The organism is Tepidimonas charontis (assembly GCF_007556685.1).
GTDB classification, from domain to species: Bacteria; Pseudomonadota; Gammaproteobacteria; order Burkholderiales; family Burkholderiaceae_C; genus Tepidimonas; species Tepidimonas charontis.
The window spans coordinates 1-55,276 of record NZ_VJON01000005.1; the positions used below are offsets into that span (position 1 = coordinate 1).

Below are 55,276 nucleotides of genomic sequence, written 5' to 3' on the forward strand. Positions count from 1 at the left end.
CGGCCTGCGGCCATGTGTCGGCGGACAACCGCCAGACGCAGGCCCGGTTTCTGTGCGTCGAATGCGGTTTCGAGGAAAACGCCGATCTGGTCGGCGCGATCAACATACTCAGGGCGGGACACGCCCGGTGCGCCTGTGAAGTGAGCGGTGCAGTAATGCCGCCAGCAGCAGGAACCCACCGAAGCGACTCATTCCGGCTCGATGCCGGGGTAAGCGCCGTAGGAATCCCCCGACTTTAGGCGGGGGAGGATGTCAAACACACCGGGCTGCGCTGGCTCCCGATACCGATCAACCGCCGCACGCGGCCAGCGCCGCCGGTGCAGCGCGCGCGCGGCGGCTCAGTAGCCCATCGTCAGCGCCGGCACATCGACCCGAATGACCGGCTTGGCCAACAGACTGGCGGCGGCGCGCGCATACACCATGGCCCAGGGCCGATGCGCCGGTTCGGCGAAGCGCTCCTCACCGACGGCCTGCGCGATGGCGAGCAGCTTGTCGGCCGTGAGCACCTTGCCCGACAGGCGCAGCGGCTCGCAACCCAGTTCGGTAAACTGCTGGTCCAGCCACTGGCGCGCCAGGTCGTGCGGCATCGGCTGCACCTCGTCGAGGTCGAAAGCGTACTCACGGTCGGGGCCGAAATGGACGATGACGTGACTGCGCATGGGGGCCTTTCGTGACGGTCCTCGGATCCGGGGCAAACGCGCCCCGTTGCAGCTGTGATGCTACACCGACGCCGGCATGTTGGCATCACCGGGCAAGCGGCGGCGCTGCGCTGTCGTGGCAGCGGCGGCGCAGCGTTGACCGACCTCGCCGCGCCCGCGTGCGATCGACAAGCCGCGCGGCCGCGCCTCGTCAGCCGCGCGCGCGCCGACGCGCCGCCACCGCGTCGCTGAGCATCTCCAGCACCTGCACCGACGTGTCCCAGTCGATACAGGCGTCGGTGATGCTGCGGCCGTACTCCAGCTTGGCCGGGTCGTCTTTGCCCGGCGTGAATTTCTGCGCCCCGCCCTGCAGGTGGCTCTCCACCATCACGCCAAAAATATGGGTCGAGCCGCCCGCGATCTGGCCGGCGATGTCGCGCGCCACCTCGACCTGGCGCTCGTGCTGCTTTTGGCTGTTGCCGTGGCTGCAATCGACCATCAGGCGCGGCGGCAGCTTGGCCTCGGCGAGCTGGCGGCAGGCAATCGCCACGCTGTCGGCGTCGTAGTTGGGCAGCTTGCCGCCGCGCAGAATCACGTGGCAGTCCGGGTTGCCCTTGGTGCGCACAATGGCCACCTGCCCGTTTTTGTGCACCGACAGGAAGTGGTGCGGTCGGCTGGCGGCCAAGATGGCATCGGTGGCGATGCGGATGTTGCCGTCGGTGCCGTTTTTGAAGCCGATCGGCGCGCTCAGGCCCGAGGCCAGCTCGCGATGCACCTGGCTTTCGGTGGTGCGCGCGCCGATCGCCCCCCACGAGATCAGGTCGGCGATGTACTGCGGGCTGATGACGTCGAGAAATTCGCTGGCGGCGGGCAGCCCCAGTCGGTTGATTTCGATGAGGAGCTGACGCGCGATGCGCAGCCCTTCGTCGATGCGAAAACTCTCGTCCAGATACGGGTCGTTGATGAGGCCCTTCCAACCCACGGTGGTGCGCGGCTTCTCGAAGTACACGCGCATGACCACTTCCAGGGTGTCGTGGAAGCGCTCGCGTTGGGCTTTGAGGCGGCGCGCGTACTCCATCGCCGCCGCCGGGTCGTGGATCGAACACGGGCCGATGATGACCAGCAGCCGATCGTCCTTGCCGTGCAGGATCTGGTGGATGGCGCGGCGCGTGTGGGTGATGAGCCTCTCGATCGCGGTGCCGCGGATCGGGAAGAAGCGAATCAGGTGCTCGGGCGGCGGCAGCACGGTGATGTCCTCGATGCGTTGATCGTCGGTCTGGCTGGTGCGGTCGGCGGGGTGCGGATACCAGACGTCGGTGCTGCTGGCCTTGGCGGGACTAGGGCTCATGAAACGCTCCTTGGGTGGAAATGGGGCAACCGATTCGGGCGAAAAAAAACCGCCGGTGGGACTCACCGACGGTTTCGAGTTCAGGGGGCTTTTGCTTGGGGCGCTTTCAGACCTCTCTGCCGTCGGTGACGCGTGAGAACCAAAAGTAGCCAAAGTAAAAGCCATGCTGCTTGCGCATGGCTTCTACTGTAGCACAGCCCGTATGACGCTAGGGAAGTTCTGCATAACTACCTGTTTGGGCCGAGCGCCTCCAATCGCATCAATGGGTTAGCAGCTTCGAGTGGAGGTTTTGCAGACCTTCCCTAGGCTGACGCCGCCACCGGCCGTGTTGCGGTGCCGCAACAGCGCAGGCCGTCGTCTGGCACACTCACGCGGTGCCGCCGACGGTCAGACCGTCCAGGCGCAGCGTGGGCTGCCCGACGCCCACCGGCACGCTCTGGCCTTCCTTGCCGCAGGTACCCACGCCGCTGTCCAGCGCCAGATCGTTGCCAATCATCACCACCCGTTTGAGGGCATCCGGGCCGTTGCCGATGATCGTTGCACCCTTGACCGGGTAGACCGGGCGGCCGTTTTCCACCCACCAGGCGCTGCTGGCGGAAAAGACGAATTTGCCGCTGGTGATATCCACCTGCCCACCGCCGAACTGGGTCGCGTACAGGCCCCGGCGCACGCTGGCGATGATCTCCTGCGGGTCATGCTCGCCCGCGAGCATGTAGGTGTTGGTCATGCGCGGCAGCGGCAAGTGGGCGTAGCTCTCACGCCGGCCGTTGCCGGTGGGGCGCACGCCCATCAGCCGGGCATTGAGCCGGTCTTGCAGATAGCCACGCAAAACACCGTCTTCGATCAGCACGTTGCGCTGCGTGGCGCAGCCCTCGTCGTCCACGTTGAGCGAGCCGCGCCGGCCCTCCAGGGTGCCGTCGTCCAGTACCGTCACACCTTTGGCAGCCACGCGCTGGCCGATGCGGCCAGCAAAGGCGCTCGACCCCTTGCGGTTGAAGTCGCCCTCCAGACCGTGGCCGACGGCTTCGTGCAGCAACACGCCGGGCCAGCCGGGGCCCAGCACCACCGTCATCTCGCCGGCCGGCGCCGGGCGCGACTCCAGATTGGTCAGCGCCGCCTGCACGGCCTCGTCCACGTAGCGCGTCAGCACGCCGTCGTCGAAGTGGTCGAGTCCAAACCGCCCGCCCCCGCCGGAGGAGCCGACCTCGCGCCGGTCGCCCTGCTGAGCAATCACCGTCAGCGACAGCCGCACCAGCGGCCGCACATCGGCGGCCAGCACCCCGTCGGCCCGCGCAATCAGGACCACATCGTACTCGGCGGCCAGAGCCGCCATCACCTGCACGATGCGCGGATCGCGCGCCCGCGCCATGCGCTCCACGCGCTCCAGCAGCGCCACTTTGGCCGCGCTGTCGAGCGTGCCGATGGGGTCGTGGGCACCGTAGAGCGCGCGCGCTGGCGCCACCGTAGTGCGGGCCCGGCGGCGTCCGATGGCAGCCCGCTGGCTGGTCCCCTGGCGGCCGATCGCGCGTACGCTCTCGGCGGCTTCGCGCAGCACCGCCCACGACAGGTCATCGGCATAGGCAAACGCGGTTTTGTCGCCGCTGACCGCGCGCACGCCCACCCCCTGGTCGATGCTGAAGCTGCCGGTCTTGACGATGCCCTCCTCCAGACTCCAGCCTTCGCTGCGGGTGTACTGAAAATACAGGTCGGCGTCATCGACGCCGGGGACCATGATGAGACCCAGCGCACGGCGCAAATGGCTCTCATCCAGCCCGTAGGGTTCCAGCAGCAAGGCGCGCGCCGTGGCCAGGCGCTCCAGGGTGGGTTCGACTGCGATCATGCCCGCATTGTAGGGAGGAAGGCGTCCGCAGTCCCAACACCGCGTCTGCCACCGCGCACCAGGGCCCCCAGGCTCAGCTAGGCACCAGGCGCTTGTGCCGCCCCACCGACAGCATCATGCCCAGACTCGCGCCCAGCGTCACCATGGCGGTGCCGCCGTAGCTCAAAAAGGGCAGTGGCACACCCACCACCGGCAACAGACCACTGACCATGCCCATGTTGACGAAGGCATAGACGAACTGCACCAGAATGAGGGCACCGGCCAGCAGCCGACCGAATAGGGTGGAGGCGGCTGCCGCCAGCATCAGGCCGCGCGCCACAAAATAGGTGTAGGCCGCCAGCAAACCCAGCACGCCCAGAAAGCCGAACTCTTCGGCAAAGGCGGCGAAGATGAAGTCGGTGCTGCGCTCGGGCACGAAGTCCAGGTGCGTCTGGGTGCCCTCCATGAAGCCCTTGCCCCACAGCCCCCCCGAGCCGATGGCGATCATGCCCTGCAGGATGTGAAAGCCCTTGCCCAGCGGATCCTTGGCCGGGTCGAGCAAAGTGCACACGCGCTGGCGCTGGTACTCGTGCAGCACCACCCAGTCCACGCCCGGCGCGCACCACTGCGGCTCCATCACGATCAAGGTCACCACGCCGGCAGCCCCCAGGACCAGCGGCGGCACGATCAGCTTCCAGCTCAAGCCGGCAAAGTAGATGACGAACAGCCCCGAGGCCAACACCAACAAGGCGGTGCCCAAGTCGGGCTGCTTCAAGATCAGCGCCACCGGCAGCGCCAGCAGTGCGGCGGCGACGAGGAAGTCGATCTGCGCCAGCCGCCCTTCGCGGCGCTGAAACCACCACGCCAGCATCAGCGGCATGGCGATTTTCATGAGCTCGCTGGGTTGGATGGTGAGCAGCCCCAGGTCCAGCCAGCGCTGTGCCCCCTTGCGGGTGACGCCAAACAACTCCACCGCCACCAGCAGCAAGACGACCACCGTATAGGCGGGCAGTGCCAGGGCTTGCAGGCGCTGCGGCGGCACCTGCGACACCACCACCATGACGCCGGCCGCAATCAAAAGGTTGCGCGCATGATCGGCCACCCGCCCTGGAATGTCGTAGGCCACCGAATACATGACCACTTGCCCGATCAGGGCCAGCAGCGCCACGGAAAGCAAAAACGGCACGTCGTAGCCGCGCATCAAAGGCGCCAAGCGGACATGCAGCGGGGGTTTTTGCAGGACGACGGCCATCGGGTCTGGATTATGCTGCGGACCATGGTCAACCCACCACACACCGATCGGTCGCCCGGCTGCGCTGCGGATACGCTGCGTCCCTGCCCGCCCCACGGCCACGCCGATGGCGTGCCGCCCATGCCGCCTGCCGACCGCACCACCGACGGCGTCACACACCTGTTGTATCTGCACGGTTTTCGCTCCTCGCCGCGCTCGGCCAAGGCGCAATACCTGGCCGCCCGTGTGGCGCGCGATCACCCGCGCGTCGTCTGGCACTGCCCCCAGCTGCCGCCGTCGCCTGCTGCCGCCTGGGCCCTGATCGAGCGCTGCGTGGCTGACTGGCCGCGCGCCACGATGGCGGTGGTGGGTTCCTCGCTGGGTGGCTTCTACGCCACCCGGCTGGCGGCGCTGACCGGCTGCCGCGCCGTGCTGCTCAACCCGGCGGTGGATCCGGCGCGCGATCTGGCACGCTACATCGGTGAGCACACCATGTGGCACGCTCCGAACGAGCGCCTGTTTTTTCGCCCGGAATATGTGGATGAACTGCGTGCGTTGGCGGTCGGGCCACTGCCGCAGCCGCAGCGCATACTGCTGGTGGCCGCCACCGGTGACGAGGTGTTGGACTGGCGCGAAATGGTCGCGCGCTACCCCGGCAGCACCCACTACATCGTACCGGGCAGCGACCACGCGCTGTCGGACTTCGCCGCGCACTTGGACACCGTGTTGGCCCACCTGCAGCTGATCTAGCGATGGCCAAGGACAAGACGCTCTACACCTGCAGCGACTGCGGTGGCAGCACACCGCGCTGGCTGGGCCGCTGCCCGCACTGCGGCGCGTGGAATACCCTGCTCGAAACCACGGCCGCCCCCGCCGCCGCCAAACACCGCATGAGTGCGCTGCGCCAAGGACTGGCCAGCGACGGCGCACTGATGCGGCTGGGCGACATCAAGGCCGCCGATGTGCAGCGCACCCCCACCGGTCTGCCGGAACTGGACCGGGTGCTCGGCGGCGGCATCGTCGCCGGCGCGGTGGTGCTGATCGGCGGCGACCCGGGCATCGGTAAGTCCACGCTGTTGTTGCAGGCGCTCGATGCCCTGCAGCGCGCCGGCTTGCCCACGCTGTACGTCAGCGGCGAAGAAAGCGGCGCCCAAGTGGCGCTGCGTGCGCGCCGCCTGGGTCTGGCCGACAGCCAAGTGCCGGTGCTGGCGGAAATCCAGCTCGAACGGATCGTGGCCACGCTGGAGCGCGAGCGCCCCGCGGTGGCGGTGATCGACTCCATCCAGACCGTCTACACCGAGCAGCTCAGCTCCGCCCCGGGCTCGGTGGCCCAGGTGCGCGAATGCGCCGCGCATCTGACCCGACTGGCCAAAGCGGGCGGCGCCGACGGACACGCGGGCACCACCCTGGTGCTGGTGGGACACGTGACCAAGGAGGGGGCGCTGGCCGGCCCGCGCGTGCTCGAGCACATGGTCGACACCGTGCTGTATTTCGAGGGCGACACGCACAGCAGCTTCCGGTTGGTGCGGGCGATCAAAAACCGCTTCGGCGCCGTCAACGAGATGGGCGTTTTCGCGATGACCGAGCGCGGCTTGAAAGGTGTGAACAACCCCAGCGCCTTGTTTTTGAGTCAGCATCCGCAGCCGGTGCCGGGCAGCTGCGTGCTGGTGACGCTGGAGGGCACGCGCCCGTTGCTGGTGGAAATCCAGGCGTTGGTGGACGGCGGCGGTGTGGCGCCACGGCGGCTGACGGTGGGGCTGGAGCGGGACCGGCTGGCCATGCTGCTGGCGGTGCTGCACCGCCACGCCGGCGTGGCGTGCGCCGACCAGGACGTCTTCGTCAACGCCGTTGGTGGCGTGCGCATTGCCGAGCCGGCGGCGGACCTGGCGGTGCTGCTGGCCATCCAGTCCTCGCTGCGCGCACGCCCCCTGCCGCCGCGCTTCGTGGCTTTCGGCGAAGTGGGACTGGCCGGCGAGGTGCGCCCGGCGCCGCGCGGACTGGAGCGCCTGCGTGAAGCCGCCAAGCTGGGCTTTCGCGTCGCCCTGGTACCAGCGGCCAATCTGCCGCGCAAGCCTGACGCGCCCACGCGCGAGCTGCTCGACGCACTGGAGGTGCACCCCGTGGGCCGTATCGAAGAAGCGCTGCACATCGTGCGGGCGTGGTAGGCCAGAGAGCGCCCACGCCCGCCGCCGCGCTCCCGGCCGCTGCGGCCTGCCAGCCGAGGTAGCGATGCATGGCTGCCGTTTCGCTACGCCAGCTGGAAACGCCCCACCGACTGCTCCAGCACGCGCGCCTGCGCCGACAAATGCGTGGCGGCTGCGGCGGTTTGTTCCACCAGGGCAGCGTTTTGCTGGGTGCTCTGGTCGATATCGCGCCAAGCGGTTTGCAGCTCGCCCACGGCAACCGCCTGGCGTTCGCTGCGCTGTGCCAGGGCCACGATCGTGTCGCGCAGACGCATCACCTCCGCGATCAGTTCGCCGATGGTCTGCCCGGCCCGATCCACCCGCTGGGTGCCATCGGCCACGGCCGCGACGCTGCCGTCGATGAGCTGCCGAATCTCGCCGGCGGCGTGCGCGCTGCGCTGCGCCAGCGCGCGCACCTCACCGGCGACGACGGCAAAACCACGCCCGGCTTCACCGGCGCGTGCCGCCTCCACCGCCGCATTCAAGGCCAGGATATTGGTTTGGAACGCCAGGTTGTCGATGACGCCGACGATATCGGCGATGCGCTCGCTGCTGGCGCGGATGCCGCGCATGGTCTCGACCACCTGATGCACCACCTCCTCACTGCTGCGGGCGTGCGTGGCGGCCTGCTCGGCGATGCCATTGGCCGCACGCGCGGCCTGCACGAAGGCGCCCAAGTCGGACGACAACTCGTGCAGACGCGCCACCGCTTCTTGCAGGTGCGCCGCACTGCGCTCGGTGCGTTGGGACAGATCCTGGTTGCCGGCGGCGATTTGCGCCGCCGCGGCGCTGATGTGCTGCGCGCTGTCGCGCACGCCTGCCACCACCGAGGCGAGCTGGGCCCGCATGACTTCGAGCTCGCGGATCATGACACCGAACTCGTCGCCGCGCGTGGAATCCAGCGGCTGCGACAGCGTCCCTTGCGCGATGCGCTGTGCACAGGCCACCACCCGCTGCAGCGGCTGACGGATGTGACGAATGAGCCCCCACGCCCCCAGCACGATCGCACCCATCAGGAGCGCCATCAGCGACGCCCCCAACACCAAGCTGGTACGGCGCTCGACCGCAATGTCGGCCTGAATCGCGTCCAGCGCCTCCCGCTGCTGCGCGGCGTACTGGCGCGCCGACTGCAGAAACGCCTGCGCTTGCGCCACGTACTGCGCCTGCGCATCATCGGCCATGGCGTCGGCGGCGCCCGGCGGCAACGCCGCCAAGCGTTGCGCGCCGTGCTGCACGGCCTGCCAGCGCTGCTGCAGCGCACGCCAGGCCGACTGTTCGGATGCCACCAACAAGGACTGCACCTGCTGCGCCGCCCGCTCGACGCGCTGCGCTCCCATCGGACCCAAGACCTGACGCAGGACAGCCCCGCCCGGGCACGCGCCGCCAGCGTCCACCGCGCTCGTCGCCAACGCCAGCTCGGCCTCGGCCACCCAGTGGGCCACCGCCATCATCTTGTCGAATTGCCGCCCCACTGCCTGCTCGGCATGGCGCGTCGACTGCACCGACCGAATGCTGACGGTGACAACGACGGCTGTCAACGCCACCAACAGCAATCCCACACCCAGCCAAAGCTTGCTGGCCAATTTGAGGTCGCGCATCGATCGTGCTTTCCTGGTCGCCTGCCACACTCCACCAACGCACGTCCACGGTGTGCCATGGCGCGCGCCGGCATGCAGTATAAAAAGAAACGAACGTTCGTTCTATAAAGGGTTTACCCGGGGTGTCGAAGCGCTTACGCAGACATATGCGCTGCCGCCCACGGTCCGCCTGCCCGATCCGGCACAGCCCGCTGGCCCGGCTCACGCGCTGCGTCTGCGCCGAACGCCAGCGCACACGCTATACTTGGAAGTATGGCGGCGGCGAATCGCGCCGGTCGGCGTCATGGATGCGCGCGGTGGCCACGCAATGCTGCGTGGGGTTTGACGCCACCATGGGTTCCCTCACCCCATCGATCAAAAAGGATTCACATGCGCATCACTGATTCCCGCGCCACGCCGGCGGCGTGGTTGGGGCTGCCGACCCTGGTGGCTCTGCATATCCTCATCATCATTGCCAGCAACTACCTGGTGCAATTGCCGTTTCAACTGTTCGGCGTGCACACCACCTGGGGCGCCTTCACCTTTCCGCTGGTGTTCGTCGTCACCGATCTGACCGTGCGGCTGATCGGCCCGCAGGCGGCGCGGCGCGTGGTGGCGCGCGTGATGCTGCCGGCGCTGCTGGCGTCCTACGTCGTGTCGGTGCTGTTCTATGAAGGCCGCTTCAACGGCTGGGCGGCGCTGGCCGACTTCAACACCTTCGTCTTTCGCATCGCGCTGGCGAGCTTCATCGCCTACGTGGTCGGCCAGCTGACCGACATCGCCGTCTTCGCGCGCCTGCGCCGCCTGCCAGCGTGGTGGGTGGCGCCGGCCGCCTCCACCATCGTCGGCAGCCTGATCGACACCTTCGTCTTCTTCTCGGCGGCCTTCTGGCGCAGCAGCGACGCCTTCATGGCCGAGCACTGGGTGGAAATCGCCTGGGTGGACTACGCCACCAAACTGGCGTTCAGCTTGCTGGCGTTGCTGCCCTTGTACGGCGCCGCGCTGAAAGCCCTGCTGCGCTGGCTGCCGGCGCCTGCGCCGGTGCGCATGGCCTGACGCGGCGCCGCTGCGACTGGGTACACTTGGGCTCCTGATTGCTGGCCGACGGCCATGGCCCCGTCGGCCATTGGCATTGGCCTGGCACAAGGTACGAAAGCACCGACGTTGTTTGCCCTGTTTGAAGAAGCCGGCAAATTGCTGACCGGCCGCATCCTCTCCAGCACCGAAGCCTCAGCGCACATCGAGCTCGACAGCGGCCGGCGTGCCAAGGTCAAACTCGCCCACGTGCTGTTGACCTTCACCCAGCCCGCGCCGACCGAACTGATGGCGCAGGCCCAGGCTTTGGCCGGTGACATCGATCTCGACCTGGCGTGGGCGTGTGCGCCGGATGCCGATTTCGCCTTCGACGAACTGGCGCGTGACTATTTCGGCAGCGACGCCTCCCTGGCGCAGCAGGCCGCTGCGCTGCTGCGCCTGCACGATGCACCCCACTATTTCCGCCGCGTTGGCAAGGGGCGCTTTCGCAAAGCGCCTGCCGAGGTGCTGCGTCAAGCGCTGGCCGCCATCGAGCGGCGCCGAGCCATCGAGGCCCAAATCGCCGCCTGGGCCGACCAGCTCGCGCAGGGACAGTGCCCGGCGCCGGTGCGCGAGCAGCTCTATCGCATCCTGTTCAAGCCCGACAAAAACGCGCCCGAGTACAAGGCGGTGGTACACGCGGCCCGTGCCACCCATCTGGCGCCGCTGGCGCTGCTGCAGCGCGCCGGCGCCATCAGCAGCGCCTACCAGTTTCACTGGCAGCGCTTTTTGTTCGAGTACTTTCCCCGCGGCACCGGTTTTCCGGCCGTCACCGCCCCGCCGGTGCCTGCGGATCTGCCGCTGGCCGCCGACGTGGCGGCGTTCTCCATCGACGACTCCAGCACCACCGAAATCGACGATGCGCTCAGTGTCCAGGGGCTGGGCAGCGGTATCGTGACCGTGGGTATCCACATCGCGGCGCCAGGCCTGGCCATCGCGCCCGACAGCGCGCTCGACCGCATTGCGCGCGAGCGCTTGTCCACCGTCTATGTGCCCGGCCACAAGATCACGATGCTGCCGGACGCGGTGGTGCAGAGCTATACCTTGCTGGCCGGCGCGCCGCGCCCGGCACTGTCGCTGTACGTGCGCATCGACGAGGCCTCGTTGCAGGTGCTCGACAGCCAGACCCGGCTGGAGCAGGTGCCCATCGCGCACAACCTGCGCCACGATCAGATCGACCACGTGGTGACGGCGGCGTGGCTGGACGCGCCCGATGCGCCGACACCCGAGGCCGCACCGCCCGAGCTGCGCGCGCTGCACCCGCAATTGGCCTTTCTGTGGCGGCTGGCGCAGGCCTGCAAGGCCCAGCGCGAGGCGGTGCGCGGCCGCCCGGAAACCTTCACGCGCCCCGACTTCACCTTCAAACTGGAAGGGATGAACGGCGATGCCCCCACCGGCGAGGAAACGGTGGTGATTGGCACCCGCACGCGCGGCGCGCCGCTGGATCTGATCGTGGCCGAAGCCATGATCCTGGCCAACCACACCTGGGGCCGATGGTTGGCCGAGCTGGGCGTGCCCGCCATTTATCGCAGCCAAGCCAGCCTGGCCCCCGGTGTGAAGGTGCGTATGGGCACCAAGGCGCTGCCGCACGCCGGCATCGGCGTATCGTGCTACGCCTGGAGCACGTCGCCGCTGCGCCGCTACACCGACTTGGTCAACCAGTGGCAAATCATCGCCTGTGCCCGCCACGGTGCCGCCGCCGCGCTGGCGGCCCCGTTCAAGCCGCGCGACGCCGCCTTGCTGGCCATCATCAGCGCCTTCGACGCCGCCTACAGTGCCTACAATCAGTTCCAGGGCACGATGGAGCGCTACTGGACGCTGCGCTATCTGCGCCAGCAGGACATCACCGAGCTCGAAGCGGCCTATCTGAAGGACAACCTGGTACGTGCCGAGACGTTGCCGCTGGTGTTTTCGGTACTGGGCACCGAGGGCTTGCGACGGGGCGAGCGCGTGCGCGTGCGGCTGGGCGCGATCGACGAAGTGTCACTGGAAGTCACCGGCACCGTCGTCGAACGCCTGGGCGCCACCGAGCCGGTGGCCGAGACCGACGAAACGCTGGAGGGCGAGAGCGAGGCGCCGCTGGCCGCACCCCTGACCGTTGCCGTGGCGCTGGACGACGGCGACGAAGGTGCGTCCGACGATGCCGGGGCGCCCTCTGCCGCCGCGACGTGAGGCTGCCCCCATGGCACTGCCGCGTGTGCTCGCCACCCTCAGTGACCGCCTGCGGGCTGACCCGCTGCCGTGGACGCTGGCGCTGTCGGTGGTGGCGCACGCCGTGGTACTGACGGTGCAGTTCGTACCTCCGCTGCGCCCCCAGCGGCTGCTGCAGGATGCCCCCTTGGAGGTGATTCTGGTCAACGCCCGCAGCGAGCAAGCGCCACAGCGCGCCCAGGCGATCGCGCAGGCGAATCTGGCCGGCGGTGGACAGCTCGACCAGGGCCGCGCCACCTCACCGCTACCACCCGCCCCGGTGGTGCGCGTCGGCGATGCGCTGGAGGACGAGGAGCAGCGCATCGAAGCGATGAAGGCGCAGCAAACCCGGCTGCTGGCCCAGTTGCGTGAGGAAATCGCGCGCTTAAGCGCCGCTCCGCTGCCGGCCAACGCCGATGCCGACGGCCGCGAGCAGCGTCGGCGCGCGTTGATTCGCACCCTGGCCGAAATCGAGCGCCGCATCAACGAGGAAAACGCGCGCCCGCGACGCCGCTACATCAGCCCGGCCACCCAAGAAGCGGTGTACGCGCTGTACTACGACGAGCTGCGCCGCCGTATCGAGGACCGCGGCACCGCGCAGTTTCCCGAACAGGGGGGGCGCAAACTCTACGGCGAGCTGACCATGACCATCACTGTCAATCACGACGGGCGGGTGCTGGCCACGGAAGTGGTGCAGGGCTCGGGCAACCCCGTGCTCGATCGGCGCGCCGAGGCCATCGTGCACAGCCTGCGCTTTGCGCACTTCAACCCCGCCATGCGCGCGCGCGCCGATCAGATCGTGGTCGTCTCGCGCTTTCGCTTCACGCGCGAGGCGGGCCTGCAGACCCAGATGACGGCCCCGGCCGCCACGCCATGAGTCGCGGACGCAACGCTGCCCGCGCCGCCGGCGCACCCCCACGGCGCGGCCGCGTGGCGCACGCGCTGGGGTCGATGCTGCTGGGGGTGCTGCTGGCCGCGCTGGCCCTGCAAGGATGGTGGGTGGCGCGCATCGCCGCGCTGCGCTTCATCGACCCCAGCAGCACCACCTTTCAGCGCTCGGAGCTGTGGCGACTGCTGCAAACCGGCGACGCCCACCGCTGGCGCCAGCAGTGGGTGCCGTACGAGCGTATCTCACCGCATCTGAAGCGCGCCGTGGTGGCCGCCGAAGATGCCGGCTTCGTCGATCACTTCGGCGTCGACTGGGACGCGGTGACCGCCGCCTGGCAACGCAACCAGCGACTGCGCGACCGCGCCCGAGGCCACGGCGACGGACCGGTGCGCCCGGCGCGCGTGGTGGGGGGGTCGACCATCACGCAGCAGCTGGCCAAAAACCTGTTTTTGTCCGGCGAGCGCACTTTGTGGCGCAAGGGGCAGGAGCTGTGGTTGACGTGGATGCTGGAGGCCCTGCTGAACAAGCGGCGCATCCTCGAAATCTATCTCAACAGCGTGGAGTGGGGCGACGGCGTCTTCGGCGCCGAAGCGGCGGCGCAGCACTACTTTCGCAAGTCCGCGGCACAACTCAGCGCCACCGAGGCAGCGCGTCTGGCGGCGCTGCTGCCTGCCCCCAAACGCTATGGAAGGCGGCTGGCTGCTGGGGCGGCACCCTCGCATGCCCATGCCATATGGGCGCGCATGGAGTCGGTACGCATCCCGTAGCCCCGGTGCGCCAACGACCAGCCGCCCACGCTACGATTGCATCCATGCGCATCCTTGGTATCGACCCGGGCCTGACGGCCACCGGCTTTGGCGTGGTGGACGTGGACGGCGCCTGCCTGCGTTACGTGGCCAGCGGCACCATTCGCACCAGCCCGGACGAAGGCGCCCTGCTGCCGCAGCGCCTGCGCACCCTGTTCGATGGCATCGGCGAGGTGGTGCGGCGCTACCAGCCGACCGTGGCGGCGCTGGAGATCGTGTTCGTCAACGTCAACCCGCAAGCCACCCTGATTCTGGGACAGGCGCGCGGCTGCTGCCTGACTGCCCTGGTGGCCAACGACCTGCCGGTGGCCGAATACACCGCGCTGCAATTAAAAAAGGCGGTGGTGGGCTACGGCAAAGCGCAAAAAAGCCAAGTGCAGGAAATGGTGCGGCGCCTGCTCAATCTGCCGGGGTTGCCCGGGAAAGACGCCGCCGACGCGCTGGGCCTGTGCATCACCCACGCCCAGGTGGCACGCACCACACAGGCCATCGCGCGCGTGGCCCCACTGCGCGCGCGCACCCATGCAGCCTACCGGGACGGGCGCAGTTATTGAGCCGCAACCCCATCAAATACGGCTGAGCACGAGCACGGCAAAGAAGCCCAGCGCCGCCATCACCGTCCACTTCAGCACCACCAACCCCCAGCGCAGGTAGTGCTTGCGCCCCGTGCCCAGATAAAAGGCAAAGCACAGAGCCGAGGCGCCCAGTAGCGCGAACATCAGAAATCGAAAGAAAAACATCGCAGCGCGACCTGCTCAGGCGGCCAGGGCGAGCTGTGCGAACCCGCGCGGCGCGGCGCGCTCGTCCTCGAAGGTGACGATCTCGTACGCATCTGGCTGGGCCAGCAGCGCGCGCAGCAGCTGGTTGTTGAGCGCGTGCCCCGAACGGTAGGCGCTGTAGGCGGCCAGCAACGGATGACCAAGCAGGTACAAGTCGCCCATCGCGTCCAGGATCTTGTGCTTGGCGAATTCGTCGTCGTAGCGCAGCCCGTCGGCATTGAGCACCTTGACGTCGTCGAGCACGATGGCGTTGTCCAGCCCGCCGCCCAGGGCCAGCCCCTGAGCGCGCATGTGCTCGACGTCGCGCGTAAAACCAAAGGTGCGTGCCCGGGCGATTTCGCGCGCATACTGGCCGCTGCCCAGGTCGAACTCCACACATTGGCCGGTGGCGCTGACGGCGGGGTGGTCGAATTCGATTTCGAAGCGCAGTTTGAAGCCGTGATAGGGCTGCAGACGCGCCCATTTGCCCAGCCGGCCCTGTCCTTCGCTGACTTCGACCGGGCGCTTGACGCGCACGAAGCGGCGCGGTGCGGGCTGGGTTTGGATGCCAGCGCTACGCAGCAGATACACGAAGGAGGCCGCCGAGCCGTCGAGAATGGGTACCTCTTCGGCGGTGAGGTCGATGTAGAGGTTGTCGATGCCCAAGCCGGCACACGCGCTCATCAGGTGCTCGACGGTGTGCACGCGCACGCCCCGGCGCGCCAGCGTCGAGGCCAGTCGCGTGTCGGCCACTGCGGTGGCGCTCGCGGGGATTTCGACCGGTTCGGCCAGATCGATGCGGCGAAAGACGATGCCGGTATCGGGCGCCGCCGGGCGCAGCGTCAGCTCGACCCGTTCGCCGCTGTGCAGGCCCACGCCCACGGCGCGCGTGAGGGTCTTGAGGGTGCGTTGCGCAATCATGTCGAGATTGTAGGCGCGGGGTCGGATCCGCGCACGCGGCCGCGCGCAAAACCGCACGGCTGGCAGCGGGCGCCGGCGGGCCGCGTCGGCAAGACGGCCCGCCAGCCACAAGCGTTCCAGGCAAAAACGGGGCGGCTGGGACCCCCTTTGGCGTTCTCAGTCGGCTTGACGGCGCAAGAATGCCGGGATTTCGATGTCTTCCATGCCACTGGAGGCCAGGGCTTCGACCCGAGAGGAGGCGCTGCGTCCGCTCAACCACACGCGCGGCACGTTCGGATGCACGCCGCCGGCGGCCCCAGCAGCGCTGCCCGCCGCGCCGGTGCCCACCGGCTGGTTCAGGGTCGGGATGGACGGCATGTTGTCGGTGCCGGTGCGCAGGCCCGCTTGCGACTGCACCACCGTCAGCGGCTGACGCTGGCCTTGGCGGTTCAGACCGGTGGCCACCACCGTCACGCGCAGCGCGTCACCCAACGATTCGTCGTAGGCGGTGCCGTAGATGACGTGCGCATCGGGGGCGGCGAAGGCACGAATGGTATTCATGGCCAGCTTGGACTCGGACAGCTTCAGCGACCCCTTGGCGGCGCTGATGAGCACCAGCACGCCCTTGGCGCCGCGCATGTCCACGCCCTCCAGCAGCGGGCAGGCGATGGCTTGCTCGGCGGCGATGCGCGCGCGGTCGGGGCCGCTGGCCACCGCCGTGCCCATCATCGCCTTGCCCGGCTCGCCCATGACCGTGCGGACGTCTTCGAAGTCCACGTTGACCAGCGCCTCGACGTTGATGATCTCGGCGATGCCACCGACCGCGTTCTTGAGGACGTCGTTGGCAGCGGCAAACGCCTCATCCTGGGTAACGTCTTCGCCCAGCTCTTCGTGCAGCTTGTCGTTGAGCACCACGATCAGCGAATCGACGCTTTGCTCGAGTTCGGCCAGACCCTCTTCGGCATTGGCCATGCGGCGCCCGCCCTCCCAGTCGAACGGTTTGGTCACCACGCCCACCGTGAGGATGCCCATCTCCTTGGCCATCTTGGCAATCACCGGGGCGGCGCCGGTGCCGGTGCCGCCGCCCATGCCGGCGGTGATGAACAGCATGTGCGCGCCTTCGATGGCGGCGCGGATGTCAGCCTCGGCCATCAGCGCCGCTTCGCGCCCCTTGTCGGGCTTGCTGCCCGCCCCCAGGCCGGTGCGGCCGAGCTGGATGAGGCGGTGCGCCGACGAGCGCGCCAGCGCCTGCGCGTCGGTGTTGGCGCAAATGAACTCCACGCCTTGCACGCGGCTTTGGATCATGTGCTCGACGGCGTTGCTGCCGCCGCCGCCCACACCGATCACCTTGATCCGCGTGCCGCGGTTGAATTCTTCGACTTCGATCAGTTCGATGCCCATGGAACGCTCCTCGTGTGTGCTTAGAAATTGCCGACGAACCACTCTTTGACGCGCGCAAGCAGCCCCCCGAACGAGCCCGCTTTTTGCGCCACCTTCTGCCCGCGCAGGCGCGCCAGCCGCGCCTCGTCGAGCAAACCCATCACAGTGGCCGCGCGCGGATGCGCGACCATGTCCCCGAGCGCGCCGACGTACTGGGGCACGCCGCGCCGCACGGGCTTCAGAAAAATGTCCTCGCCCAACTCGACCATGCCGGGCATGACCGCGCTGCCGCCGGTGAGCACGACGCCACTGGACAGCAGCTCCTCGTGGCCGGATTCGCGAATCACGTGCTGCACGAGCGAAAAAATCTCCTCCACGCGCGGCTCGATGACCCCGGCCAGCGCCTGGCGGCTAAGCAGCCGCGGGCCGCGGTCGCCCAGGCCCGGCACCTCCACCTGCTGATCTGGGTCGGCCAACAGTTGCTTGGCGCAGCCGCTTTCGATCTTGATGTCCTCGGCGTCCTTGGTGGGCGTGCGCAGCGCCATGGCGATGTCGTTGGTGATCAGGTCGCCGGCGATGGGAATGACGGCGGTGTGGCGGATCGCCCCCCCGGCGAAGATCGCCACATCCGTGGTGCCGGCGCCGATGTCCACCAACGCCACGCCGAGCTCTTTTTCGTCGTTGGTGAGCACGGCCTGGGCCGCGGCCAGTGGGTTGAGCATCAGCTGCTCCACTTCCAGGCCGCAGCGGCGCACGCATTTGAGGATGTTTTCGGCCGCGCTCTGCGCGCCGGTGACGATGTGCACCTTGGCCTCCAGGCGCACGCCGCTCATGCCGATCGGCTCCTTGACCTCCTGGCCGTCGATGATGAATTCCTGCGGCTCGACCAACAGCAGGCGCTGATCGGTGGAGATGTTGATGGCCTTGGCGGTCTCGATGACGCGCGCCACGTCGGCGGGGCTGACCTCGCGGTCTTTGATGGCCACCATCCCCTGCGAGTTGATGCCGCGCACGTGGCTGCCGGTGATGCCGGTGGTCACGCGCGTGATGCGGCAGTCGGCCATCAATTCGGCTTCCTTGAGCGCTTGCTGGATGCTGGCCACGGTGGCGTCGATGTTGACGACCACCCCGCGTTTGAGGCCGTTGCCGGGTGCCACGCCCAGTCCGGCGAGTTTGAGTTCACCGCCCGGCAGCACCTCGGCCACCACCACCATGATCTTGGCGGTGCCGATATCCAGGGCGACCACGATGTCCTTGTATTCCTTGGCCATGATGAGGGTTTCAGCGAGAAGAGGGGCGAGGGGCGGCAGTGGTGGTCGAGGCGGCGGCCGGACGCGCTGCCGCACGCCCCGACGGCGCCAGGGGATCGACGTTCGTGGTGACGCCGCGCAGCTGCACGGCATAACCATTGGGGTAGCGCAGATCGGCACTGACGATGTCGCGTGGGCCGTAGCGGGCACGCAGCGCCGGCTGGGTGGCAACGAAGCGCTGCAACCGCTCGACCGCGAGGATGTCGCCGCGCCCGAGTTCGATCGGCGCGCCGTTGTCCAGCGTCACGCGCCAGGCGCCGCGCTCGCTGAGCTCCAGGCGCGCGACGTCGCGCCCGAGTCGCTCGATGAGCGGCAGCACGCGGCGGTACATGGCCACCACGGTCTCGGCGTCGGCCGCCGGGCCGTGCAGAACGGCCCACTGCTCGGCGCGCGCGTCGTCGGGTTCGGCCTCGAAAACTTCACCGCGCACGCTCACCAGGCGGCCATGGGTCGGATCGCCCCACCAGGCCAGCGCCTCGTGCTCGGTGAGCGTGACGCGCAAGCGGTTCGGGAATTGGCGCTGCACCACCGCCTCGCGGACCCAAGGCAGAAGGAGGAAACGCTCGCGCGCGCTAGCCAGATCGAGAGTGAGAAAGGTGCCTTGTAGGTGCGGCAGCACCAGCGTGCGCACCAGTGCCGGGGTTTGGTGCGTCACGTCTCCCTCCAGGGTGATGACGCGCACCGTCCACATGGGATGACGCGCCACCCACCAGGCCACCACCACCAGGGCCGCCGCGGCCGCCAGCACGGCCAGTCCCGCCGCGACGGCGTTCATCAGACGCACGTCGAACGGAACGGCTGGCAGGGCGGCGGCGCGGTGGTTGCGCATATCAACGGCTCCCCTTACGGCCGGCAGGCGCCGGCGCGGGTTGATCCAACGCTGCATCTGCCAGCAGGCGCAGGCACAGCGCCTCGTAGTCGAGCCCGGCGGCGCGCGCGGCCATCGGCACCAGGGAGTGGCTGGTCATGCCCGGGGCGGTGTTGATCTCCAGCAGATACGGCCGGCGCGTGGCCGCGTCGATCATCACGTCAGCGCGCGCCCAGCCACGACAGCCCAGCGTGCGGTAGGCGGCCAGGACCAGGGACTGGATGGCGGCCTCCTCGCCCGCAGGCAGATCGCAGGGCACGATGTAGCGCGTCTCGTCGCTGAAATATTTGTTTTGGTAGTCGTAGTTGCCATCGGGCGCGACGATGCGGATGACCGGCAGCGCCCGCGCCTGCGCGCCGCGGCCCAGGACGGCACACGTGACCTCATCGCCAGCGATGAACTGTTCGCACAAGACCTCCGGGTCGTGCTGGGCTGCCAAGCGGTAGGCCGCAGCGCACTGCGCGCGTGCCGTCACTTTGGTCAGGCCGATGGTGGAGCCCTCGCGCGCGGGCTTGACGATCATCGGCGCGCCCAGTGCGTCGAAGGCCGCCTCGGCTTCGTCGGCACTGCTGACCTCGCGCCAATCGGGCGTGGGCAGCCCCGCGGCGCGCCACAGGCGCTTGGTCATCACCTTGTCCATGGCCACGCTGGAGGCCAACACGCCCGAGCCGGTGTAGGGAATGCCCATCAGCTCCAGCGCCCCCTGCACCGTGCCATCCTCGCCAAAGCGCCCGTGCAGCGCGATGAAGACCCGCTCGAAGCGCTCGTGCGCCAGCTCCCACAGCGGGCGCTCGGCTGGATCGAAGGCATGCGCATCGACACCGGCGCGGCGCAAGGCCGCCAGCACGCCCGCGCCCGACATCAGCGAGACCTCACGCTCGGCCGAGTGCCCGCCCATCAGCACCGCGACCTTGCCCAGCGCACGCGGGTCCACGGCGGCCGCTCCCAGGGTCGTCAGCGCGCTCATGCCGCGCCCTCCTGCGCCGGCTGCGCAGTGCCGGCGTGCGCCAGCGCCACCACCTGGGCCGGCACCGTGCCGATCGAGCCCGCCCCCATGCACAGCAGGACGTCGCCGTCGCGCGCACTGGCTAGCAGCGCAGCCGGCAGCTCGGCCACGTCGTCCACGAACAGCGGCTCCACGCGCCCGGCCACGCGCAGCGCGCGCGCCAGGCTGCGGCCGTCGGCGGCCACGATCGGCGCCTCGCCGGCCGCGTAGACATCGGTCAGCAGCACCGCGTCGGCCTGCCCCAGCACCTTGACGAAATCTTCGAAACAGTCGCGCGTGCGGCTGTAGCGGTGCGGCTGGAATGCCAGCACCAGGCGCCGCCCGGGGAAGGCGCCGCGCGCGGCCGCCATCGTGGCGGCCATCTCCGCCGGGTGATGGCCGTAGTCGTCGATGAGGGTGGCGTGGCCACCGGCCGGCAGCGGCACCTCGCCGTAGCGCTGGAAGCGCCGGCCCACCCCCTTGAACTCGGCCAGTGCCTGCAGCACGGCGGCATCGGGCACACCCAGTTCGGCCGCCACCGCGATGGCCGCCAGCGCATTGCGCACATTGTGCAGTCCCGGCAGGTTCAGCACCACCTCCAGATCGGGCAGCGCCACGCCGTTGCGCCGCTGCACCCGAAAATGCATTTGCGTGCCCACGGCGCGCACATCGAGCGCACGCACCTCGGCGTCTTCGTCCAGACCGTAGGGTGTGACCGGCCGCTGCACGCGCGGGCGCAGCGCGCGCAGCTGCGGGTCGTCGATGCACAACACCGCTGCGCCGTAGAACGGCATGCGGTGCAAAAAATCGACGAAGGCCTGCTGCAGACGGCCGAAGTCGTGGCCGTAGGTGTCCATGTGATCGGCATCGATGTTGGTGACCACCGCCATCACCGGCAGCAGGTTCAAAAACGACGCGTCGGATTCGTCGGCCTCGACCACGATGTATTCACCCTGCCCCAGCCGCGCATGAGAGCCCGCGCTGTTGAGGCGCCCGCCAATCACGAAGGTCGGGTCCAGCCCAGCGGCGGCCAGCACGCTGGCCACCAGGCTGGTGGTGGTGGTTTTGCCGTGCGTGCCCGCGATCGCGATGCCCTTTTTCATGCGCATCAGCTCGGCCAGCATGACGGCGCGCGGCACCACCGGCAGGCCGCGCGCATGCGCCGCCTGCACCTCGGGGTTGTCGGGACGCACCGCGGTGGACACCACCAGGCAATCGGCGCCGGCGATGTGCGCGGCGTCATGCCCGATGGCGATGCGCGCGCCGAGCTGGCGCAGCCGGCGCGTGGCCGCGCTTTCGCCCAGATCGCTGCCCGAGACGGTGTAGCCGAGCGTGAGCAGCACCTCGGCGATGCCGCTCATGCCGGCCCCACCGATGCCCACGAAATGAATGTGACGAATGGCGTGCTTCATAGCGTATGGCGGCAAGCGGCGGGCAACATGGCGGTGCAGATCTGAACGAGGGCTTCGACCGCGTCGGTCTTGCGCAGCGCCCAGGCACGCTCGGCGCACTGGCGCAGCGCGTCGCGACTCAAGCCGCGCAGCCACTCGGCCAGCCAGGCGGGCGTGAGCTCGTGCTGGGCGCGCAGCCAGGCGGCGCCCGCGTCGGCCAAAAAGCGCGCGTTGCGGGTCTGGTGGTCGTCCACCGCGTGGGGAAAGGGCACGAACAGCGCTGCCGCGCCGACTGCGGCGATTTCGGTCACGGTGCTGGCGCCGGCGCGCGCGATGATGACGTCGGCCTCGGCAAAGGCCGTGGCGGTGTCGTCGATGAAGGCGACGCACTCGGCCTCGACGCCGGCGCTCGCGTACGCCGCGCGTAAGGCCTGCAGATGGCGCTCGCCGCTTTGATGCCGCACCTGCGGGCGCAGCGGTGGCGGCAGCAAGGCCAGGGCTTGCGGCACGATCTCGTTGAGCGCCTGTGCGCCCAGGCTGCCGCCGACCACCAGCAGGCGCAGCGGCCCGCTGCGATTGGTAAAGCGCTCGGCCGGCGGCCTCTGCTGCACGAAGGCGGCGCGCAATGGGTTGCCGATCCACTGCGCCCGCGGCAGCGCGTTCGGAAACGCGGTCAACACCCGATCCGCCACCTGTGCCAGCACGCGGTTGGCCAAGCCAGGCACCGAGTTTTGCTCGTGCAGCACCAGCGGGCGGCCCGCCAGCACCGCCATCATGCCGCCGGGGAAGGTGATGTAGCCACCCAGGCCAATCACCACATCCGGGCGCACCCGGCGCACGACGCGCCAAGCCTGCCAGAACGCGCGCAACAGGCGCGGCGGCAACAGTGCCAGCGTCAACGCCCCCTTACCGCGCACGGCGCCAAAGGCCACGGGCTCGAAGGCAAAGCCGTGCGGCGGCACCAGGCGCGCCTCCATGCCGCCCGGCGCGCCCAGCCAGTGCACGCGCCAGCCGGCGGCGCGCAGCGCTTGGGCCAGCGCCAGCCCGGGGAAGATGTGGCCGCCGGTGCCGCCGGCCATCACGAGCGCAACGGGCGCGCGGCTCATCGACGGCCTCCCTGCATCAGCACGCGGTTTTCCCAATCGACGCGCAGCACGAAGGCCAGCGCGACCAGATTCAGCAAAATGGCCGAGCCGCCGTAGCTCATCAGCGGCAGCGTCAGCCCCTTGGTCGGCAGCGCCCCCAGGTTGACGCCGATATTGATGAAGGCCTGAAAGCCGATCCACAAGCCCACGCCCTGGGTCGCCAGACCGGCGAACACCTGATCCAGCGCGATGGCCTGGCGGCCGATTTGCATGATGCGTCGAGTCAACCAGAAAAACAGCACGATCAGCGTCAACACGCCCGCAAAGCCGAGCTCTTCACCGATGACGGCGAGCAAAAAGTCGGTGTGCGCTTCGGGCAGCCAATGCAGCTTTTCCACGCTCGCCCCCAGCCCCACGCCGAACCACTCGCCGCGTCCCAAGGCGATGAGCGCGTGCGTGAGCTGGTAGCCCTTGCCCAGCGCGTGCTGCTCGCTCCACGGATCGAGGTAGGCAAAGATGCGCTCGCGCCGCCAGTCGTTGGTCAGCACCACCATGGCGAAGGCCGCCACCACCACCAGCGCGATCAGGAAAAACATGCGCGCATTGACGCCACCCAAGAACAAGATGCCCATGGCGATGACGGCAATCACCATGAACGCCCCCATATCGGGTTCGGCCAGCAACAGCACCCCGACCAGGCCCACCGCCACCGCCATCGGCCAGACGGCGCGAAAAAAGCGCTCCTTGACCGCCATGCGGCGCACCATGTAGCTGGCGGCATACAGCGCAGTGGCGAACTTGGCCAGCTCCGACGGCTGAAAATTCAGCACCCCCAGCGCGATCCAGCGCCGCGCACCGTTGACGCCCCGGCCGATGAAGGGCACCAGCACGATCACCAGCAGCGCCAGCGCCGCCACGAACAGGGGCACGGCCCAGCGCTCCCAGCGCTCGATCGGCACCTGGAAGGCCAGCAGCGCGGCCACCGCACCAATGGCGATGGCCAGTGCGTGACGCAGCACGAAGTGGTACGGGCTGTAGGCGGCAAAGCGCGGATTGTCGGGCAGGGCGATCGAGGCCGAATAGACCATCACCAGCCCCCACGCCAGCAGCGCCACCACCACCCAGGCCAGCGTCTGGTCGAAGCCCGTCACCGGCACGGTGGGCGCGCGTGTCCAATCGCGCTGCAGCGGCAGCGGCGCGGCGCGGCGATCGGTGGCCCAGGCAGCGTGCCACCACGCACGCGCGCGGGGCAGCCACTGCGCCCATCCGCTGGATTGACGCGACGCGGTGCTCATGCCGGTGTGCCCTCCTCGGCTTGCAGCGCCCGCACCGCGTCGACGAACACCTGCGCGCGGTGCGCGTAATCGCGAAACATGTCCAGACTGGCGCAGGCGGGCGACAACAGCACCGCATCACCCGGCTGCGCCTGCGCCGCGCACCAACGCACGGCGCTGGGCAGATCGGTGCAGTGCTGCCGCGGCACGCCGCTGTCGGCCAGCGCGGCGTCGATGGCCGCCGCCGCGCGCCCGATCAGGGCCACCGCACGCACGTGGCGCGCGACGGCAGGGGCCAGCGGCGCAAAATCCTGCCCCTTGCCCTCACCGCCCAAAATCAAGACCAGCCGCCGCTGCGCGCCCAGCCCCTCGATGGCCGCCAGCGTGGCGCCGACGTTGGTGCCCTTGCTGTCGTCGATGTACTCGACCTCGCGCACCAGCGCCACCGGCTGCACCCGGTGCGGCTCGCCGCGGTAGTCGCGCAGGGCATGCAGCAGCGGCGCCAGCGGCGCGCCCGCGGCGCTGGTCAGCGCCAACGCGGCCAGCGCGTTGGTGGCGTTGTGCCGTCCCTGAATGCGCAAGGCCTCGGCTGGCATGAGGCGCTGCAGCGACAGCTCGGCCGGATCGAACGCCTCGGCCGCGGTGTCGGCGTCGAGCGGGCGCGCCCGCACCAGCCAGGTCATGCCGTGCACCGTCTCCAGCCCCCAGTCACCGGGACGGGTGGGCAGCCCGGCGCCAAAACTCGTCCAGGCGCGACCGCCTGGCTGTGAGCGCCGCCGCCCCGTTCGTGCCGGCTCGGGCGGCTGCCAGGCGATCACGGTGGGGTCGTCGCGGTTGAGCACCATCAGACCGTGGCGGCCGAAAATGCGTGCCTTCGCCGCGGCGTAGGCGGCCATCGATCCGTGCCAGTCCAGGTGGTCTTGGGTGACGTTGAGCACCACCGCCGCGGTCGGCTCGAAGTCGCGCACACCGTCGAGCTGAAAGCTGGACAACTCCAGCACCCACACGGGCGGCAGACGCTGCGCCTGCCAGCGCTGGGCCAGGGTATCCAACAGGGTGGGGCCGATGTTGCCGGCCACCGCCACATCCCAGCCCAGCGCGCCCAGCAGGTGCGCCGTCAACGCGGTGGTGGTGGTTTTGCCGTTGGTACCCGTCACCGCCAACACCGCGGGCCGATACGACTGCGTCTGCGCCAGATGGCGCAGCGCACCGGCGAACAGATCCAACTCACCCAGCACCGGCACCCCGGCAGCGGCGGCGGCGGCCGTCAGCTCGGCCATGGTATGCGGCGCCAGCCCCGGGCTGCGCACCACCAGCGTCCAGGGCGCGCGCTGCCACAGCGCAGCGTCCAGCGCCACCCCGGCCCACAGGGCGGCGCCGGGCGCGGCTGCGGCCAGCGCCGCTGCCTGCGGCGGCTGCGCACGGGTGTCGGCCACGGTGACACGGGCGCCCGCGGCGTGCAGCCAGCGCGCCAGCGCCAGGCCCGAGGCGCCCGCGCCCAGCACCAGCACGTCGCGGGCACGAACGTGCGGCAGGGCGTCGTGGGTCCAAAGCGGGGCGTTCATCGCAGTTTCAGCGTGGACAGACCGATCAGGCACAACAGCATCGTGATGATCCAAAAGCGCACGACCACCTGGGTTTCGCGCCAACCCGATTTCTCGAAGTGGTGGTGCAGCGGCGCCATCTTGAACAGGCGCTGCCCGGTGCCCCAGCGGCGCTTGGTGTACTTGAACCAGGCCACCTGCAGCATCACCGACAGCGCCTCGGCCACGAAGATGCCGCCCATGATGGCCAGTACGATCTCCTGCCGCACGATGACGGCGATGGTGCCCAGCGCCCCGCCGAGGGCCAAAGCGCCCACGTCGCCCATGAAGACTTGCGCCGGATAGGCGTTGAACCACAGAAAGGCCAAACCGGCGCCAGCCATGGCGGCGCAGAAGATCAGCACTTCGCCGGTGCCGGGGATGTGCGGCAGCAACAGGTAGCGCGCAAACACCGCATTGCCGGTGACGTAGGCAAACACCCCCAGCGCCGAGCCCACCATCACCACCGGCATGATCGCCAGCCCGTCGAGCCCGTCGGTGAGGTTGACGGCGTTGCTGGCGCCGACGATGACGAGGTAGGTCAGCAATACGAAGCCGGTCACGCCCAGCGGATAGCTGATTTCCTTGAAAAACGGCACCATCAGGCTGGTCTGCTCGGGCAGTTCGATGCGAAAGCCCGAGGCCACCCAATCGGTGAACAAGGCCCACACGCGCGCGTTGGATGCCTCGGAAATGGCAAACACCAGGTAGAAAGCGGCCGCCAGGCCGATGACCGACTGCCACAGATATTTTTCGCGCGAGCGCATGCCTTCGGGGTCTTTGCGCACTACCTTGCGCCAGTCGTCCACCCAGCCGATGGCGCCCATGCCCAGCGTCACCGCCAGCACGATCCAGACGAAGCGGTTGCTCCAGTCGAACCACAGCAGGGTCGCCACGGTGATGGCAAACAAAATCAGCACACCGCCCATGGTGGGCGTGCCGCTTTTGCTCAGATGGCTCTGCACGCCGTAGGCGCGTACCGGCTGGCCGATTTTGAGCGCGGTGAGCTGGCGAATGAACCACGGCCCGGCCACGATGCCCACCAGCAGCGCGGTCATCGCCGCCATCACGGCGCGAAACGTGAGGTATTGGAAGACGCGCAGAAAGCCCAGCTCCGGCCAGAGCCCCTGCAGCCACGATGCCAAACTAGGCAGCATGTCCTCCCCCCTCCTTCTCCTTCTCGGGCGTGCTGGCGCGCGCTTGCAGCGCTGCCACCACCCGCTCCATGCGCATGAAGCGCGAACCCTTGACCAACACGCTGCCGCCACCGCTCAGCGGCACGGTCTGCAGGGCCTGCAGCAGCGTCTCGACGTCGGCAAAGGCGCGCAGGCGCTCGCTAGCGAGCGAGCCCAGGGCTTGCGCCGCGGCATGGCAGGCCTGCCCGGCCACCCACACCCGCTCCAGCCCTTGCGCCAATGCGTAGCGCAGCACCTCGTCGTGGAACGCCGCCGCCTGCGCGCCCACTTCGCCCATGTCGCCCAGCAACAGCCAGCGCGGTGCCGGCAGCTCGGCCAGCAAGTCGATGGCGGCGCGCACCGAATCCGGGTTGGCGTTGTAGCTGTCGTCCACCACGCTCCACGGGGCTGCCGCCACGGTCAGGGCCAGGCTGCGGCAGCGCCCAGCCACCGGCTCGAATGCCGCCAGACCCTGCAGCACCGCCGCCAGCGGCACCCCCACGGCCAGTGCACACGCACTGGCGGCCAAGGCGTTGCGCACGTGATGGCGACCGGCGATGCGCAGCCGCGTCGTCCCCGTCCCGGCCGGGGTGTGCAGGTGCAGCGTCCACCCGCCCTCGGCCCAGGTGGCGTCGGCCCAGACGTCGGCGCCGGCGGCACGTGCGCCAAAGGTCAGCAGTCGGCGTCCGGCGGCCAGTTGGCGCCACAGCGGGGTGTAGGTGTCGTCTGCCGGCAACACCGCCACCCCGTCCGCGGGTAGCGCCTGCAGCACGGCGGCGTTTTCCCGCGCCACCGCCTCGACGCTGGCCATGAATTCCAGGTGTTCGCGCTGCGCGTTGGTGACCACCGCCACCGTGGGCTGCGCAATCGCCGCCAGGGGGGCGATTTCACCCGGATGGTTCATGCCGAGCTCCACCACCGCCAGGCGGTGCGTGGGGCGCAGGCGCAGCACCGTCAGCGGCACGCCGATGTCATTGTTCAGATTGCCTTCGGTGGCCAGTGCAGCGTCGCCCACGGCGGCGCGCAAGATGGCGGCGGTCATCTGCGTCACCGTGGTCTTGCCGTTGCTGCCGGCCACCGCCACCAGCGCGCCCGCCCAGCGCTGCCGCCACGCTGCCGCCAGCGCCCCCAACGCGGCGCGGCTGTCGGCCACCTCCACGCCGGTCAAGCCCGCTGCGGCCAGCCCGCGTTCGGCCAGCGCCCCCACCGCACCGGCGGCGGCGGCCTGGGGCAAAAAGTCGTGTGCATCGAAGCGCGCACCGTGCAGGGCGACGAACAAGTCACCCGCGCGCAGCGAACGCGTGTCGGTGTGCACGCGCAGCGGCGCCAGCGTCGCCACCGGCCCCACCGGGCGCGCGCCGGGCAGCGCGGCCAGCAGCGCGCCCAAACCGATCATGGGTTGTGCCGGTGGCGCGGTGGTGCTCATCGGCTCTCCTCCCGGCGACGTTGCAGGGCGGCACGCGCCTGCGCGACGTCGGAAAATGGCCGCCGCACGCCCCCCACCTCCTGATAGTCCTCGTGGCCCTTGCCCGCCAGCAACACCACGTCGGCAGGGGCGGCTTGGTACACCACCCAGTCGATGGCGCGCGCGCGATCGACCTCGACGTGGGCCTTGCCAGGCGCACGCAAGCCGCGCTGCATCTGCGCCAGGATGGCCAGCGGGTCTTCGCTGCGCGGGTTGTCGCTGGTCAACACCACGGCGTCGGCCCCCGCTTCGGCGGCGGCGGCCATCAGTGGACGCTTGCTCGGGTCACGGTCGCCGCCACAGCCCAGCAGACACCACAGCCGACCAGCGCGGCGCTGCGCCAGCGGCCGCAGCGCCCGCAGCGCCTGTGCCACCGCATCGGGCGTGTGCGCATAGTCCACCAGCACCAGTGGCAAGCCGGCGTCGCTGGCGGCGGCCTCGTCCCACGCCGGTTGCATGCGCCCTGGCACCGCCGTCAGCGCCGCGCTGGCCCCCTGGATCGTCGGCCACGGCAGGCCTTGGCTGCGCAGCACGGCGATCGCCGCCAACAGATTGGCCAGGTTGTAGTCGCCCACCACCGGCAGGGTGAAGCTCGCCTCCCGCCCCCCCTCGGCCACCGTGAAGCACACGCCGTCCTCACGCCAGGTGCGCCGCAGCAGGCGCAGGCGGGCGGTGGCGGCCTGCTCGGGCGTCGTGGCATAGGTCCACAGGTCCACGCCGGTGCCACGCTGGCTCAGCGCTTGGGCCAGCAGGCGGCCATGGGTGTCGTCCAGGCACACCACCGCCACGCGCAGGCCGGGCCAGTCGAACAGGCGGCGCTTGGCAGCCCAGTACGCGTCCATGCTGCCGTGGTAGTCCAGGTGGTCCTGGGTCAGATTGGTGAACACCGCGGTGTGTACGGCGGCCCCCTCCAGCCGCCCTTCGGCCAGGCCGATCGACGATGCCTCCAACGCCACCGCACGCACACCGGCGTCGGCGAAACCGCGCAGGGCCCCCTGCAACATCACCGGATCCGGGGTGGTGAGCCCAGTTGGCGCCAACGCCTGGCCCGGATGGCCCACGCCCAGCGTTCCGATGAGCCCTGCGGGACGGCCGGCCGCCTGCAACCACTGCGCCACCCACCAGGCGGTGGAGGTTTTGCCGTTGGTTCCGGTGATGGCAATCAAATCGAGCGCGCGGCTGGGATGGTCCCAAAAGGCGCTGGCCAGCGGGCCAGCCAGACGCCGCAGGCCCGCCACGGCGCGCACGGCGGCCTCGGGCGTGCCGGTGCCGACCACATCGAACGCATCCTGCGGGTGCGCGGCCAGCCAGGCGGGCAGCCCTTCGGCTTCCACCACGGCGGCGGGCGCGCCGGCCTGCAGCGCGGCGCACACGAAGCGCCGCGCATCGGTGGCCGCCCCGGGCCAAGCGATGAAAGCGTGGCCGGGCGGCAGACGGCGGCTGTCGGCACTCAGCCCCCGTGCGCCGCGCGCGCGCAGCCAGGCCACGATGCTGGCCAAGTCGTCCAGAGAGCGGCCGAGCGCGCTCATACCGGTTCCTCCGGCAAGGCTTCGGCGACGATGCGCGGCTGCACGCGCATGTCCGGTGGCACGCCCAGCAGCCGCAGGGTCTGCTGCGCCACGTCGGAGAACACCGGTGCCGCCACCACGCCACCGTAGATGGCGCCGTTGTTGGGCTCGTCCACCATCACCGCGATCACCACGCGCGGCTGCTCCACCGGCGCCAGTCCGACGAAGAAGGCGCGATATTTGCGCGCCGCGTAACCGCGCCCCTCTTGCTTGCGCGCGGTACCGGTTTTGCCGCCTACCGAGTAGCCCACCGTCTGCGCCAGCTGCGCCGTACCACCCGGGCCAGCCGCCAGCTGCAACATGTGGCGCACGGCGCGCGCGGTCTCGGCGCTGAAGACACGCACTCCGGCCACCGGAGCCTCACGCCGCAGCAGCGTCACCGGCACCCGTTCGCCATCGCGCGCAAACACCGTGTAGGCTTGCGCCAGCTGCAGCAGTGAGGTCGACAGGCCGTAGCCATAGCTCATCGTCGCCTGCTCGATGGGGCGCCAGGTTTTGTAGAGGCGCAGCCGCCCGGCCGTGGCGCCCGGAAACGGCACCTCGGGCTTGTGGCCGAAACCCGCACGCGTGTATGTTTCCCACAAATCGCGCGGCTGCATCTGCATGGCGAGCTTGACGGTGCCGACGTTGCTCGACTTCTGGATCACCTGCTCGACCGTCAGCACGTCGTAGGGGTGTACATCGGAGATGGTGAAGCCGGCCATTTGCAGCCGGCCGGGTGCGGTCTGAATCGGTGTGTCGGGGCGGGCCAAGCCGCTGTCCAGCGCCAGCGCGGCGACGAACGGCTTCATCGTCGAGCCGGGCTCGAAGCTGTCGGTCAGCGCGGCGTTGCGTAGCTGCTCACCGGTCAAGCGCCGACGATCATTGGGGTCGTAGCTGGGATAGTTGGCCAGTGCCAGCACCTCGCCACTGCGGGCATCGAGCACCACCACGCTGCCCCCGCGCGCACGGTGCTCCTGCACCGCCTCCTTCAAGCGGTGATAAGCGAAAAACTGCACCTTGGCATCGATGGACAGCTGCAAATCGCGACCGTCCACCGGCGGGATGATGTCACGCACGTCCTCGACGATGCGGCCCAGGCGGTCCTTGATGACGCGGCGCGAGCCGGGCCGACCGCTGAGCTCGCGCTCGAAGGCCAGCTCCACGCCTTCCTGCCCGCGGTCTTCGATGTTGGTAAAACCCACCACGTGCGCCACCGCCTCGCCGTGCGGGTATTGCCGTTTGTACTCGGGGCGCAGATACAGGCCCTTGATGCCGAGCGCCTGCACGCGCCGCGCCACCGCGTCGTCCACCTGGCGCTTGATCCAGACGAAATTGCGCTCGCCCACGTCCAGGCGCCGGCGCAGTTCGGCCACCGGAAGATCGAGCAGGCGCGCCGCCTCGGCCAGCCGCGGATGGTTCAGATCGACGTCCTCCGGATCGGCCCAAATGCTTTGCGCCACCACGCTGGTGGCCAACATCTCGCCGTGGCGGTCGAGCACGCGACCACGGCTGGCCGGCAGCTCCAGGGTACGGGCATAGCGCACTTCGCCCTGGCGCTGGAAAAAGTCGTTACCAATGATCTGCACGTAAGCAGCGCGGGCCGCCAGAGCGGCAAACGCCACGGCCAGCGCAGCCACGATGAAGCGGCTGCGCCACACGGGCGTGGCGCTGGCCAGCAGCGGGCTGCTGCCGTAGGGGATGCTGCTGCGCGCGCCGGCGCTGCCCGGGCGAATGCTCATCGCGCCCCTCCGGCAGACGTGGTTCCTTGAGCCAGCGCCACATATTCGGTGATGGCGGGATCGGCGGGGCGCATCTGCAGCTGGCGCTGCGCGAGCTGCTGCACACGCGCCGGCGCGGCCAGCGCGCGCTGCTGGGCCAACAGACGGTCGTGCTCGGCCGCCAATTGGGCCGCCAGGTTGCGCACGCGCTCATTGGCCACGTACAGACGGCGCCACTCATGCTGCAGCGTCACCAGTGCAAAGCAGCTCACCAGCAGGGCCACCAGCAGGACAATGTTGAGCCGCGTCATCGCCACCCTCCTCGCGCCTGCGGCGCGCGCCGCACAGCGGCGGTGCGGGTGGCAGCACGCATAACGGCGCTGCGCGCGCGCGGATTGGCTGCCACTTCCTGCGGCGTGGGCATGGTGCGCGACAGCTGTGCCAGCAGCGGCGGCGGGGGTTCGACCATCGGCGCGCGTCGGTCCACCGCGGCACGGGCGTGCGCCGTCATGAACCGTTTGACCAGACGATCCTCCAGCGAATGAAAGCTGATCACCACCAAGCGCCCGCCCGTGCGCAGCACGACCAGCGCCGCGTTCAGCGCCTGCTGCAGCGCTTCAAGCTCGGCGTTGATGTGAATCCGAATAGCCTGAAATGTGCGCGTTGCAGGGTCCTTGCCCGGCTCGCGGGTTTTGACCGCGCCAGCCACGATTTCGGCCAACTCGGCGGTGGTTCGAATAGGCCCCCGTTCCTGTCGGCGACGATCAATCGCCTTTGCAATCTGTGCAGCAAACCGCTCTTCGCCGTAGTCACGAATCACCTCCGTCATCTCGGCCACCGTGGCCGTGGCGAGCCACTCGGCGGCGCTGGCACCGCGCGTGGGGTCCATGCGCATGTCCAGCGGGCCATCGTGGCGAAAGGAAAAACCGCGCGCCGGGTCATCGAGCTGGGGTGAGCTCACCCCCAAATCGAGCAACACCCCGTCGGCGCTGGCCGGCGGCAAAGCAGCCAGCGCGGCGAAGCTGTCGTGGCGCACGGTCACGCGTGCGTCCTCGGCGGCGAGGGCCTCGGCCACAGCGATGGCCTGCGGGTCTTTGTCGAATACGGTCAGCCGCCCGCGGGGCGACAAGCGCGCCAGGATGGCGCGGCTGTGGCCGCCGCGGCCAAAGGTGCCGTCGATGTAGTGACCGTCCGGTTGGATCTGAAGGGCCTCGACCGCTTCACTCAACAGGACGGTGCGATGGGTCCGTGTCATCTGCACCGTCCGCCCCTCAGAAAGAGAAATCCTTGAAGGCGTCGGGCATTTCGCCCTGCATCGCCTCGGCCTCCTGGGCCGCATAGGTGGCCGCGTCCCAGAGCTCGAAGTGGTTGCCCATGCCCAGCAGCATGGCTTCGCGCGTCAGGCCAGCGGCCGCGCGCAGCTCGGGCGCCACCAGCACCCGCCCCTGCGCGTCCATCTCACAGTCTTGGGCATTGCCCAAGAAGATGCGCTTCCACCACTGGGCCGACATCGGTAGCTGGGCGATGCGTTGGCGAAACTGCTCCCACTCCGGACGCGGAAAGATCATCAGGCAGCCGTGCGGATGCTTGGTGATGGTGAGTTGCCCCTGGGCCGTGGCGACCAGCACGTCACGATACCGGGTCGGCACCGACAGCCGCCCCTTGACATCGAGACTGAGAGAGGACGCGCCCTGGAACACGGTTCAGACCCAGCGGAGGGAAACCACTTTTCACCACTTTTTTGCACTTCCTTCCACTGTAGCACCAAAATGCCCGGCAAAACAAGCCGTCTGTCACTTTTTTCGGCGCGAAATCAACGACTTAGGCCCCAAAACCGATGGGGTGAGCACACTCAAAAAGAGCTGCAAATCAACTGCTTGGGAAGGGTTTGAAATGCGCTGCGTGAAGTTTCAGCAGCCCTTGGGCACGACACGGCAAACGTGGCGCCCGCCCGGCGCGCGATGCCGGTGGCGCAAAAAAGCGCCACCCCACGCTGCGGCCCAGCAGCCGGTGGTGGCGCGCCAGCGGCCATGTCGGATCCGCCGCCGTGCCGTGCCCGCCGGCACGGCCGCCGTCACAGAATGAAACGCGACAAGTCTTCGTTGTGCGCCAGCGCCGCCAGGCGCGCCTCCACCATGGCGGCATCGATGGTGACGGTCTGCCCGCTCAGGCGCGGGGCGTCGAAGCTGACCTCGTCGAGCAGGTGCTCCATCACCGTGGCCAAGCGGCGCGCGCCGATATTTTCGGTGCGCTCGTTGACCTCGTAGGCGATGACGGCGATGCGGCGGATGCCGTCATCGGTGAAGACCAGTTGCACCCCTTCCGTGGCCAGCAGCGCTTGGTACTGGCGCACCAGGCTGGCGTGGGTTTGCGTCAGGATGGCCTCGAAATCCTGCACCGACAGCGGCTGCAGCTCCACCCGGATCGGAAAACGCCCCTGCAGCTCCGGGATCAGGTCGCTGGGCTTGCTCAGGTGGAAGGCGCCGCTGGCGATGAACAAAATATGGTCGGTGCGCACGGGGCCGTATTTGGTGGAGACGGTGGTGCCCTCCACCAGCGGCAGCAAGTCGCGCTGCACGCCCTGGCGCGACACGTCGGCGCCGCCGACCTCGCTGCGCGTGGCGACTTTGTCGATTTCGTCGATGAAGACGATGCCGTTTTGCTCCAGGTTGTGCAGCGCCTCGGCGCGGATTTCCTCTTCGTTGACGAGCTTGGCGGCCTCTTCTTCGACGAGCAGGCGACGCGCCTCGGCGATGCGCAGCTTGCGCAGCTTGCGCCGGCCCAGGTTGAGCTGCCCAAACAGCCCCTTGAGCTGCTCGGACAACTCTTCCATGCCGGCCGGCGTCATCACTTCGAACTGCGGCTGCGGCGCGGCCAGCTCCAACTCGATATCCTTGTCGTCCAGCTGCCCCTCGCGCAGCTTTTTGCGAAACACTTGGCGCGCGGCGCTCTCACGCTCGCCCTCGCCGTCGCGCGCCAGCGGGATCAGCGCATCCAAGATGCGGTCCTCGGCCACGTCTTCGGCGCGGCTGCGCACGCGCGCCATCGCCGCCTCACGGGTTTGCTTGACGGCGATGTCGGCCAGGTCGCGGATGATGCTGTCCACATCCTTGCCGACGTAGCCGACCTCGGTGAATTTGGTTGCCTCGACCTTGATGAAGGGTGCGTTGGCCAGCTTGGCCAAGCGGCGCGCGATCTCGGTCTTGCCCACGCCGGTGGGGCCGATCATCAGGATATTTTTGGGCGTGATTTCGGGACGCAGTTTGGCATCCACCTGCTGGCGACGCCAGCGATTGCGCAGCGCAATCGCCACCGCCCGCTTGGCGGCTTGCTGACCGATGATGTGGGCGTCGAGCTCGGAGACGATCTCCTGCGGGGTCATGGCCGCGCTCATGCGAGCACCTCCACGGTGTGGTTCTGGTTGGTGTAGATGCACAGGTCACCGGCGATGCGCAACGCCTCGCGCACCACCGCCTCGGCCGGCAGTGCGGTGTGCTCGATCAGCGCCAGCGCCGCCGCCTGCGCGTAGGCACCACCGGAGCCGATGGCGACGATGCCGTGTTCGGGTTCGAGCACGTCGCCGTTGCCGGTGATGACCAGGCTGGTGCTGCGGTCGGCCACCGCCAGCATCGCCTCCAGGCGGCGCAGCACGCGGTCGGTGCGCCAGTCCTTGGTCAGTTCGACCGCAGCGCGCACCAAATGGCCCTGATGTTTTTCCAGCTTGGCCTCGAAGCGCTCGAACAGCGTGAAGGCGTCCGCGGTGGCACCGGCAAAACCCGCCAACACCTGGTCACGGTACAAGCGCCGCACTTTGCGCGCGCTGGCTTTGACGACGATAGGGCCCAGGGTGACCTGGCCGTCGCCGCCCATGGCGACCTGCACCCGGCTGAGGTCGGCGGGGTCGGCGCGGCGCACACAGACGATGGTGGTGCCGTGAAAGACGGCACCGGCAGAGGATGATCGTTCCATGCCTAGTATTGTCGCAGCCGCACGGTGGCCACTTCGTCGATGCCGACCACGTGCAGCAACACCGCCAGCAACGGGCCGACCCCCTCCAACTCGACACGCACGCCGCGCCCACGTGCCGCCAGCAACCATTGCAGCAGCGCGCCGGCCGCCGCGAAATCCAGCCGCTGCAAGCGCTGTGCATCGATGCGCAGCAGGCGCGCGGCCGCCTCGGTGGCCGCACCGTCGGCGAGCGCCGCATCGAAAGAGGCCAGCAACGCGCGAATGTCCCCCTGTATCACGCCCTCCAGCCGCACCGCCGTTGCCGCCGCAGGAAGCAGGGTCTGTACCGACCAGCCAGTCGGGTGGGTGGACAAGGCGGGGAACGCCGTCTCACCCAGCGCCACGGTGGTGACATCGTCGGTTCCGGGGGCATCGGCCGACGGGGTGGCCGCCACCGCGTGCGCGTCCGCTACAGGCGACAGCACCGCCGGCCAGTCCTCCACCCCTTCGACGCGCGCCACCGGCTCGCGCCACACGGGCGCCGCGTCGCCGTAGGTGACACAGTAGTCCAAGGCCACCAGGTCGAATTCGTCGCGCCGCCCGAGCAACCGCAGCGCCGCCAAGCGCAACTGCCACCACACGGGTGCGGTATCGCGGCGCCCCGACGGCGTGCTCGCCTTCAGGCGGCGCCGCAGCACCGCGCTGCCACGCCAGTGAAGGGTCAGTGGGCGCTGCGCCCAATCCTCGAACAAGGCCAGCAAGCCCCGCGCCGCCGGTGCATCGGCCACCAGCCAATCGGTCCAATCCATCCAGCGCGGCGGGGCGCTGGCGCGCGCGCGCGCGGCCAGCGCCTGCACCGCCGCCAGGTCCAGCAGTGGCGGGCACACCCAGACATCGCCGGGCTGGGCAACCGCAGCGGCTGCCTTCGTCGCCTGTGCCGCTGCCGACGAAGCGAGCGGCCAGCGCGGCACCGGTCGGCCAAACCGATCGGCCCACTCGGCCGCCCACTCTTCGAAGCCCTCGACGTCGCCGTTGGACCAGTACCAGTCCAGCAGCAAGGTCCCAGCCACCTGGGCCAGCGGCGTGTCGACCTCCTGCGCCAGCAGCGCCTCGAGCGCCTGCCGCGCCGCCTCCAGCCGCCCGTTGGCAAAGCGCACCGCGGCCTCCGTCAGCGCCGGATGCCACAGCAGCGCGTCGCGCTCGGCGTGGGCCAGCGCCGGATCGGGGCCGACGACATCGATGCGCAAGCCATCGGCCGCGCCGGCGGGCGCAGCCGACCCGATCGGCAGCGGGGTCGGCGCCCCGATGCGCAGCGGCTCATCGCGGGCGGTCCGCGACAGCCACTGCTGCGACATCTGCGCCTCGATGCGCGCGATCTGCTCGATGGTGCGCGACTTGTCGGGGCTGACACGGTTCCAGCCGCTGCAGGCCCCGCCGGCGCTGGCCAAACCGCTGGACGACCCCGAGGACGCCGCCGCTGGCTCGCTCGTCGCGCTCGGGCTGGGCGTGCGCGCACGCATGAGCGCGCGCAACGCTTCCAGCTCTTGCACCCGCACGCGGTCGTTGCGGCGCTTACGCTGCAGGGCGGCCTGCAACGCCTGCCGTTCTTCTTCCAGACCGGTCACATCCGCCGCCGGGGGATCGCCGGTGGCGCTGCGGCCCCACAAGCAGCGCCACCACCTGCTGCCGATGCCGGAGTCGGGCTCGCCCTGCATGCTTCGCGCGTTCACTGCACAGGCGGGCGCCACCGCACGTGGCGCGCCTCAATCACCGAACAGCTTTTGCTTGAGCTCGCGACGCTGCTGCGCCTCGATCGACAACGACGCCGTCGGACGCGCCAGCAAGCGCCCCACACCGATCGGCTCACCCGTTTCCTCGCAGTAGCCGTATTCGCCGCTGTCGATGCGGGCCAGCGCCTGCTCGATCTTTTTGAGCAGCTTGCGCTCGCGGTCGCGCGTGCGCAGCTCCAGCGCGTGCTCCTCTTCGATGGTGGCGCGGTCGGCGGGATCGGGCACGACCACGGTGTCCTCCCGCAGATGCTCGGTGGTCTCGCCCGCGTTGTTGAGGATGTCGCGCTTGAGCGTCAGCAGCTTGTGACGAAAGTACGCCAGCTGCACATCGTTCATGTACTCCTCGTCCGGCATCGCCAGGATATCGGCGTCGGTGAGTTGCTCGACGGGGAGCCGCTTCCAGTTGTCGGCGCGGGAGGGGTCTTTGCGCAGCGTCGCTGCAGCAGGCGTGATCGTGGTCATGACAGGTTCGGGGGAATAACTGGCCTTGGCCGCCCGCGGATCATGGGTGGGCGCTACGGCCTCGGTGGTCTGGGCGTGCATGGCCGCACGCTCGGCGCGGCGGGCCGCCGCGGCAGAGGGTTTGCGCACCGTGCGCACCGGCGCGTCCGCCTGGGCAGGCGGCACGGCGGAACCGGCTTCGGGGGCAGCGTCCCCAGGCATCGGTTTACGGCTCTTCACGGCTCATCTCCTCTGATGAGCGGGGCACGGAAGGCTGACCGCCTACGGCGCGGCCTCCCCGCCACGCCGTCCACCCCGCAAAGATGGGCGCCGATTGTAAGCGCAGCGCCCGCCCTGCTGCCGCGCACGTTGCAACGGAGCCACAGTGGCGGCAGCAACCGACGGTTGCTGCAACGCCGCGGGGCGGCGGCGCAGCGTCGATCAGGCATGCCGGCGGCTGCAGCGAAGGCGCCACCGCACAACGGACGCCGCTCGTTCACACCAGGGACTGCTCCAGGCCCTGCACCAGGATGTCGCGCGGCAGGTCGATGCCGATGAACACCATTTTGCTCTCGCGCTTTTCGCCCGGCTTCCACACCGGGCCCAAGTCGCTGCCCATGAGCTGATGCACACCCTGGAAGATCACCTTGCGGTCGGTGCCCTGCATGTGCAACACGCCCTTGTAGCGCAGCAGCTTCGGCCCCCAGACCTGCACCACCGCGCCCAGGAAGTCCTCCAGCTTGTGCGGATCGAACGGCCGCTCGCTGCGCCACACGAAGCTCTTGACGTCGTCATCGTGATGGTGGTGCTTGGCCTGTCCGTGCACCCGCCCGTGGTCATGATCGTGCGCGCACTGGCCGTGGTCGTGATCGCAGTGGCTGTGGTCGTGCTCGTCGGCCTTGAGGAAGTCGGGGTCGATGTCGAGCTTGGCGTTGAGGTTGAAGCCGCGCAGATCCAACACTTTGCTCAGCGGCACCTGGCCGAAGTGCACGGTCTCGATCGGTGCGCGCGGGTTCATGTGCTTGAGGCGGTGCACCAGCGCGTCGAGCTCATCGACCGACACCAGATCGGCCTTGCTGACGAAGATCTGATCGGCAAAGCCCACCTGGCGCCGCGCCTCCTGTCGGCTGTCGAGCTGTTGGGCCGCGTGCTTGGCGTCCACCAGCGTCAGGATGCCATCGAGCAGATAGGTCTCGGCGACCTCGTCGTCCATGAAGAACGTCTGTGCCACCGGCCCCGGGTCCGCCAGCCCGGTGGTTTCGATGATGACGCGGTCGAACGCCAGCAAGCCCTTGCGGCGCTTGGCCGCCAGCAGCGACAGCGTGCTGCGCAAATCCTCGCGGATGGTGCAGCAGACGCAGCCATTGCTCATCTGGATGATTTGCTCCTCGGTGTCGGCCACCAGGATGTCGTTGTCGATATTTTCCTCGCCGAACTCGTTTTCGATGACGGCGATGCGCTGGCCGTGGGCCTCGGTGAGCACGCGCTTGAGCAGCGTGGTTTTGCCCGAGCCCAAAAAGCCGGTCAGGATGGTTGCAGGGATGAGTGCCATGACATCAGTGTAGTGCGGGTGTCAAGTGCCGGCATCGCGGCACGCCGTCACGGCCGGCGCCACAGTACCAGGCCCTTGAGGTACTCGCCCTCCGGAAACGCCAGTCCGGTGGGATGGTCGGCCGCGCCACCGTGCCGTGCCAGGATGGCGGCGTCGACACCGGCCTCGTCGGCGGCGCTGGCCACGATCTTCTGAAACAACTCCACGCCCACCGCACCGGAGCAGGAATAGGTCAGCAACAGCCCGCCGGGGCGCAGCAGTTTGAACGCCAGCCGGTTGACATCCTTGTACGCGCGCGCGGCGCGCTCGACGTGCGCCGCCGACGGCGCCAGCTTCGGCGGGTCGAGCACGATGGCATCGAACCGCCGGCCTTCGGCCAGATAGGCGCGCAGACTGGCGTTGACGTCGGCATCGACGAAGTCGCAGCGCGCCAGATCGAACCCATTCAAGGCCACGTTGTGCCGCGCGCGCTGCAGGGCAGGGCCGGAGGAATCGATCGAGATGACCTGGCGCGCGCCGCCGGCCAGCGCCGCGACCGTGAAGCCGCCGGTGTAGCTGTAGCCGTTGAGCACCTCGGCGCAGCCGAAGCGGCGCACCAGCTCGGCACAGGCGCGCCGACTGTCGCGCTGGTCCAAATAGTAACCGGTCTTGTGGCCTTCGCCCACGTCCAGGCTCAGGCGCCAGCCGTTTTCGTGAATCACGCACTCGGTGGGGCCACTGCCGCGCAGCCAGCCGGTCACGGGCGGCAGCCCCTCGCGCTGCCGCACGCTGGCGTCCGAGCGCTCGTACAGCCGCGTCAGCCCCGTCACCCGCAGCAAGGCATCGGCCAGCGTGGCCTTGTGCCGCTCCACCCCACTGCTGCCGAACTGCGCTACCAAGGTGTCGCCGTAGCGGTCCACCACCAAGCCCGGCAGTCCGTCGGACTCGCCGTGCACCAGACGCACCCCGTCGCTGTCGATGGCCAGGCGCTCGCGCAAGGCCACGGCCGAGCGCAACCGCCGCTCGAAAAACGCGGCGTCGATGCGCTCGGCCTCGTCGAAACTCCACACCCGCACGCGGATCTTGGAGCCGGGCGCGTAAGCACCCCACGCCAAAAAGCGCCCGTCGGCGCTTTCCACCCGCACCGTCTCGCCGACGTCGGCCGCACCCCGCTCGATGGCGCCGTCAAACACCCAGGGGTGACGGCGCCACAGCGAGCGCTCTTTACCGGGCTTGATTCGAATCGTCTTCATGGGGGCGGATTGTCCCACCCCCGATGCCGACTCAGGCGCTCACGGACGCAGATAGACGAAGCCCTCGCGCGCCTGCAGCTTGGCCACCTCCGCCACCCCGGAGGGAACGATCTTGGCCTCGGGCAGCAGCTTAGCCGCATCGATATTGCGCACCACCAGCGTGTTGTTGCAAACACGGAACTCGACGCCGCGGTTGGCCAGATCGGCCACCGCGCCGGCAAACGGCTGCTCCATTTGGTTGGTGGCCCCTTCGAGCAAAAAGTCGATGCCCAGGCCGTGGGTGACGACGACGATCTTGGCCGTCGGGTCGGCAGCCAGGTGGTTACGAATGTTCTGGATGGCGCGTGAGGCCTGCGGAATGCCCTCACTCACGTGGTAGACCACCTTGATTGGCTCGGCCGCTTGCACCGCGCCCGCCAACATCAGGGCGCCCAGCAGGGCCGCCCACCAACGCCGTAGCCATCGGATCATGATGTGTCTCCTTTCGTCATCGGCATACTGTTCGAATGTGCGCCCCGATTGTGCGCCCGATACCTCCGGCGGGTCGTATTCCATGCGCGTCATAGGGTTTTATGCCCCGCGGTCTTTGGTTGTGGGCCGCGTAGTGGTCCGCGCTGCCTCCCCAGCAACCGACGGCGACGCACCCCCGGCTGATGCCGCCGGTGTCGAGTGGGCGCGCGGGTGCGCGGCCTCGTAAACCCGAGCCAGATGCTGAAAGTCGAGCCGGGTATAGATCTGCGTGGTGCGAATATCGGCGTGGCCGAGCAGCTCCTGCACGGCGCGCAAATCGCCACTGGACTGCAGCACATGGCTGGCAAAACTGTGCCGCAGCATGTGCGGATGCACGCGCTGCGGCACGCCCGCTGCTTGCGCCCACGCCGCCAGTTGGCGACGCGCCACCTGCGGCGTCAGGCGCGCGCCGCGCGCGCCAACGAACAGCGCTGGCTCGTGCGCCGCCGGCGCCAGCGCCGGGCGCTGCGCCAGCCAGCGCCGCAGCGCCGCCAGTGCCGCCGCGCCCACGGGCACCGTGCGCCAACGCCCACCCTTGCCAAGCACGTGCGCCTCACCCGCCTCCAGGTCCACCCAGCCACGATCACGGCGCCCCGGCTGCACGTCCAGCGCCAGCAGCTCGCCCAAGCGCAACCCGCTGCCATACAGCAGCTCACCGAGCGCCTGATCGCGCGCGCGCAGTGCATCCGCCACTGCCTCGTGCGGCCCGGGTGCGACCGGCGGCGTCTGCGTCACGAGCCGCAGCGCTGCCTCCACCGACAGCGCTTTGGGCAGGGGTTTGTCGGCCTTGGGGGCACGCACGCCCACCAGCGGATGGCGCGTGATGCGCCCCTGCCGCCCAAGCCAGGTATAGAAGCCCCGCCAGCACGACAGCACCAGCGCCAGCCCCCGGGGCTGGCGCCCCTGCGCATGCATTTGCGCCACCCAGCGGCGCACCAGGGCCGGCTCCACCGCCGCCAGCGCCACACCGGCAGCCCGTGCGCGCGCATGCAGCTCTTGCAGGTGGCGTGCATACAACGCCAGCGTACGGGCCGCCAGGCGCTTTTCGACCCGCACATGGGTCAGATAGGCTTCGATGAGGCTGGCGTCGGCATCCATGGCCCGAGCCTTGCGAGACGTTTACGCCGACGCTGCCGGCAGCAGCCGCGACAGGGCGGCGGCGGCTTGCGCGCCGATGCGCCGCAAAAATTCGGTGCCGGCCTGCACCTGGAAACGGTGTGCATCGGGGGAGGCCAGCACCAACAGACCGAATGCTGCATCGGCCTCGGCCTGGCGCAGAGGCAGCAGCGCCACCGACGCCACCGCTGCCGGCTCCGCCACCCACTGCACCGCCTCGACCCCGGGGTTGGGGCCGCAATACGGCTCCTGCAGCGACGAGGCAAAGGCCCGTATATCGTCACTGACGCCCTGCACCCACGGGGCCTGCTGCCATGCCGGCCCCACCCCCCACAAGCGCAAGGCCACCAGAGGCACATCGAACGCTTCGCGCAAGCCCTCAGTCACCGCCTCTGGCAACGCCGCCGGGGTGGGCACCGCCAGCAGCCGACAGGTCCAGCGCTGCAGCCGGTCGAGCAAGGCCATGTTGTCCTGCCCGTTGCGAATCATCTCGGCCGTGCGCAGCTCCCACTGCCGCAGCCGCTCGCGCAGGATTTCCACCTGGCGCTCCAGCAGCGATACCGCCCGGCCGGTGTGCGGGCTGGTCAGTTGCACCGTGGCCAGCAGCTCGGCGTGGCGCTCGAAAAAGTCGGGGGTATTGAGCAGAAACTGCGCGATGTCGTCTTCGGTGATCGGCTGCAACGCGGCAGCGGACGGGGGTGCCATGGCTTTCACTCCTCCACACAGAGAACGCCCCCGGGGCCGGGGCTCGGCTGCGCATTGTCGCGCAGGACGCGCGCCTACACGCCATCGCACGAGGCCCGGCGTCCACAACGCGCCAGGGGGCCGCACCAGGCGCCACCTCGACCCGGTTGGGACGCGCGAACGAGCGGCACGCAATCCCTGTCCGGCGCCAGCGGCAGGGGCGCAATCCGGCACCTCAGGCACCGTGCTGCGGTGGCAGCGGCGGAATCTCGACTTCGCCGGTAAATACCGGCTCGGCCGGCCCCGTCATGCGCACCGCCGCCTGCAGACCTTGGCCCCGCGGCCATTCGATGGTGAGCACACCGCCGCGCAGCTGCACGTCCACCCGCTCATCGAACCAGCCCAGCCGAATGCCGGCCACCACCGCCGCGCACGCGCCGGTGCCACAGGCCAGCGTTTCGCCCGCGCCGCGCTCGTAAACCCGCAGGCGAGCGTGGCCGCGATCGACCACCTGCAAAAAACCCACATTGACCCGGCGCGGAAAGCGTGGATGCCGCTCCAACCAGGGCCCCCACGTGGCCACGGGGGCGCGCTCGACGTCGTCCACGCGCAGCACGGCGTGCGGGTTACCCATCGACAACACGGCGATGCACAGCGCGCCGGCCGCAGCGGCGCCATCGACCACGCCAGACGCCGCGCCCACAGGGGGTGCCGCCGCATCAGACGCTGCTGCGGGCGCCCCATCGGCGCCACCGAGCGGCACGCACCAGCGCCACCAGTCGCCCGCGGGCTCGCGCGGCAGCCCTTCGGCCACGAACGGCACCTGCGCCGGCTCGAATACCGGCGCCCCCATGTCCACCGTCACCCGCCCGTCGTCTTGCAGCGCCAGCGTCAGCACCCCGGCGCGGGTGCGCACCCGCACGGTGCGGCGCTGCGTCAAGCCGGCGTCGTGCACATAACGCACGAAGCAGCGCGCGCCGTTGCCGCAGTTCTCCACCTCGCCACCGTCGGCGTTGTGGATCACATATTCGAAGTCCACCGACGGGTCGGGCGCTGCACGCACGCTCAGGATTTGGTCGGCCCCGACGCCGAAGTGGCGATCGGCCAGCCAGCGGTACTGCGCCGCGCTCAAGCCCAACCGCTCACGCGTCTCGTCGAGCACGATGAAATCGTTGCCCGCCCCCTGCATCTTGGTGAAGCGCACGCGCATCAGCTGCCCTGCTCGGAGACGAAGATTTCGACGCGGCGGTTGCGCGCGCGTCCCTCGGCGGTGTCGTTGCTGGCGATCGGCTCACGCGCGCCGCGCCCGTCGATGGCGATGCGCCCGATCGCTACTCCGCGCGTGACCAGATAGTCGCGCACCGCCGCCGCGCGGTTGATCGACAGCGGCATGTTGATGGCGTCGCTGCCCGTGCTGTCCGTGTGGCCGATGATGGTCACACGAGCGGCCGGGTTGCGCTTGAGGCCGTCGGCAAAGGTGTCGAGCACGGAGCGAAACTGGGGCTTGATGTCGGCGCGGCCGACGTCGAACGAAATATCGCTGGGAATTTCGAGCTTGAGCCGATTGTCCGCGGTCTGCGTGACCTGCACGCCGGTGCCGCGCGTGGCCTCCTCCATCTCGCGCTTTTGCTGCTCCATGCGGGTGGACCAGACATAGCCGCCCAGCGCGCCGGCGCCGGCGCCGATGGCCGCGCCGCGCACCGCCCCGCGGCTGCCGTCGGTCACGGCGCCCAGCACCGCCCCAGCCGCCGCGCCGATGGCGGCGCCGCGCGCGGTACCCGATTTTTGCTCCTCGGACATGTTGGCGCATCCCGCCACGGCCACCGCCGCCGCCAGCGCCAGCGGCCACGCCCGGCGAACGATCGAAGGCCAAGGTGAAGCGTTCATCGCGTACTCCTGAAAAATCGGATGTGGGCAACTGCGACTACCATTGTGCCCCAGCCCCGCACGTCTGGCGAGGCTGCCGCGCCGCGCGGTCACACTTGGTTACCTTGGTCACACGCTGCCCATGATCCGCCCTGCCTTGCGTCTGCATGCCCCCGCTGCGCCGGCGCCGGCGCGTCCAGCCGCCACCGTCTTGTTCGTGCGCGATGGCGTCGACGGCCTGCAGGTGCTGATGACGCGCCGCTCGACCCAGGCGCGTTTCGCGCCCGGCGCTTACGTCTTTCCCGGCGGCGTCATCGAGGCAGCCGACCAACGTGCCGCGCACACGGGGGAATGGGACACCGTCGCCCACGTGGCACCCGATGCCGCCGTCGCTCCAGCGGCGTCCGCGGACGCGGCCACCCGCGCGGCCCAGCTGGCGGCGCTGCGCGAGGCCTTCGAAGAGGTGGGCGTGCTGCTGGCGCGTGACGCCCACGGGCGCTGGGTCGACGACGCCACGCTGGCGCCGCTACAGCGCCACGCGCCGCTTCTGCCACAGTGCGCGCAGCATGGCCTGCGGCTCGCCCTGGACGACGTGCATTGGCTGGCGCGCTGGGTCACCGACCGCGACCTGCCGCGCCGCTTCGACGTCGCCTTCTTCGTCGCTCCGATGCCGCCGCAGCAGACCCCGCGCAGTGACGACCGCGAGCAGTTTGCGCCGGTGTGGGTGACGCCCGCCGAGGCGTTGCAACAACACGCGCGCGGCACGCTGCCGATGGTCTACCCCACGGTGCGCACGCTGGAGCGGTTGCGTCCCTACGCCAGTGCGGCGGCGCTGCTGGCGGCCTGCCGCGGCCAGCCTGGCCCGCAATGGACCAGTTGCCCGCGGGCAGGCTGGCTCAACGGCCAAGAAGCCCGCTTCATGGAACACGATCCGCCCTTTGGCGAACTGGCGCTGACCTGCCCCGATGGACAGCTCGCCCACACGCTGGACTGGCGCCACGACGCCCCCGTGGCCCTAGCCCGACACCTACGGCGCCTGACCGCGCCCAACGCCGGCGTGATGACCGGCCCCGGCACCAACAGTTACCTGGTGGGCGAACCGGACACCGGCTATCTCGTCATCGACCCCGGCCCGGACGACGCGGCCCACATCCAGCGCCTGTTTGATGCCTGCGCGGGCGACATCCGCGCTATCGTCTGCACCCACTCGCACCCCGACCATGCGCCGGCGGCGCGCCCGCTGCAGCGCCTGTGCGCCGAGCGCGGCCAAGGCACGCCTGCCGTGCTGGGTCTGCCCAGCGCCCCAACGGCGCGTCCCGACAGTCGCTTCACCCCCGACCGGGCGCTGGCCGACGGCGAAACCTTGGTGCTGCACGGTGCCGATGGCGCGCCGCGCCACACGCTGCGTGTGCTGCACACCCCCGGCCACACCGCCAACCACCTGTGCCTGCTGCTGCAAGAGGATGCCCTGCTGTTCAGCGGCGACCAGATCCTCAACGGCAGCACCACCGTCATCGACCCGCCCGATGGTGACATGGGGGAGTACCTGACCTCGCTGGACCGGCTCGAGCAGGTCTGCGCGCAGTGGGGCGTTGCCTTCATCCTGCCGGCACATGGCCACGTGTTGGGCGACTTTCCGCGCAGCGCCGACTGCCCCGGCAGCCCGGAGCACGGAGGCGCACGCGCCGCCATCGCGCGGTTGCGGGCACACCGGCTGGCGCGCGAGGCCAAAGTGGCCCGGGCCCTGCAGGTCGCGCCGGACGGCGACCTGGACACCTGGGTGCGCCTGGCCTACGATGACGTCGCCCCGGCCCTGTGGCCCGTGGCCAAGCGTTCCTTGCTCGCCCACGTCGAGCACTTGCGGCGTCGCGCATCGGCGCGCCCCTGACCTACCCGTGATACGACCCATGAGACGGTTTCGCTTCACCAGCGCCCCTGTGCTGACCCCACGGCTGCTGCTGTGGATCGCGCTTGCCCTGCCCGCGACCGCGGCCGCCGACGCCACCGGCGCCTTGGCCGTCGAGAAGGGCTGCCTGAACTGTCACGGCACGCCGCCGCGCGGCAAGGCCCCCACCATCGCCGATCTGGCCCGCCGTTATGCCAGCGCACGCGGCGACGAGGCTGAAATCGCCCGCCTGGCGGCACGGCTGAGCGAACACCATCTGTTCGGCGGCGTGCCGGCGCACGAACGCCTCAGCGCCGAGGAAGCCGAGCGCTTCGTGCGCTGGCTCATCGACGGCGCCCCCTGAAACGGCAGGGCCATGAAAAAGGTGAAGTCCGCCGATACGCCGGATTCTGTGCGCCGGGGGCAAGCCCCGGCGTGACCGTCATTCCTCTGGGCCGCCGGTCACCCGGTCGGCTCGGTGCCACCTACCCACCGACACGACCCGCGGGCCACGGGCAGGGGGCGAGGGCCCCCAGATCGGCCTATTTGGTGTTGCTGCGCGTAGAGATTGCCGCGTTTCACCCCGGTCTGAACCGGCTCGTCTCTGTGGCTCTGATCCTCACCTCACGGTGGAGAGGCGTTACCTCCTACGCTGCCCTGTGCAGTCCGGACGTTCCTCCAGCGCGCCCTTGCGGGCCGATGCGCCAGCGACGGTCTGGCGGGCTTCACCACGCCGATTGTCCCACAACGGGCGGCGGCGCGCAGCGGGCAGCCGACCCCGCTGCCCGCGTCTCGCCCTGGGGCATCCACCCAACCCGCCTCGCAGTACCCATGACCCACCCGAGCCCGGGCGTATCGGCAACCCCATTGGGGGCCCGCCACCCAAGGGCTTGCGTATGATCGCGGCCAGCTGCCCAATCACCATGGGCCTTCGGGAGTCGTGATGATCCGTTTGTCTGAATTGAAGCTACCCCTGCAGGCAGTGCCCGTCGAAGCGCGCCGCGCCGCCGACGCCCCGGCCGAAACCGAGGCCGACCGCGCGCCGCCACCGCACCCGCTCGCAGCGCTGCGCGCCCTCGCCGCCGAACGGCTGGGGCTGCCCCCGCACGCCATCGCCGAGCTACACGTCTTCAAGCGCAGCTTCGACGCTCGGGGCGCGACGCTGCGCGCGGTCTACATCGTCGATGTGGCCTTGGCCGACGCGGCGCAGGAAAGCGCGGTGCTGCAGCGCCTGGCGGGCCAGCCCCACGTGCAGGCCACGCCCGACATGCGCTGGCAGCCGCCCGCGCGTGCCAGCGCGGCGCCCGCCGACGGCGAGCGCCCGGTGGTGGTCGGCTTCGGGCCATGTGGCATCTTTGCGGCACTGACGCTGGCCGAGATGGGGCTGCGCCCCATCGTGCTGGAACGCGGACGCCCGGTGCGACGGCGCACCCGTGACACCTGGGGCCTGTGGCGGCATGGCGTGCTCGATCCGGCCTCCAACGTGCAATTTGGCGAAGGCGGTGCGGGCCTGTTTTCCGACGGCAAGCTCTACAGCCAGGTCAAGGACCCGCGCCATCTGGGGCGGCGCGTCATGCAGGCGTTCGTCGAGGCCGGCGCGCCCCCCGACATCCTGTTCGATGCGCGACCGCACATCGGCACCTTCAAGCTGGTGAAGGTGGTGGAGGCGCTGCGCGCGCGCATCCTGAGCCTGGGTGGCGAGGTGCGCTTCGAGCATCGGGTGGAGCAGCTACTCACCGAGCCGCTGGGCGATGGCCGCCAGCGCCTCATCGGGTTGCGGGTGCGCGACTTGGCGCATGACCGCGAGCTCACGCTGCCGGCGCAGCGCGTCGTGCTGGCGCTGGGCCACAGTGCACGCGACACCTTCGAGGCGCTGCATCAGGCCGGCGTGCAGCTGCAGGCCAAACCGTTTTCCATCGGGGTGCGCATCGAGCATCCGCAAAGCGACATCGACCGCGCGCGCTGGGGGCGCCACGCTGGCCACCCCCTGCTGGGCGCTGCTGCGTACAAGCTGGTGCACCATGCCCGCAACGGGCGCGCCGTCTACAGTTTTTGCATGTGCCCCGGCGGCACCGTGGTGGCCGCCACCAGCGAGCCGCAACGCGTCGTCACCAACGGCATGAGCCAATACTCGCGCGCCGAGCGCAACGCCAACGCCGGCCTGGTGGTGGGCATCACGCCGGCCGACTTCGCCCACTTCGATGCAGCCACCTGGCGCTGGGCCTTTGGCGACGCCGCCGGCCAGACCTACGCGCACGAGAGCCAACGCTGGGCCGCGCAGCAGATGGTGCACCCGCTGGCGGGGGTGGTGCTGCAACGCCAGCTCGAAAGCGCGGCGTTCGCGGCCGGCGGCGGCGGCTATCGCGCGCCCGCGCAACGGGTGGACGATTTTCTGGCCGACCGCCCCTCTGCCGCGCTCGGCGCGGTGGAGCCGTCTTACCGGCCGGGGGTCACCCTGGTCAACCTGGCCGCCGTGCTGCCGTCCTACGCCGTCGAAGCGATGCGCGAGGCCTTACCCGCCTTCGCTCGCCAGCTGCCGGGCTACGACCGCGCCGACGCGGTGATGACGGGCGTGGAGACGCGTACCTCGGCGCCGCTGCGCATTCCGCGCGGGCCCGACTACCAAAGCCTCAACACCAGCGGGCTGTACCCCGCCGGCGAAGGCGCGGGTTACGCGGGCGGCATCTTGTCGGCCGCCGTCGATGGCATCCGCGTCGGCGAAGCGCTCGGCTGCCACCTACTCGGGGTGCCGGCCCCAGCCCCGGACCGCACCCCAAGCGCCGCCGTGGCTTACGGTTGACACGCGACCGCGCCTGCTCGACCGGGTGGCGGGGCACATGGGGCGTGCCGCGCACCGGCACGAGAAGGCGCGTCTCATCGGGGTGCCCCGATCACAGGGCCTGCAGCGCGGCGATGCGCTCCTCGATCGGCGGGTGGGTGGCAAACAGCTTACCGAACGTGCCGGTGATGCCCAGCGCTTGCATACCCTGCGGCAAGGCCCCCGGCTGCAGACCGCCCAGCCGCGCCAGCGCATTGATCATCGGCTGCTTGCGGCCCATCAGCATCGCCGCCCCCGCATCGGCGCGGAATTCGCGCTGGCGGCTGAACCACGCGACGATGATCGCTGCCAAGAAGCCGAGCACGATCTCCATCACGATGCTGGTGACCAGGTAGCCGATGCCGGGGCCGGACTGCTCACTGTCGCCACGGCGCAAAAAGCTATCCACCACATAACCGATCACCCGGCTCAAGAACACCACGAAGGTATTCAGCACGCCTTGGATCAGGGTCATCGTCACCATATCGCCATTGGCGATGTGCGCCACCTCATGCCCGATGACCGCCTCGACCTCTTCGCGCGTCATGTTTTGCAGCAAGCCAGTGGACACCGCCACCAGCGCGTTGTCGCGAAACGCCCCGGTGGCAAATGCATTGGGCTCCCCTTCGTAGATACCGACCTCGGGCATACCGATGCCCGCCTTCTCGGCAAAGCGGCGCACCGTCTCGACGATCCAGGCCTCGTCGGCATTGCGCGGCTGGTTGATGATGACCAGCCCGGTGGACCATTTCGCCATCGGCTTGCTCAACAGCAGCGAAATGAACGCGCCACCGAAGCCGATCACGAGCGAGAAGACGGCCAGCGCGGTCAGATTCAGGCCATTTTCGGTGAGGAAGCGGTCCACGCCCAGGATGCGGGTGGTGATCAACAACACCGCCATCACGGCGAGGTTGGTCAAGACCAGCAACAGGATGCGTTTCATGGGTTCTCCGTCAAAGTAACTGGGGGTCGGACAAACATCGATCGACGCGAAGGAGGCTGGCGTCGCAGGGTCATCTGCGACGATCGCACGCGCCCGGCCCGGGCTACTCGCCACGCCCAGATGGGGGCGCGTGCACCCATCTCAAGCCAGCGCACGACAGCGCCGCCGACGCACCAGCGCCGCCGGCCCCCTCCCATCGCCATCATCGCATGACTCGGACTGGCCCATCATTCGAAAGTTCCACACAAACCGGTTGATGATCCGACAGTGTGGTGGCGCCGTCCACCCGCACGCCCAACACCCGTGCCGCCAGCCCCGGGGTGACCCAAATGAAATCGCAAGCGAGCGGCACGGCGCCCGTCTCGTGCACGCGAAAGGTGGGCGGCTGCGGCTCGGGCCCATGCACCAGCGTCCAGGTATCGTGAAAGACCGCAGGCGGCGCATCGACTCCGGCCAGCACCCGCCACGCATCGCCCCCGGGCGGGCTGTTGAAGTCGCCGCACAGCAGCGCATCGACGGTGTGCACGCGCAGCTGAAACGGGGTGTCGGGGCCATCCTCGGCGTCGGCCCGCGGCGGCTGGGCCGCCACCGCTGCGGCCTCCCGTTGCCAATCGCACAGGGCCTGCGCCTGTGCCACGCGCTGGCGCGCCGAGTAATACGCCAGATGCGTGCAGCCCACGCGCAGCGGCCCCCATGGCGCCTGAACGGTCACCGCCGCCAGCGCGCGCGGCATCGACGGCACGCTGGCGTCGGGCGGATAGGGCAACACCCGGTGCTGCGCCTGCCACACCGGCAGCCGGCTGGCGATCAGGTTGCCAAAGCGTTGCCGCGCCGCGCGCCCCGGGCGCCAATCGTCCACGGCCGGCGCGTAAAACACCTCGTAGCCGGGCAGCGCCGCCGCCACCGCGGCCACCTGGTCGGCTTCGCCCGCTCCGGCCAGCCCCGGCATGTGCTGGGCCACCTCTTGTAAGCACAACACCTCGGGCTGACCGCCCCAATCCATGGCGTGGGCCAGCACCCGCCGCACGTCGACCACGTCGTCCATACCGCGAAACCACTGCACATTCCACGTCAGTATCCGCATCGCCTTGGCCCTCCTTGCCCTGGCCGTCCCATCCCGCAGTCGCAACCCCGGTCGCCACGGCTCGCCTGCCCCTGATCGACAAGGGCTGCGGCGCGCCCTCAGGCAGTGCTCGCCATCAGGCGCCAGCGCAGCGTCTCGCCCGCGCGCAGCGGCTTGAGCTGCGCCTGGCCAAACGGATAAGACGACGGCAGCGCCCAGGGTGTACGCCGCAGCGTCACCCGCTCGGTGTTGCGCGGCAAACCGTAGAAGTCGGGGCCATGCAAACTGGCGAACGCCTCCAGCTTGTCCAGGGCGCCCGCGGCCTCGAACGCCTCGGCATACAGCTCCAGCGCCGCCGGCGCGGTGTAGCAGCCGGCGCAGCCACTGGCGTGCTCCTTCAGATGCGCCGGGTGCGGGGCGCTGTCGGTGCCCAAAAAAAAGCGCGGGTCACCGCTGGTGGCGGCAGCGACCAGGGCACGCCGGTGCTCCTCACGCTTGAGCACCGGCAAACAATAGTAGTGCGGGCGGATGCCGCCGACAAACAGCGCATTGCGGTTGTACAACAGGTGGTGCGCCGTAATCGTCGCCGCCAGATGCCGCGGCGCCGCCTGAACGTACTGCACGGCGTCTTGGGTCGTGATGTGCTCCAGCACGATACGCAGCTCGGGAAAATCACGCCGCAGCGGCTGCAGCACGCGTTCGATGAAAACCGCCTCACGGTCGAAGATATCGACCTCGGGGTCGGTCACCTCACCGTGCACCAACAGCAGCAGCCCCTCGCGCTGCATGGCCTCGAGCGTGCGGTGGGTTTTGCGCATGTCGGTCACACCGGCGTCGCTGTTCGTCGTCGCGCCGGCCGGGTAGAGCTTGACCGCCACCACCCCCGCCTCGCGAGCCCGTCGGATCTCGTCCGGCGGCAGGTTGTCGGTCAGGTACAGCGTCATCAGCGGCTCGAAGCGCACCCCGGGTGGCACCGCGGCCAGGATGCGTTGGCGGTAGGCCGCGGCCTGGGCGGCGGTGGTCACCGGCGGGCGCAGATTGGGCATGACGATGGCGCGCGCGAACTGCGCCGCGCTGTGCGGCACGGTGGTCGCCAACGCGGGGCCGTCGCGCAAATGCACGTGCCAGTCATCCGGTCGCGTCAGGGTCAAAAGTTCAGGGGCAGCATTGGTCATGATGCGCCATTGTCGCACCAGCGTCAGCGGGCCCACCGCCGACGCCGGCATCCACGCAGGCCACCGGCGGCCTGCCGCCACCACCGATCGCCCTCACGGCGACCACTTGCGTTTTCTCAACCTCTCGTTATACTGTGCCGGGTACGGAATCGATGCATTTGAAGACGCGGTTTCCAACTTCTGTTTCGGTATGAGAACGACCCCCAAACCTTTCTGGAATCCTTGGCTGGCCGGGGTGGCGCTGGGTCTGACGCTGCTGGCAACGTTCGTCCTGACCGGACACGGTTTGGGTGCCACGGGTTTTACCACCCGCTTGAGCGTATGGCTGGGCCTGCAAGCCGCACCCGAGGCCGTCGCCGCCAACCCCTATTTGGGCGCCATGGCTCAGCCGGGCGTGCTCGATGGCTGGATCACGTGGCAGGTGGTGGGGGTGCTGCTCGGCGCATTGGTGGCCGCCTTCATGGCTGGGCGTGTACGCGTGCAGCTCGACGGTGCGCGCCGCGTTGGTGCCGGCAAGCGCGTGGCCACCGCACTCATCGGCGGCTTGCTGGCCGGGTTCGGCGCCCGGGTGGCAGCAGGTTGCACCAGTGGCTTGGGGCTGTCGGGCGCCGCCACACTGTCGATCGCAGCGTTCGTCTTTTTGGGCGCCTTTTTCGTCACCGGGCTGATCGTCAGCCGCCTGGTCAAGGGGGTGTGAGCCATGTTTCCGCTGAATGAAACCGTGTGGTCGGCGTTACTGGTGGGCTTTGCCTTCGGCTACATCCTCGAAAACGCGGGTTTCGGCAGCCCCTGCAAACTCACCGGGCAGTTCACGCTGCGCGACTGGTCGGTGCTCAAAGTCATGTTCACGGCCATCGTGGTGGCCGCCACCGGCCTGCAAGTGCTGGGTTCGCTGGGCATGCTCGACCTGGAGGCCGTCTTCGTCCCGACGTCGCTGGTGGTGGCCTCGGCTCTGGGCGGCGTTTTGGTGGGCGCGGGCTTTGCCATCGGCGGCTACTGCCCGGGTACATCGGTGGTGGGGGTGGCGTCGGGTCGGCTGGACGCGGTGGTATTTTTCGTCGGCCTCATCGTTGGCACCTTCGCCTTTGCCGGCCTGTACGGCCCCGCCATCGAGGCACTGATGGCCATGGGTGAGGTCGAATCGGGCGATACGGTGCACGACGCCTGGGACATCTCGCCGTGGTGGCTGATCGCCGCCATGGCCGCGGCGCTGGTCGGCGTGCACTACCTGGGGCGCTGGTTCGAGCAGCGCTACGGCGGCCCCATCGGCGCCGATGAGGCCGTGTGTGGTGAGGGTGGGTGCACGCCACCGTCGGCTGCGGGGAGCCACGGGGCGACGGCTCGATGAGATGCGCACGTCTGCGTCTCCCGGCCGCAGACACTGGCGTCCCGCTCCGTCCTCTCCAAGCCACGCTCCACTGCAGCGGCACCGCCCCACCGTGCATGAACCACCCCGTCGCACACCACGCATCCACGCCGGCTTGGCTGCTGCCCCCGGCGCGGCGTACCGCCCGACCAGGGGCGGGCGGGTCCGGTCGGTCGATGGCCCGCTTCCGTTTTTTGGTGACCAAGGAGTACATGCGATGCGAAACCGAACCACCTCTCTGTCGCAACAGCTAAGCGCCTTGTTGGTGGCCACCAGTCTGGTGGCCCCGGCTGCGATGGCGCAGCAAGCGCCCAAAACCGACAAACCCGCGGCAACCAGCGCTGGCAACCCGTGCGCACCCGGCAATCCCTGCGCGCCCGGCACGCCCAAGAAGAAGAAAAAGCGCGCAGGCGGTGACAACCCCTGCGCTCCGGCCAACCCGTGCGCGCCCAGCCGCTGACGTTGCCCGCCGCCGGCCATGAATGCCGCCTTGCACGAGTGGGCCCAGCAAGCGGTGGCGATTCCGCTCGCCTACGCGCGGCGCGGTCAATCGTTGGCACAGGCCGCGCTCGCGGGTGCTCGGCGTTTCGAGGCGCTGCGCCACTACCCAGCGCACGATATGGTGGATGTGGTGCACGGCACACGGGCCTTCTACCACAGCCATGACGCCGCCGCCCGCTGGGGCGACGCGGCCGACCAGGAACACGGGCACTTTCATGTGTTTTGGGACGGCCCGCGGCCAGGCGCTCACGTGCATCTGGTGGCGCTGGCACTGGATGCGCGTGGCCAGCCGCTGCACTGGTTCACCACCAACCGCTGGGTCACTGCGGGGCGCTGGCTCGACGCGGCGGCGTTGGCGCGCCGGTTGCCGTCGTTTCGCTTGCAGGTCAACGGCCGATTGGCGCCGTTGGCGCGCTGGCTCACGGCCATGGTGCAGCTGTTCGCCGACGAGCTGGTGACGCTGCTGCAAGCGCGGGACGCCGCCTTGCTGGCCGCTGCCCGTGGCCGCAGCCGACGCAGCGTCTGGGCCGACCGCAGTGTGGAGGTGTTGGCGCACATCGATGCCGCCCTGCCCGCGCGCCTGCAGCGGCTCGGCTTGCTTCCGTAAGTCGTGCCCCGGTGGCGCGTCCTCCGCTCCGTTTTCCGACCCCGTCCCCAACAGAGGAGAACACATCATGAAATGGACATGGCTACGTCACCTCGGCGCCACCGTCGGCGCTGCCGTACTTGGCACCAGTGCCTGGGCGCAAAGCATCCTGCCGGGCCCAGTGGTCAGCACCCAGTGGCTGGCCGACCATCTGGACAAAGTCCAAGTACTGGAAATCCGCAATGACCCCAAAACCTTCACCAGCGAACCGGAAATCGCCACCACCAAGGATGGCAAGAAGGTGCTGGAGGAGTTCGGTGGGCACATCCCTGGTTCGCGGCTGCTGGCGGCCAAGGAACTGCGCACCGAACGCGATATCCGCGGCCTCAAAGTCAAGTACATGCTGCCCGAGCGCGCAGCCTTCGAGCGCGTGCTGCAAGCCGCAGGCGTGTTGGCCGACAAGCCGATCGTGCTGGTACCCGAAGGCCAAAAGATCTCGGACTTCAACGATGCGGCACGCGCCTACATTCTGCTGAAGTCTTACGCCGACACCCCGGTGGCCATGCTGGACGGCGGCATGGTGGCGTGGCTGCTGGAAGGCCG

53 protein-coding genes and 1 other RNA gene (1 of these 54 cut by a window edge) are annotated in these 55,276 nt (G+C 69.4%); 17 read left to right on the top strand and 37 right to left on the bottom strand.

From position 1 onward, the window contains the following. On the top strand, window positions 1–239 hold a 239-nt coding region (locus Tchar_RS02475; RefSeq protein ID WP_144327520.1), incomplete at its 5' end, for a zinc ribbon domain-containing protein. A 99-nt stretch (window positions 240–338) separates the two neighbouring features. On the opposite strand, the gene Tchar_RS02480 is transcribed toward Tchar_RS02475, so the two are convergent. Further along, entirely contained in the window at window positions 339–659 is a 321-nt protein-coding gene (locus Tchar_RS02480) for a hypothetical protein (RefSeq protein WP_144327521.1), read from the bottom strand. Between the two features lie 190 nt (window positions 660–849). Next, window positions 850–1,986, bottom strand: a complete 1,137-nt coding sequence (locus tag Tchar_RS02485) for a 3-deoxy-7-phosphoheptulonate synthase (protein WP_144327522.1) — start codon at window positions 1,984–1,986, stop codon at window positions 850–852. Between Tchar_RS02485 and Tchar_RS13700 the strand changes: the two genes are divergently transcribed. Further along, entirely contained in the window at window positions 1,985–2,122 is a 138-nt protein-coding gene (locus Tchar_RS13700; RefSeq protein WP_161595431.1) for a hypothetical protein, read from the top strand. The two genes, Tchar_RS02485 and Tchar_RS13700, sit on opposite strands and share 2 nt — an antisense overlap. Window positions 2,123–2,353: 231 nt before the next feature. On the opposite strand, the gene tldD is transcribed toward Tchar_RS13700, so the two are convergent. Together tldD and rodA are read right to left on the bottom strand one after the other, a co-directional pair. Further along, a complete protein-coding gene (gene tldD, locus Tchar_RS02490; protein ID WP_144327523.1) occupies window positions 2,354–3,826 on the bottom strand; it encodes a metalloprotease TldD in 1,473 nt (490 codons plus the stop codon). 73 nt (window positions 3,827–3,899) lie between these two features. Continuing rightward, window positions 3,900–5,057, bottom strand: coding sequence for a rod shape-determining protein RodA (rodA, locus tag Tchar_RS02495; RefSeq protein ID WP_144327524.1), 1,158 nt, complete (start codon window positions 5,055–5,057; stop codon window positions 3,900–3,902). Window positions 5,058–5,177: 120 nt separating this feature from the next. Between rodA and Tchar_RS02500 the strand changes: the two genes are divergently transcribed. Then, on the top strand, window positions 5,178–5,786 hold the full coding sequence (locus Tchar_RS02500; protein ID WP_144327590.1) for a YqiA/YcfP family alpha/beta fold hydrolase: 609 nt from the start codon (window positions 5,178–5,180) through the stop codon (window positions 5,784–5,786). Window positions 5,787–5,788: 2 nt separating this feature from the next. After that, a complete protein-coding gene (gene radA, locus Tchar_RS02505; protein ID WP_144327525.1) occupies window positions 5,789–7,201 on the top strand; it encodes a DNA repair protein RadA in 1,413 nt (470 codons plus the stop codon). A gap of 83 nt (window positions 7,202–7,284) precedes the next feature. On the opposite strand, the gene Tchar_RS02510 is transcribed toward radA, so the two are convergent. Then, on the bottom strand, window positions 7,285–8,817 hold the full coding sequence (locus Tchar_RS02510) for a methyl-accepting chemotaxis protein (RefSeq protein WP_144327526.1): 1,533 nt from the start codon (window positions 8,815–8,817) through the stop codon (window positions 7,285–7,287). A 369-nt stretch (window positions 8,818–9,186) separates the two neighbouring features. Between Tchar_RS02510 and Tchar_RS02515 the strand changes: the two genes are divergently transcribed. The 5 genes from Tchar_RS02515 to ruvC all read left to right on the top strand — a co-directional run bounded on the left by Tchar_RS02515 (window position 9,187) and on the right by ruvC (window position 14,309). Further along, window positions 9,187–9,852, top strand: a complete 666-nt coding sequence (locus Tchar_RS02515) for a 7-cyano-7-deazaguanine/7-aminomethyl-7-deazaguanine transporter (protein WP_144327527.1) — start codon at window positions 9,187–9,189, stop codon at window positions 9,850–9,852. A 108-nt stretch (window positions 9,853–9,960) separates the two neighbouring features. Continuing rightward, entirely contained in the window at window positions 9,961–12,042 is a 2,082-nt protein-coding gene (locus Tchar_RS02520) for a ribonuclease catalytic domain-containing protein (protein ID WP_144327591.1), read from the top strand. A gap of 10 nt (window positions 12,043–12,052) precedes the next feature. Next, window positions 12,053–12,937 (top strand): energy transducer TonB, encoded by an 885-nt coding sequence (locus tag Tchar_RS02525; protein ID WP_143969009.1) that lies wholly within the window; start codon window positions 12,053–12,055, stop codon window positions 12,935–12,937. Between the two features lie 74 nt (window positions 12,938–13,011). Beyond that, window positions 13,012–13,716, top strand: coding sequence for a monofunctional biosynthetic peptidoglycan transglycosylase (gene mtgA / locus Tchar_RS02530; protein ID WP_144327592.1), 705 nt, complete (start codon window positions 13,012–13,014; stop codon window positions 13,714–13,716). 44 nt (window positions 13,717–13,760) lie between these two features. Continuing rightward, window positions 13,761–14,309, top strand: a complete 549-nt coding sequence (ruvC, locus tag Tchar_RS02535) for a crossover junction endodeoxyribonuclease RuvC (RefSeq protein ID WP_144327528.1) — start codon at window positions 13,761–13,763, stop codon at window positions 14,307–14,309. Window positions 14,310–14,321: 12 nt separating this feature from the next. Here ruvC and Tchar_RS13800 read toward each other — a convergent pair whose 3' ends face one another. From Tchar_RS13800 to Tchar_RS02670, 28 genes are all read right to left on the bottom strand, one after another. After that, entirely contained in the window at window positions 14,322–14,495 is a 174-nt protein-coding gene (locus Tchar_RS13800; RefSeq protein ID WP_201739277.1) for a hypothetical protein, read from the bottom strand. Between the two features lie 15 nt (window positions 14,496–14,510). Then, window positions 14,511–15,434 (bottom strand): UDP-3-O-acyl-N-acetylglucosamine deacetylase, encoded by a 924-nt coding sequence (gene lpxC, locus Tchar_RS02540; RefSeq protein WP_144327529.1) that lies wholly within the window; start codon window positions 15,432–15,434, stop codon window positions 14,511–14,513. A gap of 156 nt (window positions 15,435–15,590) precedes the next feature. Further along, a complete protein-coding gene (gene ftsZ / locus Tchar_RS02545) occupies window positions 15,591–16,814 on the bottom strand; it encodes a cell division protein FtsZ (protein WP_144327530.1) in 1,224 nt (407 codons plus the stop codon). Window positions 16,815–16,834: 20 nt separating this feature from the next. Further along, on the bottom strand, window positions 16,835–18,064 hold the full coding sequence (gene ftsA / locus Tchar_RS02550) for a cell division protein FtsA (protein WP_144327531.1): 1,230 nt from the start codon (window positions 18,062–18,064) through the stop codon (window positions 16,835–16,837). Between the two features lie 10 nt (window positions 18,065–18,074). After that, on the bottom strand, window positions 18,075–18,932 hold the full coding sequence (locus tag Tchar_RS02555) for a cell division protein FtsQ/DivIB (RefSeq protein ID WP_144327532.1): 858 nt from the start codon (window positions 18,930–18,932) through the stop codon (window positions 18,075–18,077). A gap of 1 nt (window position 18,933) precedes the next feature. Further along, on the bottom strand, window positions 18,934–19,938 hold the full coding sequence (locus Tchar_RS02560; RefSeq protein ID WP_201739278.1) for a D-alanine--D-alanine ligase: 1,005 nt from the start codon (window positions 19,936–19,938) through the stop codon (window positions 18,934–18,936). After that, window positions 19,935–21,368, bottom strand: a complete 1,434-nt coding sequence (murC, locus tag Tchar_RS02565) for a UDP-N-acetylmuramate--L-alanine ligase (RefSeq protein ID WP_144327533.1) — start codon at window positions 21,366–21,368, stop codon at window positions 19,935–19,937. The genes Tchar_RS02560 and murC overlap by 4 nt, the downstream gene beginning before the upstream one ends. Next, on the bottom strand, window positions 21,365–22,453 hold the full coding sequence (murG, locus tag Tchar_RS02570; RefSeq protein WP_144327534.1) for an undecaprenyldiphospho-muramoylpentapeptide beta-N-acetylglucosaminyltransferase: 1,089 nt from the start codon (window positions 22,451–22,453) through the stop codon (window positions 21,365–21,367). Before murG ends, murC begins: the two co-directional genes overlap by 4 nt. Then, a complete protein-coding gene (ftsW, locus tag Tchar_RS02575; protein ID WP_144327535.1) occupies window positions 22,450–23,727 on the bottom strand; it encodes a putative lipid II flippase FtsW in 1,278 nt (425 codons plus the stop codon). The genes murG and ftsW overlap by 4 nt, the downstream gene beginning before the upstream one ends. Next, window positions 23,724–25,271 (bottom strand): UDP-N-acetylmuramoyl-L-alanine--D-glutamate ligase, encoded by a 1,548-nt coding sequence (gene murD / locus Tchar_RS02580; RefSeq protein ID WP_144327536.1) that lies wholly within the window; start codon window positions 25,269–25,271, stop codon window positions 23,724–23,726. Before murD ends, ftsW begins: the two co-directional genes overlap by 4 nt. Further along, a complete protein-coding gene (gene mraY / locus Tchar_RS02585; protein WP_144327537.1) occupies window positions 25,268–26,446 on the bottom strand; it encodes a phospho-N-acetylmuramoyl-pentapeptide-transferase in 1,179 nt (392 codons plus the stop codon). Before mraY ends, murD begins: the two co-directional genes overlap by 4 nt. After that, complete coding sequence (locus Tchar_RS02590) at window positions 26,436–27,890, bottom strand: UDP-N-acetylmuramoyl-tripeptide--D-alanyl-D-alanine ligase (RefSeq protein ID WP_236640131.1); 1,455 nt, start codon at window positions 27,888–27,890, stop codon at window positions 26,436–26,438. The genes mraY and Tchar_RS02590 overlap by 11 nt, the downstream gene beginning before the upstream one ends. Then, the gene (locus Tchar_RS02595) at window positions 27,887–29,458 is read right to left on the bottom strand and encodes a UDP-N-acetylmuramoyl-L-alanyl-D-glutamate--2,6-diaminopimelate ligase (RefSeq protein ID WP_144327538.1); all 1,572 of its coding nucleotides are present in this window, start codon (window positions 29,456–29,458) and stop codon (window positions 27,887–27,889) included. Before Tchar_RS02595 ends, Tchar_RS02590 begins: the two co-directional genes overlap by 4 nt. Then, entirely contained in the window at window positions 29,455–31,218 is a 1,764-nt protein-coding gene (locus Tchar_RS02600) for a peptidoglycan D,D-transpeptidase FtsI family protein (protein WP_144327539.1), read from the bottom strand. The genes Tchar_RS02595 and Tchar_RS02600 overlap by 4 nt, the downstream gene beginning before the upstream one ends. Next, window positions 31,215–31,508: a cell division protein FtsL gene (gene ftsL / locus Tchar_RS02605; RefSeq protein ID WP_144327540.1), complete on the bottom strand. Its 294-nt coding sequence runs from the start codon at window positions 31,506–31,508 to the stop codon at window positions 31,215–31,217. Before ftsL ends, Tchar_RS02600 begins: the two co-directional genes overlap by 4 nt. After that, window positions 31,505–32,452, bottom strand: a complete 948-nt coding sequence (rsmH, locus tag Tchar_RS02610; RefSeq protein ID WP_144327541.1) for a 16S rRNA (cytosine(1402)-N(4))-methyltransferase RsmH — start codon at window positions 32,450–32,452, stop codon at window positions 31,505–31,507. Before rsmH ends, ftsL begins: the two co-directional genes overlap by 4 nt. 16 nt (window positions 32,453–32,468) lie before the next feature. After that, on the bottom strand, window positions 32,469–32,897 hold the full coding sequence (mraZ, locus tag Tchar_RS02615) for a division/cell wall cluster transcriptional repressor MraZ (RefSeq protein ID WP_144327542.1): 429 nt from the start codon (window positions 32,895–32,897) through the stop codon (window positions 32,469–32,471). Between the two features lie 374 nt (window positions 32,898–33,271). Next, entirely contained in the window at window positions 33,272–34,591 is a 1,320-nt protein-coding gene (hslU, locus tag Tchar_RS02620) for an ATP-dependent protease ATPase subunit HslU (protein ID WP_201739279.1), read from the bottom strand. After that, entirely contained in the window at window positions 34,588–35,166 is a 579-nt protein-coding gene (hslV, locus tag Tchar_RS02625; protein ID WP_144327543.1) for an ATP-dependent protease subunit HslV, read from the bottom strand. The genes hslU and hslV overlap by 4 nt, the downstream gene beginning before the upstream one ends. A 2-nt stretch (window positions 35,167–35,168) precedes the next feature. Next, window positions 35,169–36,860, bottom strand: a complete 1,692-nt coding sequence (locus Tchar_RS02630; protein WP_144327544.1) for an STAS domain-containing protein — start codon at window positions 36,858–36,860, stop codon at window positions 35,169–35,171. 48 nt (window positions 36,861–36,908) lie between these two features. After that, entirely contained in the window at window positions 36,909–37,616 is a 708-nt protein-coding gene (gene dksA, locus Tchar_RS02635) for an RNA polymerase-binding protein DksA (protein WP_236640133.1), read from the bottom strand. Window positions 37,617–37,872: 256 nt separating this feature from the next. Further along, window positions 37,873–38,928 (bottom strand): CobW family GTP-binding protein, encoded by a 1,056-nt coding sequence (locus Tchar_RS02640; protein ID WP_144327545.1) that lies wholly within the window; start codon window positions 38,926–38,928, stop codon window positions 37,873–37,875. Between the two features lie 47 nt (window positions 38,929–38,975). After that, window positions 38,976–40,160 (bottom strand): class I SAM-dependent rRNA methyltransferase, encoded by a 1,185-nt coding sequence (locus Tchar_RS02645; protein WP_144327546.1) that lies wholly within the window; start codon window positions 40,158–40,160, stop codon window positions 38,976–38,978. A 39-nt stretch (window positions 40,161–40,199) separates the two neighbouring features. Beyond that, on the bottom strand, window positions 40,200–40,631 hold the full coding sequence (locus tag Tchar_RS02650) for a DsrE family protein (protein ID WP_236640141.1): 432 nt from the start codon (window positions 40,629–40,631) through the stop codon (window positions 40,200–40,202). A gap of 99 nt (window positions 40,632–40,730) precedes the next feature. Then, window positions 40,731–41,768, bottom strand: coding sequence for a tyrosine recombinase XerC (locus Tchar_RS02655; protein ID WP_144327547.1), 1,038 nt, complete (start codon window positions 41,766–41,768; stop codon window positions 40,731–40,733). Window positions 41,769–41,789: 21 nt separating this feature from the next. Then, a complete protein-coding gene (locus Tchar_RS02660; protein ID WP_144327548.1) occupies window positions 41,790–42,491 on the bottom strand; it encodes a DUF484 family protein in 702 nt (233 codons plus the stop codon). A 214-nt stretch (window positions 42,492–42,705) separates the two neighbouring features. Continuing rightward, window positions 42,706–43,680, bottom strand: a complete 975-nt coding sequence (gene dapF, locus Tchar_RS02665) for a diaminopimelate epimerase (protein ID WP_144327549.1) — start codon at window positions 43,678–43,680, stop codon at window positions 42,706–42,708. Then, window positions 43,680–44,357 (bottom strand): OmpA family protein, encoded by a 678-nt coding sequence (locus Tchar_RS02670; protein ID WP_144327550.1) that lies wholly within the window; start codon window positions 44,355–44,357, stop codon window positions 43,680–43,682. The genes dapF and Tchar_RS02670 overlap by 1 nt, the downstream gene beginning before the upstream one ends. 121 nt (window positions 44,358–44,478) lie before the next feature. Here Tchar_RS02670 and Tchar_RS02675 point away from each other — a divergent pair, with 121 nt between their 5' ends. Together Tchar_RS02675 and Tchar_RS02680 are read left to right on the top strand one after the other, a co-directional pair. Beyond that, window positions 44,479–46,224 (top strand): MBL fold metallo-hydrolase, encoded by a 1,746-nt coding sequence (locus Tchar_RS02675; protein ID WP_144327551.1) that lies wholly within the window; start codon window positions 44,479–44,481, stop codon window positions 46,222–46,224. A 19-nt stretch (window positions 46,225–46,243) separates the two neighbouring features. Continuing rightward, a complete protein-coding gene (locus tag Tchar_RS02680) occupies window positions 46,244–46,585 on the top strand; it encodes a c-type cytochrome (RefSeq protein WP_144327552.1) in 342 nt (113 codons plus the stop codon). A gap of 19 nt (window positions 46,586–46,604) precedes the next feature. Here the strand turns inward: Tchar_RS02680 and rnpB are convergent. After that, window positions 46,605–46,948: RNase P RNA component class A (gene rnpB, locus Tchar_RS02685), an RNA gene on the bottom strand. Between the two features lie 216 nt (window positions 46,949–47,164). On the opposite strand from rnpB, the gene Tchar_RS02690 reads away from it, so the two are divergent. Beyond that, window positions 47,165–49,021 carry an NAD(P)/FAD-dependent oxidoreductase gene (locus tag Tchar_RS02690; protein ID WP_144327553.1) on the top strand — a complete coding sequence of 619 codons (1,857 nt, stop codon included), beginning with the start codon at window positions 47,165–47,167 and terminating at the stop codon, window positions 49,019–49,021. A 91-nt stretch (window positions 49,022–49,112) separates the two neighbouring features. On the opposite strand, the gene htpX is transcribed toward Tchar_RS02690, so the two are convergent. The 3 genes from htpX to pyrC form a co-directional block, all read right to left on the bottom strand. Beyond that, the gene (gene htpX, locus Tchar_RS02695) at window positions 49,113–49,982 is read right to left on the bottom strand and encodes a protease HtpX (RefSeq protein WP_144327554.1); all 870 of its coding nucleotides are present in this window, start codon (window positions 49,980–49,982) and stop codon (window positions 49,113–49,115) included. A 202-nt stretch (window positions 49,983–50,184) separates the two neighbouring features. Further along, window positions 50,185–51,066 carry an endonuclease/exonuclease/phosphatase family protein gene (locus Tchar_RS02700; protein WP_144327555.1) on the bottom strand — a complete coding sequence of 294 codons (882 nt, stop codon included), beginning with the start codon at window positions 51,064–51,066 and terminating at the stop codon, window positions 50,185–50,187. A 98-nt stretch (window positions 51,067–51,164) separates the two neighbouring features. Further along, window positions 51,165–52,220, bottom strand: a complete 1,056-nt coding sequence (gene pyrC / locus Tchar_RS02705; RefSeq protein ID WP_144327556.1) for a dihydroorotase — start codon at window positions 52,218–52,220, stop codon at window positions 51,165–51,167. A 190-nt stretch (window positions 52,221–52,410) separates the two neighbouring features. On the opposite strand from pyrC, the gene Tchar_RS02710 reads away from it, so the two are divergent. The 5 genes from Tchar_RS02710 to Tchar_RS02730 all read left to right on the top strand — a co-directional run. Continuing rightward, entirely contained in the window at window positions 52,411–52,917 is a 507-nt protein-coding gene (locus Tchar_RS02710; protein WP_144327557.1) for a YeeE/YedE thiosulfate transporter family protein, read from the top strand. A gap of 3 nt (window positions 52,918–52,920) precedes the next feature. After that, on the top strand, window positions 52,921–53,568 hold the full coding sequence (locus Tchar_RS02715) for a DUF6691 family protein (protein WP_144327558.1): 648 nt from the start codon (window positions 52,921–52,923) through the stop codon (window positions 53,566–53,568). Between the two features lie 235 nt (window positions 53,569–53,803). After that, window positions 53,804–54,046, top strand: a complete 243-nt coding sequence (locus Tchar_RS02720; protein ID WP_144327559.1) for a hypothetical protein — start codon at window positions 53,804–53,806, stop codon at window positions 54,044–54,046. A gap of 18 nt (window positions 54,047–54,064) precedes the next feature. Next, complete coding sequence (locus Tchar_RS02725) at window positions 54,065–54,694, top strand: DUF6969 family protein (protein WP_144327560.1); 630 nt, start codon at window positions 54,065–54,067, stop codon at window positions 54,692–54,694. 67 nt (window positions 54,695–54,761) lie between these two features. Then, window positions 54,762–55,276, top strand: the 5' portion of a protein-coding gene (locus tag Tchar_RS02730; protein ID WP_161595432.1) for a sulfurtransferase. 481 nt of this gene lie beyond the right edge of the window; 515 of the gene's 996 nt are visible here — the first part of the coding sequence; it begins with the start codon at window positions 54,762–54,764; the stop codon falls past the right edge of the window.

What these genes read in the sequence shown, in the direction of transcription:
- Tchar_RS02525 (WP_143969009.1), top strand. Translation starts at nt 12,053, where the DNA reads ATGGCACTGCCGCGTGTGCTCGCCACCCTCAGTGACCGCCTGCGGGCT.
- hslV (WP_144327543.1), bottom strand. Translation starts at nt 35,166, where the DNA reads ATGGAACGATCATCCTCTGCCGGTGCCGTCTTTCACGGCACCACCATC.
- Tchar_RS02650 (WP_236640141.1), bottom strand. Translation starts at nt 40,631, where the DNA reads ATGATCCGATGGCTACGGCGTTGGTGGGCGGCCCTGCTGGGCGCCCTG.
- Tchar_RS02670 (WP_144327550.1), bottom strand. Translation starts at nt 44,357, where the DNA reads ATGAACGCTTCACCTTGGCCTTCGATCGTTCGCCGGGCGTGGCCGCTG.
- ftsW (WP_144327535.1), bottom strand. Translation starts at nt 23,727, where the DNA reads ATGAGCACCGCGTCGCGTCAATCCAGCGGATGGGCGCAGTGGCTGCCC.
- Tchar_RS02595 (WP_144327538.1), bottom strand. Translation starts at nt 29,458, where the DNA reads ATGAGCGCGCTCGGCCGCTCTCTGGACGACTTGGCCAGCATCGTGGCC.
- Tchar_RS02660 (WP_144327548.1), bottom strand. Translation starts at nt 42,491, where the DNA reads ATGGCACCCCCGTCCGCTGCCGCGTTGCAGCCGATCACCGAAGACGAC.
- Tchar_RS02480 (WP_144327521.1), bottom strand. Translation starts at nt 659, where the DNA reads ATGCGCAGTCACGTCATCGTCCATTTCGGCCCCGACCGTGAGTACGCT.
- ruvC (WP_144327528.1), top strand. Translation starts at nt 13,761, where the DNA reads ATGCGCATCCTTGGTATCGACCCGGGCCTGACGGCCACCGGCTTTGGC.
- Tchar_RS02700 (WP_144327555.1), bottom strand. Translation starts at nt 51,066, where the DNA reads ATGCGGATACTGACGTGGAATGTGCAGTGGTTTCGCGGTATGGACGAC.
- Tchar_RS02725 (WP_144327560.1), top strand. Translation starts at nt 54,065, where the DNA reads ATGAATGCCGCCTTGCACGAGTGGGCCCAGCAAGCGGTGGCGATTCCG.
- ftsL (WP_144327540.1), bottom strand. Translation starts at nt 31,508, where the DNA reads ATGACGCGGCTCAACATTGTCCTGCTGGTGGCCCTGCTGGTGAGCTGC.
- ftsZ (WP_144327530.1), bottom strand. Translation starts at nt 16,814, where the DNA reads ATGGGCATCGAACTGATCGAAGTCGAAGAATTCAACCGCGGCACGCGG.
- mraY (WP_144327537.1), bottom strand. Translation starts at nt 26,446, where the DNA reads ATGCTGCCTAGTTTGGCATCGTGGCTGCAGGGGCTCTGGCCGGAGCTG.
- Tchar_RS02600 (WP_144327539.1), bottom strand. Translation starts at nt 31,218, where the DNA reads ATGAGCATTCGCCCGGGCAGCGCCGGCGCGCGCAGCAGCATCCCCTAC.
- hslU (WP_201739279.1), bottom strand. Translation starts at nt 34,591, where the DNA reads ATGAGCGCGGCCATGACCCCGCAGGAGATCGTCTCCGAGCTCGACGCC.
- Tchar_RS02500 (WP_144327590.1), top strand. Translation starts at nt 5,178, where the DNA reads ATGCCGCCTGCCGACCGCACCACCGACGGCGTCACACACCTGTTGTAT.
- murG (WP_144327534.1), bottom strand. Translation starts at nt 22,453, where the DNA reads ATGAGCCGCGCGCCCGTTGCGCTCGTGATGGCCGGCGGCACCGGCGGC.
- murC (WP_144327533.1), bottom strand. Translation starts at nt 21,368, where the DNA reads ATGAAGCACGCCATTCGTCACATTCATTTCGTGGGCATCGGTGGGGCC.
- Tchar_RS02510 (WP_144327526.1), bottom strand. Translation starts at nt 8,817, where the DNA reads ATGCGCGACCTCAAATTGGCCAGCAAGCTTTGGCTGGGTGTGGGATTG.
- tldD (WP_144327523.1), bottom strand. Translation starts at nt 3,826, where the DNA reads ATGATCGCAGTCGAACCCACCCTGGAGCGCCTGGCCACGGCGCGCGCC.
- Tchar_RS02690 (WP_144327553.1), top strand. Translation starts at nt 47,165, where the DNA reads ATGATCCGTTTGTCTGAATTGAAGCTACCCCTGCAGGCAGTGCCCGTC.
- Tchar_RS02715 (WP_144327558.1), top strand. Translation starts at nt 52,921, where the DNA reads ATGTTTCCGCTGAATGAAACCGTGTGGTCGGCGTTACTGGTGGGCTTT.
- Tchar_RS02720 (WP_144327559.1), top strand. Translation starts at nt 53,804, where the DNA reads ATGCGAAACCGAACCACCTCTCTGTCGCAACAGCTAAGCGCCTTGTTG.
- pyrC (WP_144327556.1), bottom strand. Translation starts at nt 52,220, where the DNA reads ATGACCAATGCTGCCCCTGAACTTTTGACCCTGACGCGACCGGATGAC.
- mtgA (WP_144327592.1), top strand. Translation starts at nt 13,012, where the DNA reads ATGCTGCTGGGGGTGCTGCTGGCCGCGCTGGCCCTGCAAGGATGGTGG.
- Tchar_RS02590 (WP_236640131.1), bottom strand. Translation starts at nt 27,890, where the DNA reads ATGAGCACCACCGCGCCACCGGCACAACCCATGATCGGTTTGGGCGCG.
- lpxC (WP_144327529.1), bottom strand. Translation starts at nt 15,434, where the DNA reads ATGATTGCGCAACGCACCCTCAAGACCCTCACGCGCGCCGTGGGCGTG.
- Tchar_RS13700 (WP_161595431.1), top strand. Translation starts at nt 1,985, where the DNA reads ATGAAACGCTCCTTGGGTGGAAATGGGGCAACCGATTCGGGCGAAAAA.
- dapF (WP_144327549.1), bottom strand. Translation starts at nt 43,680, where the DNA reads ATGCGCGTGCGCTTCACCAAGATGCAGGGGGCGGGCAACGATTTCATC.
- Tchar_RS02555 (WP_144327532.1), bottom strand. Translation starts at nt 18,932, where the DNA reads ATGCGCAACCACCGCGCCGCCGCCCTGCCAGCCGTTCCGTTCGACGTG.
- htpX (WP_144327554.1), bottom strand. Translation starts at nt 49,982, where the DNA reads ATGAAACGCATCCTGTTGCTGGTCTTGACCAACCTCGCCGTGATGGCG.
- Tchar_RS02640 (WP_144327545.1), bottom strand. Translation starts at nt 38,928, where the DNA reads ATGGCACTCATCCCTGCAACCATCCTGACCGGCTTTTTGGGCTCGGGC.
- Tchar_RS13800 (WP_201739277.1), bottom strand. Translation starts at nt 14,495, where the DNA reads ATGTTTTTCTTTCGATTTCTGATGTTCGCGCTACTGGGCGCCTCGGCT.
- radA (WP_144327525.1), top strand. Translation starts at nt 5,789, where the DNA reads ATGGCCAAGGACAAGACGCTCTACACCTGCAGCGACTGCGGTGGCAGC.
- Tchar_RS02645 (WP_144327546.1), bottom strand. Translation starts at nt 40,160, where the DNA reads ATGAAGACGATTCGAATCAAGCCCGGTAAAGAGCGCTCGCTGTGGCGC.
- Tchar_RS02630 (WP_144327544.1), bottom strand. Translation starts at nt 36,860, where the DNA reads ATGCAGGGCGAGCCCGACTCCGGCATCGGCAGCAGGTGGTGGCGCTGC.
- Tchar_RS02560 (WP_201739278.1), bottom strand. Translation starts at nt 19,938, where the DNA reads ATGAGCGCGCTGACGACCCTGGGAGCGGCCGCCGTGGACCCGCGTGCG.
- rsmH (WP_144327541.1), bottom strand. Translation starts at nt 32,452, where the DNA reads ATGACACGGACCCATCGCACCGTCCTGTTGAGTGAAGCGGTCGAGGCC.
- murD (WP_144327536.1), bottom strand. Translation starts at nt 25,271, where the DNA reads ATGAACGCCCCGCTTTGGACCCACGACGCCCTGCCGCACGTTCGTGCC.
- rodA (WP_144327524.1), bottom strand. Translation starts at nt 5,057, where the DNA reads ATGGCCGTCGTCCTGCAAAAACCCCCGCTGCATGTCCGCTTGGCGCCT.
- Tchar_RS02485 (WP_144327522.1), bottom strand. Translation starts at nt 1,986, where the DNA reads ATGAGCCCTAGTCCCGCCAAGGCCAGCAGCACCGACGTCTGGTATCCG.
- ftsA (WP_144327531.1), bottom strand. Translation starts at nt 18,064, where the DNA reads ATGGCCAAGGAATACAAGGACATCGTGGTCGCCCTGGATATCGGCACC.
- Tchar_RS02680 (WP_144327552.1), top strand. Translation starts at nt 46,244, where the DNA reads ATGAGACGGTTTCGCTTCACCAGCGCCCCTGTGCTGACCCCACGGCTG.
- Tchar_RS02655 (WP_144327547.1), bottom strand. Translation starts at nt 41,768, where the DNA reads ATGGATGCCGACGCCAGCCTCATCGAAGCCTATCTGACCCATGTGCGG.
- Tchar_RS02515 (WP_144327527.1), top strand. Translation starts at nt 9,187, where the DNA reads ATGCGCATCACTGATTCCCGCGCCACGCCGGCGGCGTGGTTGGGGCTG.
- Tchar_RS02710 (WP_144327557.1), top strand. Translation starts at nt 52,411, where the DNA reads ATGAGAACGACCCCCAAACCTTTCTGGAATCCTTGGCTGGCCGGGGTG.
- Tchar_RS02675 (WP_144327551.1), top strand. Translation starts at nt 44,479, where the DNA reads ATGATCCGCCCTGCCTTGCGTCTGCATGCCCCCGCTGCGCCGGCGCCG.